Origin of the sequence: Infirmifilum sp., assembly GCF_049970975.1 — an archaeon.
Lineage (GTDB): Archaea > Thermoproteota > Thermoprotei > Thermofilales > Thermofilaceae > Thermofilum > Thermofilum uzonense.
Map to the genome: position 1 here is coordinate 43,580 of NZ_JBMFLX010000001.1, position 50,125 is coordinate 93,704.

The 50,125-nt window shown below is 44.3% G+C and carries 62 protein-coding genes; 32 read left to right on the plus strand and 30 right to left on the minus strand.

Annotated elements, in window-relative coordinates; translation table 11 throughout:
- Nucleotides 1-25: 25 nt before the first annotated feature.
- Together ACP5KC_RS00275 and ACP5KC_RS00280 are read right to left on the minus strand one after the other, a co-directional pair.
- Nucleotides 26-1,093 carry a TrmB family transcriptional regulator gene (locus tag ACP5KC_RS00275; protein WP_424737626.1) on the minus strand — a complete coding sequence of 356 codons (1,068 nt, stop codon included), beginning with the start codon at nt 1,091-1,093 and terminating at the stop codon, nt 26-28.
- Between the two features lie 71 nt (nt 1,094-1,164).
- The gene (locus ACP5KC_RS00280; protein WP_424737628.1) at nt 1,165-2,109 is read right to left on the minus strand and encodes a thiamine-phosphate synthase family protein; all 945 of its coding nucleotides are present in this window, start codon (nt 2,107-2,109) and stop codon (nt 1,165-1,167) included.
- A gap of 184 nt (nt 2,110-2,293) precedes the next feature.
- Between ACP5KC_RS00280 and ACP5KC_RS00285 the strand changes: the two genes are divergently transcribed.
- The 3 genes from ACP5KC_RS00285 to ACP5KC_RS00295 are packed head-to-tail and all read left to right on the plus strand — an operon-like array spanning nt 2,294 to nt 5,202.
- On the plus strand, nt 2,294-2,917 hold the full coding sequence (locus ACP5KC_RS00285; protein WP_052883511.1) for an ECF transporter S component: 624 nt from the start codon (nt 2,294-2,296) through the stop codon (nt 2,915-2,917).
- A complete protein-coding gene (locus tag ACP5KC_RS00290; RefSeq protein ID WP_424737632.1) occupies nt 2,871-4,469 on the plus strand; it encodes an ABC transporter ATP-binding protein in 1,599 nt (532 codons plus the stop codon). The genes ACP5KC_RS00285 and ACP5KC_RS00290 overlap by 47 nt, the downstream gene beginning before the upstream one ends.
- A complete protein-coding gene (locus ACP5KC_RS00295; RefSeq protein ID WP_052883513.1) occupies nt 4,459-5,202 on the plus strand; it encodes an energy-coupling factor transporter transmembrane component T family protein in 744 nt (247 codons plus the stop codon). Before ACP5KC_RS00290 ends, ACP5KC_RS00295 begins: the two co-directional genes overlap by 11 nt.
- Here the strand turns inward: ACP5KC_RS00295 and ACP5KC_RS00300 are convergent.
- Genes ACP5KC_RS00300 through ACP5KC_RS00330 form a run of 7 tightly spaced genes read right to left on the minus strand, consistent with a single transcriptional unit; the run spans nt 5,191 to nt 10,593 of the window.
- Entirely contained in the window at nt 5,191-5,952 is a 762-nt protein-coding gene (locus ACP5KC_RS00300) for a PH domain-containing protein (RefSeq protein WP_428286705.1), read from the minus strand. The genes ACP5KC_RS00295 and ACP5KC_RS00300 overlap by 12 nt on opposite strands.
- Before the next feature lie 33 nt (nt 5,953-5,985).
- Nucleotides 5,986-6,492: an ECF transporter S component gene (locus ACP5KC_RS00305; protein ID WP_273433143.1), complete on the minus strand. Its 507-nt coding sequence runs from the start codon at nt 6,490-6,492 to the stop codon at nt 5,986-5,988.
- A gap of 39 nt (nt 6,493-6,531) precedes the next feature.
- Nucleotides 6,532-6,975, minus strand: a complete 444-nt coding sequence (locus ACP5KC_RS00310) for a hypothetical protein (protein WP_273433144.1) — start codon at nt 6,973-6,975, stop codon at nt 6,532-6,534.
- Between the two features lie 3 nt (nt 6,976-6,978).
- Nucleotides 6,979-7,689 (minus strand): purine-nucleoside phosphorylase, encoded by a 711-nt coding sequence (locus ACP5KC_RS00315; RefSeq protein ID WP_273433145.1) that lies wholly within the window; start codon nt 7,687-7,689, stop codon nt 6,979-6,981.
- Between the two features lie 32 nt (nt 7,690-7,721).
- Entirely contained in the window at nt 7,722-8,492 is a 771-nt protein-coding gene (locus ACP5KC_RS00320; RefSeq protein ID WP_424737640.1) for an FkbM family methyltransferase, read from the minus strand.
- 14 nt (nt 8,493-8,506) lie between these two features.
- Nucleotides 8,507-9,226: a purine-nucleoside phosphorylase gene (locus ACP5KC_RS00325; protein WP_052883519.1), complete on the minus strand. Its 720-nt coding sequence runs from the start codon at nt 9,224-9,226 to the stop codon at nt 8,507-8,509.
- Nucleotides 9,227-9,246: 20 nt separating this feature from the next.
- A complete protein-coding gene (locus ACP5KC_RS00330) occupies nt 9,247-10,593 on the minus strand; it encodes an amidohydrolase family protein (RefSeq protein WP_052883520.1) in 1,347 nt (448 codons plus the stop codon).
- A gap of 438 nt (nt 10,594-11,031) precedes the next feature.
- On the opposite strand from ACP5KC_RS00330, the gene ACP5KC_RS00335 reads away from it, so the two are divergent.
- Complete coding sequence (locus tag ACP5KC_RS00335) at nt 11,032-11,778, plus strand: hypothetical protein (RefSeq protein ID WP_052883521.1); 747 nt, start codon at nt 11,032-11,034, stop codon at nt 11,776-11,778.
- 239 nt (nt 11,779-12,017) lie between these two features.
- Here ACP5KC_RS00335 and ACP5KC_RS00340 read toward each other — a convergent pair whose 3' ends face one another.
- The 4 genes from ACP5KC_RS00340 to ACP5KC_RS00355 form a co-directional block, all read right to left on the minus strand.
- Complete coding sequence (locus ACP5KC_RS00340; protein ID WP_428286706.1) at nt 12,018-12,359, minus strand: ArsR/SmtB family transcription factor; 342 nt, start codon at nt 12,357-12,359, stop codon at nt 12,018-12,020.
- Nucleotides 12,360-12,440: 81 nt separating this feature from the next.
- Complete coding sequence (locus ACP5KC_RS00345) at nt 12,441-12,842, minus strand: hypothetical protein (protein ID WP_428286707.1); 402 nt, start codon at nt 12,840-12,842, stop codon at nt 12,441-12,443.
- Nucleotides 12,843-13,045: 203 nt separating this feature from the next.
- Nucleotides 13,046-13,513, minus strand: a complete 468-nt coding sequence (locus ACP5KC_RS00350; RefSeq protein ID WP_428286708.1) for a DUF7144 family membrane protein — start codon at nt 13,511-13,513, stop codon at nt 13,046-13,048.
- A gap of 58 nt (nt 13,514-13,571) precedes the next feature.
- Entirely contained in the window at nt 13,572-14,840 is a 1,269-nt protein-coding gene (locus tag ACP5KC_RS00355) for a Glu/Leu/Phe/Val family dehydrogenase (protein ID WP_273434321.1), read from the minus strand.
- A 176-nt stretch (nt 14,841-15,016) separates the two neighbouring features.
- Here ACP5KC_RS00355 and ACP5KC_RS00360 point away from each other — a divergent pair, with 176 nt between their 5' ends.
- From ACP5KC_RS00360 to ACP5KC_RS00385, 6 genes are all read left to right on the plus strand, one after another.
- Nucleotides 15,017-15,367: a hypothetical protein gene (locus tag ACP5KC_RS00360; protein ID WP_428286709.1), complete on the plus strand. Its 351-nt coding sequence runs from the start codon at nt 15,017-15,019 to the stop codon at nt 15,365-15,367.
- A gap of 50 nt (nt 15,368-15,417) precedes the next feature.
- Nucleotides 15,418-16,365, plus strand: coding sequence for an aldo/keto reductase (locus ACP5KC_RS00365; RefSeq protein ID WP_424737656.1), 948 nt, complete (start codon nt 15,418-15,420; stop codon nt 16,363-16,365).
- A 43-nt stretch (nt 16,366-16,408) separates the two neighbouring features.
- Entirely contained in the window at nt 16,409-16,723 is a 315-nt protein-coding gene (locus tag ACP5KC_RS00370; RefSeq protein ID WP_052883528.1) for a hypothetical protein, read from the plus strand.
- Nucleotides 16,724-16,809: 86 nt separating this feature from the next.
- Nucleotides 16,810-18,156 (plus strand): APC family permease, encoded by a 1,347-nt coding sequence (locus ACP5KC_RS00375; protein ID WP_428286710.1) that lies wholly within the window; start codon nt 16,810-16,812, stop codon nt 18,154-18,156.
- Nucleotides 18,157-18,313: 157 nt separating this feature from the next.
- Complete coding sequence (locus tag ACP5KC_RS00380) at nt 18,314-18,667, plus strand: hypothetical protein (protein WP_424737660.1); 354 nt, start codon at nt 18,314-18,316, stop codon at nt 18,665-18,667.
- A 17-nt stretch (nt 18,668-18,684) separates the two neighbouring features.
- Nucleotides 18,685-19,194: a hypothetical protein gene (locus tag ACP5KC_RS00385; RefSeq protein WP_236944946.1), complete on the plus strand. Its 510-nt coding sequence runs from the start codon at nt 18,685-18,687 to the stop codon at nt 19,192-19,194.
- Here ACP5KC_RS00385 and upp read toward each other — a convergent pair.
- On the minus strand, nt 19,187-19,834 hold the full coding sequence (upp, locus tag ACP5KC_RS00390) for a uracil phosphoribosyltransferase (protein WP_052883532.1): 648 nt from the start codon (nt 19,832-19,834) through the stop codon (nt 19,187-19,189). The two genes, ACP5KC_RS00385 and upp, sit on opposite strands and share 8 nt — an antisense overlap.
- A 112-nt stretch (nt 19,835-19,946) precedes the next feature.
- Between upp and ACP5KC_RS00395 the strand changes: the two genes are divergently transcribed.
- Complete coding sequence (locus ACP5KC_RS00395; RefSeq protein WP_428286711.1) at nt 19,947-20,840, plus strand: damage-control phosphatase ARMT1 family protein; 894 nt, start codon at nt 19,947-19,949, stop codon at nt 20,838-20,840.
- A 34-nt stretch (nt 20,841-20,874) separates the two neighbouring features.
- Nucleotides 20,875-21,744, plus strand: a complete 870-nt coding sequence (locus ACP5KC_RS00400) for a formate dehydrogenase accessory protein FdhE (RefSeq protein ID WP_428286712.1) — start codon at nt 20,875-20,877, stop codon at nt 21,742-21,744.
- Nucleotides 21,745-21,760: 16 nt separating this feature from the next.
- Here the strand turns inward: ACP5KC_RS00400 and ACP5KC_RS00405 are convergent, their stop codons facing one another.
- Together ACP5KC_RS00405 and ACP5KC_RS00410 are read right to left on the minus strand one after the other, a co-directional pair.
- A complete protein-coding gene (locus ACP5KC_RS00405) occupies nt 21,761-23,086 on the minus strand; it encodes a TldD/PmbA family protein (protein ID WP_052883535.1) in 1,326 nt (441 codons plus the stop codon).
- A 2-nt stretch (nt 23,087-23,088) separates the two neighbouring features.
- Nucleotides 23,089-24,477, minus strand: coding sequence for a TldD/PmbA family protein (locus tag ACP5KC_RS00410; RefSeq protein ID WP_424739944.1), 1,389 nt, complete (start codon nt 24,475-24,477; stop codon nt 23,089-23,091).
- A gap of 113 nt (nt 24,478-24,590) precedes the next feature.
- Between ACP5KC_RS00410 and ACP5KC_RS00415 the strand changes: the two genes are divergently transcribed.
- The 3 genes from ACP5KC_RS00415 (at nt 24,591) to amrS (ending at nt 26,526) form a co-directional block, all read left to right on the plus strand.
- Entirely contained in the window at nt 24,591-24,785 is a 195-nt protein-coding gene (locus ACP5KC_RS00415; RefSeq protein WP_273434543.1) for a hypothetical protein, read from the plus strand.
- A 95-nt stretch (nt 24,786-24,880) separates the two neighbouring features.
- Nucleotides 24,881-25,189 (plus strand): hypothetical protein, encoded by a 309-nt coding sequence (locus ACP5KC_RS00420; protein ID WP_424737667.1) that lies wholly within the window; start codon nt 24,881-24,883, stop codon nt 25,187-25,189.
- A 251-nt stretch (nt 25,190-25,440) separates the two neighbouring features.
- Nucleotides 25,441-26,526 (plus strand): AmmeMemoRadiSam system radical SAM enzyme, encoded by a 1,086-nt coding sequence (amrS, locus tag ACP5KC_RS00425; RefSeq protein ID WP_052883538.1) that lies wholly within the window; start codon nt 25,441-25,443, stop codon nt 26,524-26,526.
- On the opposite strand, the gene ACP5KC_RS00430 is transcribed toward amrS, so the two are convergent.
- Nucleotides 26,523-27,527 (minus strand): FAD-dependent oxidoreductase, encoded by a 1,005-nt coding sequence (locus ACP5KC_RS00430; RefSeq protein WP_273434546.1) that lies wholly within the window; start codon nt 27,525-27,527, stop codon nt 26,523-26,525. The genes amrS and ACP5KC_RS00430 overlap by 4 nt on opposite strands.
- Before the next feature lie 109 nt (nt 27,528-27,636).
- Here ACP5KC_RS00430 and ACP5KC_RS00435 point away from each other — a divergent pair, with 109 nt between their 5' ends.
- Nucleotides 27,637-28,074, plus strand: a complete 438-nt coding sequence (locus tag ACP5KC_RS00435; protein WP_052883540.1) for a hypothetical protein — start codon at nt 27,637-27,639, stop codon at nt 28,072-28,074.
- Nucleotide 28,075: 1 nt separating this feature from the next.
- On the opposite strand, the gene cyaB is transcribed toward ACP5KC_RS00435, so the two are convergent.
- The 3 genes from cyaB to ACP5KC_RS00450 are packed head-to-tail and all read right to left on the minus strand — an operon-like array spanning nt 28,076 to nt 29,338.
- On the minus strand, nt 28,076-28,621 hold the full coding sequence (cyaB, locus tag ACP5KC_RS00440; protein WP_273434548.1) for a class IV adenylate cyclase: 546 nt from the start codon (nt 28,619-28,621) through the stop codon (nt 28,076-28,078).
- 4 nt (nt 28,622-28,625) lie between these two features.
- Nucleotides 28,626-29,054 (minus strand): hypothetical protein, encoded by a 429-nt coding sequence (locus tag ACP5KC_RS00445; protein WP_052883542.1) that lies wholly within the window; start codon nt 29,052-29,054, stop codon nt 28,626-28,628.
- Nucleotides 29,045-29,338 (minus strand): hypothetical protein, encoded by a 294-nt coding sequence (locus ACP5KC_RS00450; protein ID WP_424739950.1) that lies wholly within the window; start codon nt 29,336-29,338, stop codon nt 29,045-29,047. The genes ACP5KC_RS00445 and ACP5KC_RS00450 overlap by 10 nt, the downstream gene beginning before the upstream one ends.
- 142 nt (nt 29,339-29,480) lie before the next feature.
- On the opposite strand from ACP5KC_RS00450, the gene ACP5KC_RS00455 reads away from it, so the two are divergent.
- Nucleotides 29,481-30,533, plus strand: a complete 1,053-nt coding sequence (locus ACP5KC_RS00455; RefSeq protein ID WP_428286713.1) for a hypothetical protein — start codon at nt 29,481-29,483, stop codon at nt 30,531-30,533.
- A 79-nt stretch (nt 30,534-30,612) separates the two neighbouring features.
- The gene (locus ACP5KC_RS00460; protein ID WP_428286714.1) at nt 30,613-31,011 is read left to right on the plus strand and encodes a hypothetical protein; all 399 of its coding nucleotides are present in this window, start codon (nt 30,613-30,615) and stop codon (nt 31,009-31,011) included.
- Here ACP5KC_RS00460 and ACP5KC_RS00465 read toward each other — a convergent pair.
- Both ACP5KC_RS00465 and ACP5KC_RS00470 read right to left on the minus strand, forming a co-directional pair.
- A complete protein-coding gene (locus tag ACP5KC_RS00465; protein WP_428286715.1) occupies nt 31,008-31,391 on the minus strand; it encodes a putative metallopeptidase in 384 nt (127 codons plus the stop codon). The genes ACP5KC_RS00460 and ACP5KC_RS00465 overlap by 4 nt on opposite strands.
- Nucleotides 31,392-31,595: 204 nt before the next feature.
- Entirely contained in the window at nt 31,596-31,973 is a 378-nt protein-coding gene (locus ACP5KC_RS00470) for a hypothetical protein (protein WP_424739956.1), read from the minus strand.
- A gap of 90 nt (nt 31,974-32,063) precedes the next feature.
- Here ACP5KC_RS00470 and ACP5KC_RS00475 point away from each other — a divergent pair, with 90 nt between their 5' ends.
- Both ACP5KC_RS00475 and ACP5KC_RS00480 read left to right on the plus strand, forming a co-directional pair.
- The gene (locus ACP5KC_RS00475; protein ID WP_424737681.1) at nt 32,064-32,318 is read left to right on the plus strand and encodes a hypothetical protein; all 255 of its coding nucleotides are present in this window, start codon (nt 32,064-32,066) and stop codon (nt 32,316-32,318) included.
- A complete protein-coding gene (locus ACP5KC_RS00480) occupies nt 32,306-32,725 on the plus strand; it encodes a PIN domain-containing protein (RefSeq protein ID WP_052883549.1) in 420 nt (139 codons plus the stop codon). Before ACP5KC_RS00475 ends, ACP5KC_RS00480 begins: the two co-directional genes overlap by 13 nt.
- Here the strand turns inward: ACP5KC_RS00480 and ACP5KC_RS00485 are convergent.
- Nucleotides 32,722-33,921, minus strand: coding sequence for an aminotransferase class I/II-fold pyridoxal phosphate-dependent enzyme (locus ACP5KC_RS00485; protein ID WP_273434559.1), 1,200 nt, complete (start codon nt 33,919-33,921; stop codon nt 32,722-32,724). The two genes, ACP5KC_RS00480 and ACP5KC_RS00485, sit on opposite strands and share 4 nt — an antisense overlap.
- A gap of 114 nt (nt 33,922-34,035) precedes the next feature.
- Between ACP5KC_RS00485 and ACP5KC_RS00490 the strand changes: the two genes are divergently transcribed.
- The 4 genes from ACP5KC_RS00490 (at nt 34,036) to ACP5KC_RS00505 (ending at nt 37,015) form a co-directional block, all read left to right on the plus strand.
- A complete protein-coding gene (locus ACP5KC_RS00490) occupies nt 34,036-35,325 on the plus strand; it encodes a DsbA family protein (protein ID WP_428286716.1) in 1,290 nt (429 codons plus the stop codon).
- A 103-nt stretch (nt 35,326-35,428) separates the two neighbouring features.
- Nucleotides 35,429-35,950: an ECF transporter S component gene (locus tag ACP5KC_RS00495; protein ID WP_273434565.1), complete on the plus strand. Its 522-nt coding sequence runs from the start codon at nt 35,429-35,431 to the stop codon at nt 35,948-35,950.
- Nucleotides 35,951-35,976: 26 nt separating this feature from the next.
- Complete coding sequence (locus ACP5KC_RS00500; RefSeq protein WP_273434567.1) at nt 35,977-36,435, plus strand: DUF4430 domain-containing protein; 459 nt, start codon at nt 35,977-35,979, stop codon at nt 36,433-36,435.
- Complete coding sequence (locus ACP5KC_RS00505) at nt 36,416-37,015, plus strand: DUF4443 domain-containing protein (protein ID WP_273434569.1); 600 nt, start codon at nt 36,416-36,418, stop codon at nt 37,013-37,015. Before ACP5KC_RS00500 ends, ACP5KC_RS00505 begins: the two co-directional genes overlap by 20 nt.
- Here ACP5KC_RS00505 and ACP5KC_RS00510 read toward each other — a convergent pair.
- On the minus strand, nt 36,982-37,686 hold the full coding sequence (locus tag ACP5KC_RS00510) for an HAD family hydrolase (RefSeq protein ID WP_052883555.1): 705 nt from the start codon (nt 37,684-37,686) through the stop codon (nt 36,982-36,984). The two genes, ACP5KC_RS00505 and ACP5KC_RS00510, sit on opposite strands and share 34 nt — an antisense overlap.
- Nucleotides 37,687-37,802: 116 nt before the next feature.
- Here ACP5KC_RS00510 and ACP5KC_RS00515 point away from each other — a divergent pair, with 116 nt between their 5' ends.
- The 4 genes from ACP5KC_RS00515 to ACP5KC_RS00530 all read left to right on the plus strand — a co-directional run bounded on the left by ACP5KC_RS00515 (nt 37,803) and on the right by ACP5KC_RS00530 (nt 40,290).
- Nucleotides 37,803-38,471 carry a hypothetical protein gene (locus ACP5KC_RS00515; protein ID WP_273434571.1) on the plus strand — a complete coding sequence of 223 codons (669 nt, stop codon included), beginning with the start codon at nt 37,803-37,805 and terminating at the stop codon, nt 38,469-38,471.
- Between the two features lie 66 nt (nt 38,472-38,537).
- The gene (locus ACP5KC_RS00520; RefSeq protein WP_052883557.1) at nt 38,538-39,041 is read left to right on the plus strand and encodes an Lrp/AsnC family transcriptional regulator; all 504 of its coding nucleotides are present in this window, start codon (nt 38,538-38,540) and stop codon (nt 39,039-39,041) included.
- A 49-nt stretch (nt 39,042-39,090) separates the two neighbouring features.
- Nucleotides 39,091-39,519 carry a nucleoside 2-deoxyribosyltransferase gene (locus ACP5KC_RS00525; RefSeq protein WP_428286717.1) on the plus strand — a complete coding sequence of 143 codons (429 nt, stop codon included), beginning with the start codon at nt 39,091-39,093 and terminating at the stop codon, nt 39,517-39,519.
- 3 nt (nt 39,520-39,522) lie between these two features.
- Nucleotides 39,523-40,290, plus strand: coding sequence for a hypothetical protein (locus ACP5KC_RS00530; protein ID WP_273434575.1), 768 nt, complete (start codon nt 39,523-39,525; stop codon nt 40,288-40,290).
- Nucleotides 40,291-40,456: 166 nt separating this feature from the next.
- Here ACP5KC_RS00530 and ACP5KC_RS00535 read toward each other — a convergent pair whose 3' ends face one another.
- Both ACP5KC_RS00535 and ACP5KC_RS00540 read right to left on the minus strand, forming a co-directional pair.
- The gene (locus tag ACP5KC_RS00535; protein ID WP_236944899.1) at nt 40,457-41,212 is read right to left on the minus strand and encodes an ABC transporter ATP-binding protein; all 756 of its coding nucleotides are present in this window, start codon (nt 41,210-41,212) and stop codon (nt 40,457-40,459) included.
- A complete protein-coding gene (locus ACP5KC_RS00540) occupies nt 41,212-42,729 on the minus strand; it encodes an ABC transporter permease subunit (protein WP_428286718.1) in 1,518 nt (505 codons plus the stop codon). The genes ACP5KC_RS00535 and ACP5KC_RS00540 overlap by 1 nt, the downstream gene beginning before the upstream one ends.
- A 92-nt stretch (nt 42,730-42,821) precedes the next feature.
- Between ACP5KC_RS00540 and ACP5KC_RS00545 the strand changes: the two genes are divergently transcribed.
- Nucleotides 42,822-43,316, plus strand: coding sequence for an AAA-associated domain-containing protein (locus tag ACP5KC_RS00545; protein WP_236944900.1), 495 nt, complete (start codon nt 42,822-42,824; stop codon nt 43,314-43,316).
- Nucleotides 43,317-43,388: 72 nt separating this feature from the next.
- On the opposite strand, the gene ACP5KC_RS00550 is transcribed toward ACP5KC_RS00545, so the two are convergent.
- Together ACP5KC_RS00550 and ACP5KC_RS00555 are read right to left on the minus strand one after the other, a co-directional pair.
- Entirely contained in the window at nt 43,389-43,892 is a 504-nt protein-coding gene (locus tag ACP5KC_RS00550) for a hypothetical protein (protein WP_273434580.1), read from the minus strand.
- A 50-nt stretch (nt 43,893-43,942) separates the two neighbouring features.
- Nucleotides 43,943-44,593 carry an adenylate kinase family protein gene (locus ACP5KC_RS00555; protein ID WP_236944901.1) on the minus strand — a complete coding sequence of 217 codons (651 nt, stop codon included), beginning with the start codon at nt 44,591-44,593 and terminating at the stop codon, nt 43,943-43,945.
- A gap of 116 nt (nt 44,594-44,709) precedes the next feature.
- Between ACP5KC_RS00555 and ACP5KC_RS00560 the strand changes: the two genes are divergently transcribed.
- Nucleotides 44,710-46,113, plus strand: coding sequence for a transglutaminase-like domain-containing protein (locus ACP5KC_RS00560; protein WP_428286719.1), 1,404 nt, complete (start codon nt 44,710-44,712; stop codon nt 46,111-46,113).
- A gap of 8 nt (nt 46,114-46,121) precedes the next feature.
- Here ACP5KC_RS00560 and ACP5KC_RS00565 read toward each other — a convergent pair whose 3' ends face one another.
- Together ACP5KC_RS00565 and ACP5KC_RS00570 are read right to left on the minus strand one after the other, a co-directional pair.
- On the minus strand, nt 46,122-47,399 hold the full coding sequence (locus tag ACP5KC_RS00565; protein WP_424739969.1) for an MFS transporter: 1,278 nt from the start codon (nt 47,397-47,399) through the stop codon (nt 46,122-46,124).
- Nucleotides 47,399-48,295: an alpha/beta hydrolase gene (locus ACP5KC_RS00570; protein ID WP_428286720.1), complete on the minus strand. Its 897-nt coding sequence runs from the start codon at nt 48,293-48,295 to the stop codon at nt 47,399-47,401. The genes ACP5KC_RS00565 and ACP5KC_RS00570 overlap by 1 nt, the downstream gene beginning before the upstream one ends.
- 85 nt (nt 48,296-48,380) lie before the next feature.
- Here ACP5KC_RS00570 and ACP5KC_RS00575 point away from each other — a divergent pair, with 85 nt between their 5' ends.
- Both ACP5KC_RS00575 and ACP5KC_RS00580 read left to right on the plus strand, forming a co-directional pair.
- Nucleotides 48,381-48,986: a winged helix-turn-helix transcriptional regulator gene (locus ACP5KC_RS00575; RefSeq protein ID WP_273434591.1), complete on the plus strand. Its 606-nt coding sequence runs from the start codon at nt 48,381-48,383 to the stop codon at nt 48,984-48,986.
- Between the two features lie 41 nt (nt 48,987-49,027).
- On the plus strand, nt 49,028-50,122 hold the full coding sequence (locus tag ACP5KC_RS00580; protein WP_424739974.1) for a M42 family metallopeptidase: 1,095 nt from the start codon (nt 49,028-49,030) through the stop codon (nt 50,120-50,122).
- Nucleotides 50,123-50,125: the final 3 nt, after the last annotated feature.

A 50,125-nucleotide genomic window follows, 5' to 3' on the forward strand; every position in this document is an offset into this window, starting at 1 on the left:
TATATTGTATTCGATATGATTGTCTTCAGCCCGTCTCTTCGTGTATTTCAAAGTATTCGCCAGCAACCTCTTCAGCTATAGCGTCTAGTCCTCCAACCCGTATTATGCTTGTTCCTGTATCGACTTTAAAGTGAGCATAACCGGCCGGCAAGTCTAGGACAGCGTCTACAATACGTCCCTCCACCTTCACTTTAGCACCAGTATCTACCTCATATCCTTCGGCAATCAGTCGGAGTTTCTTGTTTTCGAGAAGTAGCTTCCTAGTTTCATACAAAGCCATGCGATGAAAAGTGAACCTTAAAGGAAAGTTAAATTTATCATCTACAACGACCTTAGAGCTTACCCATCTATTGACGTAGTCGTGAGACAGATAATCAACCAGTGTTCTCTCTTCTAGAAGGAAGCCATGTTTGAGTGGTAGAGTCGGTCTAGCCTTTAGGACGCCACCTAGGGAAGAATCAACAACTACCACTATGTCCCCTGAAATAGCTACACGTAGCTTTTTAAGGAACGGCATATCTTCAATGATAAATTTAGCTCCCCGCTCCCCCAGAGCATAGCTAAGGACATATACGCTTACACCCCGTTTAATTGCCGCGTCGATCTTGTCGCTCAGAAGATGTATGAACTTGATATCCCCCATCACGAGAGCATCAATCTTAGCCTCGTCTAGCATTTGGGATATCCTACTCTTCGCTACTTCGGGTTCCCGAATAATCCAGACTCCGAATTTTTCCTCGAAAGAAGGTTTAGAAATGCTCTTCATGTATTCAAGAGCCTTCGTCGTTAAAGCGTTAAACTCCCGCATGAACATACTAGTTAGTAATTGAGGGTCAACAGCCCGATACTTCTTTGGACGGCCCCCTAGCTCCTCTATATAACCTTTAGAGGAGAGGCGTGTAAGAGCGACATGAATCTGAGGACGATGCCTAACAAGATAATCCGAGATCTCGGGAGCGCTAAGGGGTCCTTTTTCCAGGAGAATCAAATATAGTTCGGCCTCCAGGCCTGTAAGACCCAGCATCCTGAGTAGTTGAATGGCGTTCTCACGAGGAGAACCCACGGAGAGGTCCCCTAAAGATCCTTCCCCCATTCTTAGTCAAAAGAGAGTAGTTTAAAGGGTTATTAATATTTATTCACGCTTAACTATTGCGATAGAAGAGATTATTGTAGATTATGTTTTCTAAGAATAGTTACATAGATTTCAGCTAGTGATACCGCTATATTAGCAACTTCTACGGCACGTCTCCCAAAAATGTACACGTTTGGCTCAATATAGTCCGCTCCATTATCCACAAGTATCTGACAGTCAGGGCATTCATCGAAAAGTACGGGTGCTGCTGCGGCTACAGGGTTAGCCGCAGGATACTCACTACTACTGAACTCCTTAAACTTCAAGTCCATCGTCACGAGCGCTTCTTCTACAAATCGATCATACTTTATATTCATCACTGCCCTATATTTCCCATCGATGGACAAGAGAACACCTCCTAAATGCCGGCTAGCCCCAAACTCTGGCTTCCTGTACAGAATACCACCCCTTTTATCAGGTGAGATTCTACCAGGAATCGCGACGACATCGAACAGACCCTTAGCACCAGGAATAGCCAGCGCAAGATTCGATAAAACCTCTGGGATTAAAAAAGGGAACTCATTTGAGGAAGACAAGATCATGAGAGCTCTTTCAATATCAGCCATAGCTAGACCCTTACTCACATCAAGGTCTGGATAAACCATTTTTGTACAGATATAGCACTCACTTCTTCTCCAACCATACTTTTCATGAGCTTTGCAAGCATCTCCTCCTGCCAGAATCAAAAGCCAATACCTGTTAGCCAACATCCCGGCAGTGTTTATTTCACCCTTAGCGACATAATCAGCGATCTTTCTAGCTATCAACTCTATCTCGGATATCTGCACATTCAATAATTCCATGTCTCTTATGATAGAGTTCCTATTGTTTCTCATCATCTTGCTAACAGCTGCCTGGGTAACCCCGAGCGCTCTTGCAATCTCGGTCTGCGAAAGACCTCTTTTTCTCAGTTCATTTACTAGGATCTTGCGAAAACCCGGGACGAATATATTGAAGGCTATTCCCTCCGGGAACATCGATATACATAGTCTCTCATATAAAACTAGGTTATAAATCTTCGCTTGAAAGAAAATATACGTAAAATATAACACTTGCATATATCCCATCCTCCTCATAACTTGGTTATAGAAAATAACATTAAATTTCACATTTTATGAGAAAACTTTATAACCAGATTATAGATTTTAATCAGCGGTTGAAATGAAAACACGGTTAACAGTAGTTGAACTTGTTTTCACAGCAGCGATATCCACGGTAATAGGGGCTATCTTTCTTGTATGGTCGAACATCGTGTGGGATGCCACAAAGCTAATCCTAGGTTTACTCTTCCTCCCGATTATATATGGAATGTGGTTTATAGGAGCAACCATCCCCGCATACATAATAAGAAAGCCAGGAGTGGCTCTGCTAGGCGAGGTTCTAGCATCCATAATGGAAATGGCATACGGGTCCCAGTTTTCCTCGACAGTTCTCCTCTATGGATTCATGCAAGGTCTACTCTCTGAGCTAACCTTCATGGCTACACGGTACAAAAGGTGGGGGTGGGTCACGATGACATTGGCTGGTGCCATGCCTGCTCTCTGGGCGGCACCTGCTGACACTATCCTATACGGGATAGCTGAGCCCTTAACCCCCGAGCAGAGAGTAGTCTTCTGGTCTCTGTATTTCGTCAGTGGAGGAATATTCGCGGGGATACTCGTTAAAGCGGTAATCGACGCTGTGGCTAGATCAACTCCTATCCTTGACCCCTTTGAGGTGGCTAAATCGGTGAAGTCACTTGGAGACAGTCTCAGTCGATTCCCTCAGCGTCTCATTAGGGTTTAAAGAATTCCCAGTAATAAGGGATGTTTCCTTCACACTGAGGAGTGGGGAAACTCTCTTAGTTTTAGGTCCCACAGGCTCAGGAAAGTCTACCCTTTTACTCGCTTTATCCGGTGTTATTCCCGAACTTATAGTAGGGAAAGTTGAGGGAGACATACGTATAGTCGGGCACGATCCAGCCTCCGAGGGCTTGAGGGGAATAGCTGGGGACGTTGGTATCGTTTTTCAGGATCCAGAGGCGCAGATAATAATGGACTCCGTATTTGAAGAAGTTGCTTTTCCACTCGAAAACTTCCTGTATCCGAAGGAGTCCATATTTGAAAGGGTGGAGAAATGCCTTGAGGACACCTACCTCGCACCATACAAAAACGAGCAGACAGATACCCTTTCAACTGGTTTGAAGCAAAGGCTTGCTCTGGCTAGCGTTCTCTGCTTTAAGCCTAAAGTTCTCTTATTGGATGAGCCTACAGCCCACATAGACCCAAAGTCATCACTTGCAATATATCAGATATTAAGGAGGTATAAGAGTGAGGGTGGTACGATAATTCTAGTCGAGCATCGGCTCGACTACCTGGAGGGACTTATCGATAAAATACTTTTTCTAAATAATGGGAGAGGCATACTAGCAAGCAATTTTAACGAGCTCCTTGAGAAGATACCCTTTGAAAGTCTTACTCAGGCCGGTATCTGGTTGCCTTTTTCTACCCTTAAAAATAGATCGGAATTATCTAAACCAGTAGTAGATTTTTCAAGAGCTAATACCACTCGAGAGGACTCTGTGGTAATGGCTGAAAAACTCAGCGTGATTATTGATCAGAAGGCCGTATTGAAGAATGTATCCTTTAAAGTCAGCAGAGGAGAGCTTTTAATCATTGTGGGCCCCAACGGTAGCGGAAAAACTACTCTTTTGCGGGTAATTGCCGGGCTTATAAAGAGATACTCAGGAAGTGTAATTGTCCTGGGTAGGAGACCAGCACTTTCGCAGGTTGCCTATGTCTCACAGATACCTGAACACCAGTTTACAGAACGCAAGGTGATCGAAGAGGTTGTGTCTGGCCTAATCGCAGGAGGACTCTCAAGGGAAAAGGCCTTAAAGGTCGCTATGAAGACACTCGAGGACAGAGGTTTAAGCCATCTGGCTGAAAGCGGTGTGTACGAGATTAGTCAGGGTGAGAAGAGATTGATCTCTCTTATCGAGATGGAGCTTCTTGACAGGCCAATTCTTCTACTCGATGAACCCACATTTGGCTTGGATCTAAGGCACACCGTTTCTGTCCTAAAGTGGATTGAAAGCATGCTTGATAAGCGAAAAACAGTGATAATGGTTACACACGATACATGGGTTCTTCCCCTCCTCAATGCTAGACTTATAGGCCTTTCAGAAGGCAAGATTATTTTTCAAGGATTTTTTAGCGATCTACTTAAGCAGCAAAGGGTCTGGGAGGGTCTTAACTTCTCCCCGCCACCCGTTTTTCGAGAAGCTTTTAGCTCTGAGCAGATAGAAATCGCTATGCGAGAAATGCGAAACGCGGTGTTCTCAACATATGACAGGTAAGAGTACGGAATTGCTTAGAAAAATCAACCCGGTCGTGAAACTCTTCGCGGTGACGGTAGCAGTTTTTACAGTAGCATTATTTCAGAATATCATTACAACTATCGTAAACCTTGCTGTTTCACTCCTACTGGTTTTTCTCTCAAGACCAAAAATACATAAGTTTATTCTTACGGGGGTAGCTTCTACACTCATCGGCTATACATGGGTAACTTATGTTCTGTTCACTTTAAACATTGGGCTTGAACCCTCTCTGGCGCTGTATAAGACGCTTCTACTGTCAGCTCGAATACTCATAATTATCCTTTACTCCATGTTCTTTGTCGCGACAACAGGACCCCAAGAGCTTGCCTCAGCTCTGACGCTGCAACTAAAAGTGCCCTATATATACTCCTACATGACTTTTGTCACACTTAGAATGTTTCCACTGGTAAGGAGAGATCTAGAGAACATGGTAGCCTTCAGGAAAATGAAAGGCTACTTGAAGCTTTCAAGGCCCTGGCAGCTAATAATCTCTGTGGCAGCCCCTCTTCTCTATTTAGTCGTTAGGAGATCTGTTATGCTTGGCATTGCGATGGAATCCAGGGGCTTTGGCAGGTACCCTTCAAGGACATTTATTGAAGAAACTACAATAACAATTCTAGATGTTTTATTCCTTTTAGCGGTGATTCTACTACTCATTCTCTCCATATCTGCATCTTTTATCTTTAAAGTGCCTCTCGAATTATCGCTCTAGAATAGCCCTCTTCACGTCGTTATAATTTCTCACTCCAAAAATACAATTCCAGGGTCTGGGCTCTACACCCACAACTCTCTTACCACCTCCAACCAGGACTCCCACCCCTCTTTTTTCAACTGAGACTCCACTAAGGCTGAATGTGTCTCCAAGTCCTATCTGGCTCTGGGTAACAGGTAATATGTGAGCGTAGCCAAAAAGGTGTCCGAGAAATGGTACTATGACTACAACATCGCTGACAAAATCTTTTCTAACTACTCTTTCCCATTTATTTACGAAGCCGCCTTTTATCACAATTGTGTCCGGGAAGACGTAATAAGTGAAGCTTCTCCGGTATAGATCTACACCTAGGACTCCAATCAAAGAATAAGCTAAGAATAGGAGGATGAGGGTGTTAAAATCCCCGGGTACTATGCTAAGCCTCCTGGTAGCCTCTACTACAACGAAGCCTCCCAGAGTGAAGACAAGTGGCTTAAGGTCTACCCGTACTATCCAGTTTAACACGCCTAAAGCGGTGGAGATTAGAAAAGCTGAAACATAAATAAGGCTGGAGGGGAAGTGTAGCATTGTAATCCATAGCAATATCGGAGATAGTGTTTGGAGCTGGGTCTTAAACTCTACAGGCAAACCCAGCCATAAAAGATGAGCAAGTACTAAGCTTAGGAGGGGCAGGGAGTAAAGTAAATAAACTCCAAGAAACGAAAAGACCGTCGGCTTGTCCTTCCAAACCGCTTCATAGTGCCTGCTCATACATGTTGCTGTTAATTTCAGGTTGAAAGCAGGTTAAATCATTTGTGAGACCTTCCTAATGACCGAATTATTCTCGAGAGGTCTAACAAGTAAAGCCGAAAGAACTACGGAGACAAGTGTCTGCCCCCCTATATCTCGAATAAGAGATGTCAGGGCCGGGATTAAGCCTTTGACGTATACATTCACAACAAAGTATGTAAAGCTCATAACCAGTCCAGCTGTTATCATGAGCATAACCTTTGTCCGAAAACTCTTGCCTTTAGCAAACCCTGCAATGTAACCTTGTAGACCATGAGCCACTAGGGTTACGTACCATCTTGGATACCCGACTATTATGTCAGCAATCACTGGTCCGATTAGACCAACAGCAGCCCCGACTTGACTGCCAAAGAGTAAAGCGGCTAGATAAATGACCGTGTCACCTATATGCGTATAACCCGTGGGACTCGGAACAGAAACAATAGCAGTTATAGCTGCACAGAGTGCAGAAAAAACTGCGACGATAGCCACAAATACGCTCCACTTTCTCTGTTGTGCCACAGAATCATTTTAACGTTTGATACCTTTATCTTTTTCTTTTCATAAGTTCTTTTTCATAAGCCTCTCAACCCTAGAGAGATATCTCGCGGTTTTAACAGCTTGATTACTCACCTCAATAGGCGAACCTTCCTCTATGACTACATGCCTTATCATGACGTCTTTACCAGACACCTTAGCAGCTTCTTCAACAGCATGATGCAACCCTACACAATGGGGAGACCCGTCTACCGTCAGAACAACCACCTCCTCGAGGTTCACACGTGCAAACATGGAGGCCACCTTTAGAGCCACAACGTTAAAGTGCTCTGACTCTAGACACACAGCCAGCGGCGTTCTTCCCTGCGAAAAGCTCTCGTATATTTCGGGGTATTCGTCCCTTACACACGCTCCGTATATTAGAACGCGGCGAGTCTCACGTATGAGTTTTGAGGCTACATTAGTCTCAGTAAGGCGCTTGTAAGCGTGAAAGTGCTCGCAAGTCAAGCCTCACACCTTAATAGAGACAAGTGTATCCAGTGCAAGGGTACCCGCCATCCTAGTTCTTTCAAGCAATTCCTCCTCGGAAACGATCCTCTTGTCTTCTTCAAGCAAGTGCCCGTTGACTACAAGTACTGCAGCTGCCTTAATGCCTCTCAACATGGCTATAGTGAACAGTGTTGCGCACTCCATCTCAACCGACAATGCTCCAAGGCTTGCCCACCTTTCAGCTATGGCCTTATCCTCTGCATAGAAGGCGTCGCTACTTACAACGGGTCCAGCGTGGACAGGAAAACCTCTTTGTTGGGCTTTGGAAAACAGGAACCATGCAAGCTCGAGATCCGGGGCTGCTGATACACTCAAGTCTCCAAAATACTGCCTAAAAAGACCCCCATGGTAATAATGAGCAGCTGTGGGAACAACGAGATCACCGACAGAGACCCTACTACTAAGGCCTCCAGTGGTACCTAGGCGTACTATGGCTTTAGCCCCACTCTGAATTAATTCTTCAAAAACAATCGCAGCACCCGCTCCTCCCATTCCATGCGTGGCTATCGCAACTTCAACCCCCCTCCATACTCCTGTATAAACGAGTAAACCCCTGTTCTCGTTGACCAGGACAGCGTTTGATATCGTGTGGGAAAGAAGCTTTGCACGACCGGGGTCTCCAACCACGAGAACCCTGGGAGGAACCCTATCAACCTTTATATGAAAAGGCATAGAAAAATCTTATAATAATCCATATTTTAGGCTTACCGTCTGCTCAACGCGTAAAGGAAGCTTTGATGCGGCGTCTCCCCGTCATTTACAACGATTAACCGGTACCTCTCCTCTAGGACCTTGCCGAGCCGCTTTAATGAAGAGTAACCCTCATGAATCTCTACAACTATCTTCTCAACGTCAAACTCCTCAAGCGCTCTGGTAGACTCCTCTAAAACATCCCCCTCAGAGCCCTCGACATCTAACTTTAAGAGATCTATTTTCTTAAATCCAGACATCTTTAGGGCATCCATCAAGGTCAGTTTAAAGACTCTTAACCTGCCTACAACCCTTGAAAAATCCTCTACATAGCCTTTAATAAGAGAAGAGTTCACCAAACTTTCTCCCAGGTAAAACCAGCCCCATCCTCGTCTCTTACCAACAGCCACGCAGAGAACTTTTGCTCTTTCATCAACCTTGTTAAGTTTAAGATTCCAGTAAATGTATTTGCAAAGAGCTGGGTTCGCCTCCACAACAGTTACCTTAACTCTTTTTCCAGCTTTCAGGTTCTTCACGCTATATAGGCCCAGGTATCCACCTATGTCCACGACTCGTTCTGAACCCCCTGCACGAAATTCCTCAAATCTCTCGTAGTCCTTGTAGATAAAGATATGTGCATAGTTTAGCGTAGCCTCGTGTATCTCACTGCGAGGGACAGCTAGCCTACATGACGGAAAAAGTAAGAGAGCAGAATCACCAGTCAGCGATGAGGCTAGGCTATAAAGATCAACGAGTCTTCTCAGAGAAAAATCGATGATGTTCATGATTATCTAAAATTCTATAAAGGAATCGAAACAACAGCGTCCAAGACGGCACGTGCAGCCTTGTCCACAGCAGCTTTTAACTCCTCCGCTGTAGCCATCTTCGCGTACACTTCTCCGATAACATCACTGACCACAAATGATACTCCAGCTTTAACTCCACGTATTCTCGAAAGGACGAGAAGCGTTGCCGCCTCCATGTCCACGGCGATCATTCCTCGTTTAATCCACTCGTTGAGAAACTCGACTCCAGCATAGAAGTTGTCGCTGCTGATAACGGGACCTACAAAGTACCTGAGGTTGTGCTCCTTTGCTTTCTCTACAAGAAGCCGGAGCACATCGTAGTCGGGAACTGCTACCATGCAGTCGTTCTTAGAATACGTGCTCAAGGTTCCTCCTGGAGCATAAGAGGCACCGGTAGCTATCACCATGTCTCCTACCCTCATCTCGCGCATCAACCCACCGCACGTGCCAAACCTTACGAGAAGCTTCGCTCCCAGCATTATCAGCTCTTCGAAAACGATCGCAGCGGATGGGGCCCCTATCCCGTGTGTCGCCACGGAAACATCTACACCTTTCCACTTCCCAGTATATACTAGAAAGCCTCTATTCTCGTTTACTAGTCTTGCATTTTCAAGCATCGTTGAAAGTTGTTTGACGCGGGCGGGATCGCCTGACACAATAACGCGGGGCGCGACGTCCCCGGGTTTAGCTAGTATGTGGAGGGGTTTGGCCATAACTTGAAAAACTTAATCGACTATATTTCTTTTACCTTCAGCAAATTCTCGAGCTCTGGATTCTCGTTCAAAGCTTTTCTAAGGAGGGACATCGCGGCTGCCTCGCCTCCATGAATTACTCTTTCCTCGTCAAGACCCACGTGTCTCCCGCCTCTAACGACAATTCTTCCCTTAACGATAACCGTGTCAACGTCACCAGTAGTGGCCGAGTATACGACTAGAGCGTACGGGTTAAAGGCGGGTCTCAAATGTGGCTTCTTGATGTCAAGCAAGACTAGATCAGCCTCAAACCCCCTCTTAATTATGCCTGTTCGAAGCCCTAGAAGCCGTGCAGTGGATCGCGTAGACATTTCCAAGACATCGTAAGCGTTCCATAAACCGACCCTCTCGGCCAACAGTCTCTGACCGAAGATGAGTAGCCGCATCTCTTCGAAGAAGTCAGTGTTATCGTTATAGCAGGGGGCGTCAGTGCCTATAGCTATGTTTCCCCCAAGCTGCCAATAATCATAAGCATGGAACCTCGTCCCCGAGAGAAGATAGGTTGTAGGGCACTGTGCTATTATGCTTCCGGAGTGTGCAAGGAGGGCTTTCTCCTCGTTAAGAACATAGTTTGCATGAGCCACTATAGTCCTGCCACCAAGAAGACCCAAGTGCAAGGCATATTTAACGGGAGTAAAGCCAGTCCTCTCATGCACTACCTTAAATTCCCTCTGGGTTTGTGCCAAGTGTAAGTGTAGAAATAGCTTATCGTTTTTCGCCTTTTCGGCCAGGAAGACCAGATTCTCTCTATGCACGGTATCAGTTGCATGGGGCGCGAGGACAGGCGTTATAAGCTCGTGGTTCTTCCACTTATCCACAAAGTCAAGGGCCTTACGCAACTCCTCACTTCCCACGAAAGGACCATCTATGTCCATGTATGTATGGCCCAGAAAACCTCTGATACCTACTTCTTCAACAGCCTTAGCGATCTCATCCATGAAGAAATAGTGATCGGCAATAACGGTAACACCGCTTTTAACCGCCTCTAACGCGCCTAAAAGTGCCAGCCTGTATGCGACATCCGGGGTAAGACTCTTCTCCAAAGGCCAAAAAACCTTGTAGATGACCTCGCCAGCATCAGCCGCGAGCCCCCTGAAACCAGTCATAGCGATATGAGTATGGGCGTTAATGAGCCCCGGCATCACAATTTTTTCACGCCCATCAATCACATCGTCAGGCTGTCCGTATGCTGATACTATAGTAGCGTAGTCTCCGATGGCTTCTATAACTCCATCCTTGATTAAAATGGATTGTCTTCTAAGCAAGCCATTTACTCCATCCATAGTCAAGATGAACTCAGCGTTTCGGATTATAATCGATCCAGTCACATACACTATGGGACCCTGCGTGAAATAAAAATTAGCCCTTGAGATGAAGTCGAGAGTTTACGGCCATATTACGATTATATTATAATCGATGTTTATGAAAATATTCGGTTTAAAAAACATAATCTTTAAAATAAATTCCCATATTTTTAACGTAAATGTTAGTTTAAAATAGAATTCTACCACATAATCAATCGAAAAAATGCAAGTTACCCCGAAAAAATCAGAAAACATATTGAGATTTAGCAATGAAGAAAACGAAAGATGCATAATGTATAGTATATCATGTATTATAAATTCCGTGATATGAAATTCGTATTACGTATTTCATATTACGGAAATCACTGTATAAAATAGATAAATTTCCCAGTAAAATCTCTTTTTATCTCCCGAGCACCTATAACGAAAAGGATAATTTTAGCCGACCATACTCAACTACTCATGATAACAATCTACGCACACCCAAGATGCTCAGACTCCTTCCATGTATATCAACTATTGGAGCAAAATTCACTCCTTGAAACGGTAAAATTTGTCAACACTGAAACTAACCCTTTATCCGCACTTGAAGCGGGAGTCTTCGCCGTACCAGCATTCGCTAAGGCTGGTAAAGTAGTACTCCAGGGGTATTTCGTTGACGAGGAGATCCTAGAGTTAGTAAAGGCAGGATCTATACTCATAGAAGATGAAAAAAGCGCGCTTGATAGGCTCATTAAAAGCATTCTTTCCTCATATCTAACCTCTTCCATTGTTTACTTGAAAGGCTCCTTTGATGTGCTTCTCCATTCGGAGCAATTTCTGCTTTCGGCTAGTGGTGCTTTCTTTCTTCCGGAACAAAGAAACTTCCTAAGCATGGCTTACAAGTACCTCAGTGGTTTGAAGATCACGGAAGAAAACGAAAGAAGCTTTCATAGGATAATAGCTGGAAATTATATCAGGGACCTCTACTGGATCAGAGGAGGCAACATCTCGAGAACTACTTTGGAAAGCTTGGGTGAGAACCACTTCCGCGAGTGGATTCTTCAACGCTCAAGTATAGGTAGGGTCTTCGTTCCCCAGTCATACCCACTTACCGCTGAAGTTCTTGATAGGATTCATAGGGCGTGGATCTATACCCTGGAAAGATCCGAGATTATAATCCAGAGGGTTAGGGAGGAGCAGGAAAAAATACCCAAGGATTGGCTTTAACCTCACTGCTTTCTCAGAAAGCTCTAATGTTATGGGTGATTCGGTGAATGGCTTTATTTTTTAAAGGTTTCTTTAAACCGTACCGTGTTGCGTGTTTTATCAAGGTTTTTGGCGGAGGTTTTCCTCGTTTTGGGGGTTTTTTGGATTTTTGATGTTCTCGGGTCTTGCAGTTTTGCGTCCACAAAACAGCGTATTACGCTTGTATTTCAAGGGAGAAGCTGTTTTGCATTTCAAGGAAGCTACTCTAAAACTAGGGCTAGGCTGCGGCCCTCTTCGAGTATCTTTATGAGGACGCTCCGGAGGAGCTTGCAGGCCTGGAAGAGTTCCGGGTACCTTAAGCTATAGTATACTCTGTTTCCCCTCCTCTCCGACGCGATGATTCCGAGCTGTTGGAGGTATCCAAGGTGCCTGGAGACAACGGGTTGCGGCTGCCCGGTAAGCTCCACAAGCTCTGATACGCTTTTTTCTCCATCCTCGAGCAGTTTGACTAGCTGGAGTCTAAGGGGGTGGCTCATAAACTTGCAAAGCCTGGCTTGCATCTCGTAGAGCTTCTCTTCAGGAATATTAGCTGGTTCACCCATAATACATCATGTATAAAGGATGATAGACATATTAAAATATATCTTGTTTATGCTATAATTCAGCGCAGTGACACGATTATTCTAAGTCTTGGACCTTGGCACAGTGGGTTCAGGGATGACGGGCAGCGTCTTCTCCTCGTCGTTCCGGAAGTTTACCTCCAGTCTAATAGTTGTGGGAGAAGTCTTGGCGAGACGTGGAGGAGTTATCACTTTGAATTGGAGTGTTGATTTTTCACCGGGTTCTAAGCTGAAACTCTGTTTTTGAATTCTTGGACTACTAGAGCCGATGTATAGTATTTTATCTTTGAACTCGACTTTAAGTATCGAGTGTTCAAGACCCCATTCTATCTTCTCGATGTTCAAATCCACCTGAACCCTTCTTCTCGCGTGGTTTTCAATTTTTATGCTGGCTTCGCTCGAAATGGGTATTAGTACCGTTTCACCCTTGAGGTTAACTGTCACGTTAACTTGAGGTGAGGTCACTATAATCACCTGTGCATGAGAAACCTGATCGGCTTTTAAATAGTATTTAGTTCAATCCTTTTCCTAGGTTTTCATCACGTCTTCAGGCGCGGCCAGCCTCTTCACGGTTCAATTATAGCTACGCAATCACGTTAAAAAGTCCACGCTAAACTCATTATAAAAAAAATCAGATAAAAACGAATTTTTTTTTAAAAAAATAAAATTTAGGTCGAGAAGGAAACTTTGACTCCGAAGAAGTCCTTAACGTGCGGCTTGAAGAAGTAGTACAGGATTACCGCATCTATCACCAAGGATACAAGCGAGGTGATCTCACCCATGGCAATGTTTACGAGTGAAGACAACAATGAAAGTATACCCAGTATTACGCTGAGCCACCATGCCCAGCTCTTACCTTTCCATAAGCCCCAGCTTACAAGGAATGCTATGCCTCCAGATACCAAGAAGAAGAATCCGAGAGCTCCAGCCACGGCTATCACAAATGCTGGTTCGCCCATGGCTGTAAGCTCATGAGTGATTAATGGTCCGAGAACGATGAAGGAAATTCCCGCTAGAATGAATAGTGCTGCAGAAATAAACCCAAGGATAGAGAGAATAGTGATACCTAAGGGTCGCTGTTTAGGAGGAGGTGGCGGTGGTGGAGGTGGAGGAAGTTGAGGTGGTTGTTCGGACATGATTATCAAAAATTGAAAATGAAGAGATGCTTAATAAAGATTTGCTAACTGGACGGTTTTAAAGCCATCCTCTTAGCTTCATCGCGTTATACACTCTCCTTAAAGCTAAGACGAAAGCCGCGTCGCGCATCGTCACTAGCCTATCTGATCTTTCATCCTTCAGCTTTTCCCAGAGGTCCGCGGTTCGCTTAAAGTTCTTTTCCATTATAGAGGCGAGTCTCTGTCTAGTCTCCTCCTCGTCCCAGAACCACCATTGGAGGTTTTCCACCCATTCAAGATAAGACGCTATAACGCCTCCGGCGTTAGCCAGGATGTCGGGTACTGCGGCTATGAAGTCTTTTCTAGAGTAGAGTATCTTTTCGGCCTCCGGCGTTGTAGGGCCATTTGCAGCCTCGATTATAAGTCTCGCCTTTACCTTGTTTGCATTGCGCTCTGTGATCGCGTTCTCTATTGCAGCTGGGATCAGGATGTCAGCCTCCGCATATAGGGAGGCCTCAGGATCGTTGAGCTTGTTGCCCTTTGGATAGTTAATTATCCCTCCAGTCTCCTTAACAACCCTCATCCCAAGCTCTGGATCTATACCGTTGGGATCATAAACTGTTCCCGTTATATCGCTTACAGAAATGACCTTGGCTCCTAGGCGGGTCGCCCATAGGGCGGCGTACTGTCCAACATTACCGAATCCATGTAGCGCTACAGTTTTACCCTCGAAACCGTCCAGCCACCTCTCGGCTGCAGCCTTAGCAGCGATGACTGTTCCAAAGCCTGTCGAATAAATTCTAGCTGGGTTCCCCCAGAGCTCCGGCGGCTTAGCGGTGAAAACAGCTGGAACATTGTAGCCTTTCAGCTTGCTGTACTCGTCAACCATCCACGCCATTATTTGCGGATTAGTGTTTACATCAGGAGCTGGGATGTCCTGCTCCGGTCCGATAATCGATGCTATAGCCCTAACATAACCACGGCTTAACTGCTCAAGTTCTCGCAAGCTCAGCATTTTAGGATCGCATTTCACCGCACCCTTGCCACCGCCATAGGGTATGCCGGCGAGAGAGTTTTTAAGAGTCATACCCATTGCTAAAGCTATGCCTTCTTCCAAAGTTACTTCAGGGTGAAATCTTATACCTCCCTTGTAGGGTCCGAGAGCATCATTATGTTGAACCCTATATCCCTCAAATACGACAAGTTTACCATTATCCATTTTAACAGGTATTTTAACCATAAGGATCCTGTCAGGCTTGCTCAGATAATCGTAAGTCTCCTGTGGGAGGCCTGCAAGCTCGATGGACTCTTTAAGGACCTTCAACATCCATTCTAAGTATGAAGACATTCAAGCTCGGTTTTTACATTCTTAAAGATTTATATAAATTTTTCTAAAAAATTACTTAATATGTTGCCTATAAAAAATAATCTTCTTGGATTGAAAATAAAAGAGCTTAAGCAACACGTTATTCCACCCCTTTCCTAGATAAAAATTTAAAAATACGTTCCTTAAGACTACACAATATGGAGGTATTGCAAATCATAATTCTCATCGGAGTTACAGTTTCCATCGCCATTGCCCTAGCACTTTTTGCCTCTAATATCACTTCCCCTTACATGCAAACCGAGTTAATTGATATCAGTTATGTCATTCTAGGCAACCAAACCATCAGCATTCAGGTGAAGAATAAAGGGCCTAAACCCGTTAGTATAGTTGCGGTTAAAGCAGACGGCAAGTATTATCCTCAGAACATAGTTGTAACTCCTGGAGAAGCGGCTACCCTAAGAGTCCAAGTAGAACCTATAGGAGTTTTGCACGAGATTAGAATTGTTCTGGCTTCGGGTACCGAGTACCCTCTTCTTGTAAAGTTATAACTTCCACTATACACGAAACTTATTTAATCTCGCAGATATTATCGGTTTCCGTGGAATACACATTCCTAGGTAACACAGGGGAAAAGATTTCTAGGATAAGTCTTGGGGCATGGCAGTTTAGTGAGAGCTGGGGAGTAACTGAGTACGAGATAGCTAAAAAGGTCATTATCGAGGCTGCCAACCAGGGGATTAACCTTATTGACACGGCTGAAGTCTATGGGAGAGGGATGAGCGAACAGTTTATTGGGAAAGCGCTCCGAGAGCTCAACCTTAGGGAACACTTTCTAATTGCCACAAAGATCCCGGGGGATTTCTTGGCCGAGCACGACGTCTACAAGGCCGTCGAGAAAAGCATCAGTAGACTCCAGGTGAAAACGATTGATCTAATGCAGGTTCACTGGCCCCCCTGCTGGCACAACTTCCCCACCTGCGAGTATATGCGTGCCCTGGAAAAATTAGTCCACCTGGGAAGGATTAGGTACCTCGGGCTCAGTAATTTCCCCCCGATTCTCGTTGAAGAGGCGAGATCCTGCTTATCTACCGAGGACGTGGTCTCCCTGCAGATTAGATATAACGTTGTAGAGCGAGACGCTGAGAAGGAACTTATACCATATGCTGAACGCGAGGGGCTCACGGTTCTAGCATGGAGTCCACTGGCAAAAGGGGCTGTCACAGGAAAATATACTCCTGAAAATCTACCTAAATTCGAGGACGTTAGAGGGGGTGAGGCCGTCTTCCATCCTGAGAACTTCAAGAATGTCTACAAGGTCGTAGAGGTCCTGATGGATGTTGCGAAAAAGTATGGTAGGGAGCCTTCACAGGTCGCACTCAACTGGCTTATAATGTCCAGTCCAAACGTTGTTCCAATACCAGGGGCCAAGAACGAAGAGCAAGTTAAAAGTAATGCGGGAGGCGCGGGTTGGAGGATGAGTATCGAGGACTGGCTTAGGATTAAGGAAGCTAGCGACAACTTGAAAATAACGCGGGTCCTCTGGTAAAAAACACTAAGTATATTTACTTTGCTTATTATTTTAATCTTGTATGAGTGAAACAATTGAAGTCGAGGTTATAAGACCAGTAAACCCCACCGGTGTAAGCTTCATTAAGTATCTATGGGGTGCCATCGGGGCTAAGAACCGAAACGTGATCCAAGAATACCGCAGAGAGCTTACCAGGCTTGTTCAGAAACTGGGCTTCGTCCTTGAGGAAAAAATAGGAACGAACAAGCTTATAACAGGTAAAATAGTTCTTGAGCTACAAAACGGGAAGCCCGTGAAAATAATAGCTAAAGACCTAAGAATTTGGCAAGAGACCGGTAGTTATCCTGAGGCTATTACAGCGGAGTTCAAGGAATAATTCAAATAAAATTTAAAGAAACTCCGTATTATTTTCTCATATATTCATAATAGAACATTTAATATAGAGACGAATCAACATATCGTATGACGGAACTAAAGAGAGAGCTTGGACTAGGCTATGCAACCCTATTTGGGGTAGGGCTCATCCTCGGCGCCGGCATCTATGTATTGGTAGGGCGTGCAGCGGGTCTTGTGGGAGATGCTGTATGGATTAGCGTGGCCTTCTCAGGATTAATTGCCCTCTCCACCGCTTTTTCTTACGCAGAACTCGCATCGATGTTTCCGACAGCTGCTAGCACCCATACATACATCGAGAAAGCTTTTCCTGATCTAAGAATTCTAGCCTTCATATCTGCGTGGCTTATATTCTTCGGAGGCGTAGCAGGAGCTGCTACTGCTGGTCTAGGGTTTGCAGGATATTTCCTGAGCGTAACAGGGATGTCCTCTACGAACATGGTTCCTGTCACGATAATTCTTCTAGTGTTCCTTACCTTTCTCAATTGGTGGGGTATCAAGGAGAGTGCCGCTTTGTCAGCAGTGTTCACCATTATAGAAGCATCCGGGCTGCTACTCGTGGCGGCTTTGGGCTTCCTATTCCCGGTCCGTTCTCCCAACTATCTCTCTTTTAATCCCAGTGTTAATCCGATCCTGGCTGTAATGGTGGGAGCCTCTATATTCTACTTCGCGTATACAGGTTTTGAATACCAGCCAACTCTCAGCGAGGAGACAAAAAATCCAGAAAAAATAGTGCCAAAAGCCATTGTTCTCGCAATAACCGTTACGACGGTGGTTTACCTCCTGGTTACCCTAGCTGTTGTGCGTCTAATGGCCTGGGACGAACTGGCGCGCAGCAAGGCACCTCTAGCTGAGGCCGCCGCACGCGTGTGGCCTCCAGTGTACTCTCTGCTGTCAGCTATAGCCCTCTTCGCGACAACAAACACTGTATTAGGTTTTCTTGTATCAGCCTCCAGGCTTGTGTATGGACTATCCAAGGAAGGCGTGATAGCCTCCTCTTTTGGTAATGTAGACAAGTGGCGTCGAACGCCAGGTATTGCCGTCATATTTACCGGTGCCCTCTCTATTTTCCTCGTGCTCTTTACAGACTATCTTCCACAGGTTACGGGGTGGAGGTTATCCTTCGGGGGCTTCCAGTATGAATTAATAGACCTGGTCGGTAAAACAGCCAGTCTCTCAGTCCTGATCGCATTCATCCTAGTGAACATGTCTGTGATTGCTCTAAGATTGCGGAATCCCGATAAGAGAAGATACTTTAAAATTCCATTAAGCATCCGTGGTCTACCGGTGTTACCCCTGCTTGCAGATATCTTGATAGTATTTTTCATAGCTGTAAGCTTTAACGACTGGATAGTATGGCTGAGTACGATCTTAATATCAGTTTTAGGGCTTCTCTTTTACAGAAAACAAACCTAAAGGTGACTTGCGGAACTTATAAATCCCGCATTAACAGTAAAATATCAGATGATGAGGGTTTCTGGTTCAGACTTGTGAAGAAAGCTTGATTAGCTGAAGTAGATCCATCATGGTTAAGCTTTAATGTTAAGGAGCTATTTTTGCTGTTAGGCATTATATGGAGGAAGTAATTGAGAGAGTTAAACTAGAGGTTCAAAGATTCCTTACTGGAAATCCTAGATATCAGGGAGCACTGATAGTTTTTGGCGGAAACGTTTTAGAGATTGGTGAAGTAAAGAAGGAGGCGGGAGAGGTCGTAATCAACGCGGTGAATTTTATAGCCGCGACTTTCAAGCAGCTCCTGGCGGGATCTCCGAGGTACTTTGTAGCTGAGGGTAAAGACTATGGAATATCATATGGCAAATTTGGTTTCGACCGGATAATAATTCTCTTTTACAAGAACATTCCACTTGGGACAGCAATGTATGATGTGAAAAATCTAGCCCAAAAGCTGTGGTCGTTAACAGGGTAGAGGTGAGGGAATTGAAAGTGATAGGCGTAGCGTGTCTAGGCACAGAGCCTTCCCGAGAACTTATTTCGAAGGCTCGCGAGTTTGTTAGAGAGTTGGCACGCCTTTGCGGTAGCGGTGTCTATCTGGCTCTAGGGGGCTATTGGGGATTAATGAAGGTGGTAGTGGAAGAGGCTCTCGCTAATGATGTGCAAGTTGTTCTATTTCCACCGATAGAACGTGAGTACGAACAGTTCCCTGGAAAAGTCTTAGTCATCAGAACTGGTATGGGATATAGACTCAGAAGCGTAGTTTTTGTTAGAAGCGTCGACGTACTCACGATTCTAGGAGGCGAAGCTGGAACTTTTCAGGAGGCTGTAACTGCATACCTTGAAGGTAAGCCTGTTCTAGTTCTCGGTAATACAGGACTTATGACGGATAAGCTTGCCGGTTTCACGCCCTACCTTGATACGAGAGAGTTGGCCGAAGTGAAAATAATCTCTGAGCCTAGTGTTTTGGCACGTGAGGCTTGCCGTCTAGTTTCTAATTGAATGCCCTGTCACCAGCATCTCCGAGTCCAGGGACGATAAAGGCTTTCGAGTTGAGTTGAGGATCTACGGCAAAAGTGTATATAATGGATGAGGGATCCGTTTGAAGTATTCTTTGAATGCCTATATTTGTGGAAATCAGGGAGGAGACTATGAAGCGAGAGGGATTCACCTTTTGTCTCACCCGCTTAATAACTTTCGCAAGGGTTGATCCCGTCGCCAGCATCGGGTCAACTATTACAATTACCGCATTCTTTGAAGGTATGGACTCGTAGCTTATATCCACATCCATCCGATAATCGGGGGGAGCGCTTTCCGCCTCTTTTCTTTTAGCAGATAAGAATCCTACATCTGCCTCTTCGAACACCTCAAGCATGCCCCAAACCATTGGAAGAGCTGCTCTAAGCACCCCGATTACACTTATTTCTTCAAACCTGAAGGCCTTCGTTTCGACGTTGAGGGGTGTAGATATTGTGTACTCTTTCAGGGGGATTTCTCGGGAAATTTCGACAGCGGAGATGAATCCTGCTTTGAATAATAGTCTCCGGAATTCCTGTTTAGAGGTATTTTTGTCCCTAAGCCTTGAGAGAATAACTTTAGCTGCCGGAGTATCTATGACCTTGATGTTGCTCGTTGAAACCACTTCATGTGGCTAAACAATAATTGAAAAACTTTTCGCTTCAGAATGAGGGATCAGGGTATTATTCCTAGGGCGAGACCCCAACTTATTTATTTATAGCGGGGTTCTTAGTTTTGTGAAGATTGCGCCTGAGTGCATCCAATGTATCTTTGATGTTAGGGCAAAGGAAATTACAAGCGCAAGTCTCTCCGATCATGAGAAAATACTCAAGCTAAAATCATTTCTGGAGTACTATTCTCAGATAGTCACTCCAGACACATCCACCACGCTCTTGAGCTGGCAAGCTTTCAGGAAAGTCAAAGAGCTTATGGGCTCCGAGGATCCCTATACTTCCTTCAAAACAAGGTCGCATCAGGTAGCAGTAGAGCTGTTAAGCGTCATAGAAAGGGAAATTAAGGAGAAAATCGGCTTCGAGCGCTTTCACTACGCTGTTAAAGCCAGTATCGCGGCAAACCTAGTGGATCCCGGGACACCCTCTGGTATTCAGCCTGAAGCTCTAGGAGAAAAGATAAGAGGGTTGAGGCTAGCAATTGATGAGTCCGAGAAACTCTACATGAGATTGCTGCAGAGCAGCAAAGTAACATTCCTCTTAGATAACTGTGGTGAGGCGCTTTTAGACACACTACTTATTAGAGAAATTAAACGTATGGGCGTTGAACTCAAGATTGTGGTCAAGGGAAAGCCTTACCAGAACGATATCACGTATAAGGAGGCCTTAGAATACGGCTTCAATAGTCTCGGCGAAGTAGTCAGCACAGGAAGTGATTTTCCCGGCGTTATACCCGGCTACGTGTCAGAAGAAGCTGTCAAAGCACTAGAGTGGGCCGATGTCATAATATCTAAAGGAATGGCCAACTATGAGGCTTTCCTTTTAAAACCTCCTAGCAAACCAGTTTTTATAATGCTTGTAGCAAAATGTGGAGTCATAGCGCGCGCTGTAGGGGTACAAAAAGGAGAGACCGTAGCTTTCTTTCTGCAAGGTTCCCCGGATCTCAAAAAACTCTTTTAACGTTCCTTTATCGTTAAGTATTTCAATACGACTTGTGTATTCTACTCTTGCTATAAAGCGTCGGGATATAATGGAAGAAAATATTTTGATTGCAAAGGCGAGAGAAATATATAAAGACATACCAATAGATCCTTCTTCTCTTGAAACATATGTAAAGCTTATGGCGCTTCAGGAAACTCTTCAACGTAGATTTTATGGAAAATACACCGAGCTTGACACCGAGAAGATTAAGGAAGTTCTCAGCCAAAATAAGCCTGCATTCCTAGCAGTGGATCTAGGTCTGGACGAGACTGAACTAGGGGAAACCTTGAAGAGTATATCCTCCCTGCTTAAGTCAGAGTTGCCAGATGTATCCAAATCCTTAGAAATAATCGAAAAAGCTTGGGAAGATAAACAACTAAGCATGGTTGAGATCGGAGAGAGCCTGTTGCACGGAAACACAGGTGTCCTTCATGCTAAAGCTGATGAACTAGGTGTCGACCATGAGATATTGGAGGCGGTCTCAGCATGGGTTCTGCAGGTTCTGTTCCAGGCGTTGTCAAAGGAGTTGTCACAACAAGTGGACTTCTCATCATGGTCCATTGGAAAGTGTCCTGTTTGTGGCGGTTATACGAGGCTCGAATACCTGGATGAAAAAGGTAATGCTCACTTAAAATGCCAGTTTTGCGGAACAGAATGGGGGTATCCTGCCGGAAAGTGCCCCTACTGCGGGAACGATGACAAGGAAAAAATTACTGTTGTGGGTATGGACAAGGAAAAAAGGTTTACTCTCAATATTTGCAATAATTGCGGAATGTACTGGAAGGTCGTAGATGAACAAGTCGTGGGACAGGAGATTCCAAGGAGGCTATATGATCTCTGGACTTTTAGGCTTGACATAGTAGCTAGCGGGGCAAAAGGTTGAAGTAAAAAGACAACGACTAGCCGGAGACAGTTATATTTCCGAATAAAATGTCAGGGGTGTAAATTCCAGTATAGGTGTTATTTACATGGCGAGCCGGTCTCAAAGTGTTAGCTATAGAGTATATGTTTCCTGACACCGTGATGGGTTTTATAGGAACAAGGTCTCCGTTTTTAACCAAATAGGGGTTTGACGCGACAACGCTGAAATTCCCCGTGATATAATTAACTGTGTGTACGCTTAAGAGAGAGCCCTCCACAACAACTTTTGAGTCTGAGAGTAAACTTTCCTCGGTATCCTTACCACCCTTAACAACAAGATTAGAGCTCGAGATACCTATTCCTCCTCTTCCTCTACTAGCATTGCCTGTTGAGGATATCTTCATCCGTCTAGCCGTATATGTATTGTGAAGGAAAGATCTTATCACACCATTCTCGACGAGTGTTGTTCTTTGTCTGGGAACGCCTTCGGCATCGAATAAAGTAGTTGACAACCCTCCGGGAAGGGTTCCGTCATCAATGATCGTTATTTCTCCTAGAACTTTTTGTCCTAACTTATCCTTAAGTGGACTGAAGCCTTCCAGTACATTCATGGCATTAAACGCAGGTAATACCAAGTATGAGAGTAGGCTGGATAAAGGCTCTGCTCTGAAAAGCACGTTGCCGGTTATGGTTTGTCCCAGCTTCTCCGCTTTAAGCGTGTCAAGAGCCAAGGTCTTTGCCTTTTCGATGATGGGCTCAGTGTCGTATATAAAGCTCCTAGCACTGATCCAGCCATAACCAGTGCCTTCATTTGTACCGTCAGAAGACTTAAGGGCGACATAGAGACCCATTTCAGTTCCATGGTCTTCAGCCTTGACCCCTCTAGAGTTGTAAGTATAAGTCCTCCATGCCTCGGTAGACCCCCCTACAGAACTTACCTTGAGCCGAGGATCTAAATGCGCGGCTTCATCAATTAAATCTCTCACCGTCTCGGCTAGCTGTTCAATCTCTAGGTTTGATACCCCCTCGTCGAAGCCTACCCAGCTGTGCTTAGGTTTCTCGGGATCGGGTAATCCCTCCCAGTGTGGATCCTCCTCGGCTTTTTCTGCCATCTCTACTGCTTTAGAGACAATTTTCTCTAGATCCTCCCATTCTGAGGATGTAGCTGTAGCTATGGCAACCCTCTTCCCAACAGCAACTCTAACCCACACCTCGGAAACTGTCTTGGATAGTACCTTAGGGAATAATCCCTCAGATTTAACCGTCTTAGAAGATAAGACGGCCATGCTTATTTCTGCCTCGCTTGCCCCTAGCTCAATCGCTCGTTTGATTCCGCGATCCAATAAATACTCGTAGTCAGACACAATTACTCACCCCCAACCAATAGTCTGGTTGCTCTGAGAGTGGGTCCTCCATCCCCCACGTGAACCATCTGTCCAAATTTCCCGCATCCCCCGAAAGGACTCGTGGATATTTCAACGTTATCTGCTACAGCGTCAATATATTTGAGCATTTCAAGAATGTTTCCCGCTAGAACCACGTCCCGAACAGGCTCTTTTATTTCACCGTTCTCAATGATAAAGCCTATACGTGCATTAAATGTAAAGGTTCCATCTTCCTCTACCTGTCCGCCAGCGGGCTTGTCAAGGATAAGACCATGACGCGTCTCTCTTATGATTTCATCCTCTTTCCAGTCACCTCCCTCAAAAAACGTGTTTCTCATCCTGACTATGACGTCATGTGAAAAGCTCTGGGCTCTACCGTTACCTGTAGGCCTCATGTTCAACAGTGCAGCACTCTCCCTACTGTGAAGATACCCTACAAGGATACCTTCCCTTACAAGAAACGTCTTTTCAGTCGGTATTCCTTCATCATCGACCATGAGAGCAAAGCCGCCCCGAGGATCCATGCCAGAGTCAATAATTGTAACATACTCGCTTGCTATTTTCTCACCGAGTCTTCCGGTGAGCGGGCTAGTCTTTGCAAAAATACCGTCACCTTCTGTAAGATGACCGAAGCTCTCGTGAGCAAACACACCAGTTAGCTCGGGTCTGGTTATAACTACTTGTTCTCCAGCAGGCGCCCTACGTGCTTTAACAGCAAAACGAGCCATTTCAAGAGCCCTGTTTGCAGCTTTTTCGGGAGATTTCTCTCCCTCAAAATACTCGAGGCCCGCTGAAGCCCCAAATGTCTCGAAACCATCTCCCGTTCTCCCATTTTCCTTCAGTACAACGCTAGCCGAAATTCCCGTTACAAGTCTCTCAGATGAAACACTTATTCCGTCCGTAGAGTAAACCTCTACCACTCCATAATAGGCTCCATAGCGCGAGGTAGCGGTAGAGGCTCCACCCTCCTTTGCTACAGCATAGGCCCTTTTAACCAAATCAATTTTCTCATCTATGTCAACGTTGGAAGGATGTTTTCTAATATCCTTAAAAGCATACTCTTTACCCACTGGTGGGGGTTCAGCCAGACTCTTATTCCCTCTTCCTGCAGCTCTAGCAGCTTTAATTGCTTGATAAAGTGCTTGCTCCAAGCTGTCCTTTTTGAGGTCCGTGATCGAAGAGAAACCGAAGTTTCCATTTATTAGAACCCTTATCGCAGCCCCTCTCGAGCTAGAAGCTGAAAGGGAGACTATTCGACCGTTAACATATTGGATAAACTCCCTATTAGTATACTCGAACCTTACTTCGGCGAAAGGAACCCCTTCAGAGGAAGCTTTTTTCAGGATATCATCTGCAATGTCCTCGAACACGCTTAGACTAGTGCGAAAATGAGATAAATACTTTTCATCAGACCAGTCTTGCGCCTACGTTTAGAACTCTAAGGCCTCACGTTTATTAGCCGTCACGTCCCCTTAGAGAAGATATGAAAAGACCTTCACAGCAAGAACTAGCATTGGTAGTTGACCTAATTGAAGACGAATGCTGTTATGATTTGCCCGAGGGTAGACGCAGAATCTCTTTCCCGATTCAAGACTTCTCGTTCACCTCACCTGCAAACACTCACATCGATGTCATCGAGGCTTATAGAATAGGGTTGATAACGGGTATGACGCACTAATACATCGTAGAGCTGGGATTGGGAGAAGCGGGACTCTTGCCGCGATGGATCTCATATCTCTGGATTGATTTACTCGCGAAGGGGCTCTCAGCTGGGTGAGGATCCTTGAAGGCGGACCCCAGTCCCCAGCACAGTTCATCTCCCTTATGTGGTTCGGGAGAAATCTTGAGTTATTTGGATACGAGAAGTATCTCTATAACTCTAGTATTCTTTGTAAAAGTCCACCTGTTAGAGTGGATTTAGTTTTTTCAAAGATAAAGATAACGCTAGACATTTTGCTCAGGCTAGGTGTCCTGGCATTAGCCATGGACTCTGAGAAAATTTTCTCATGCTTTTCCAGAAATGTGGGAGAATTGCTCGAAAATGCGGTGGAGTTATTGCCCGAGATATTTAGAATTACTTGAGGCTGGGGTGTCGTTTTAGCAAACGAGGGGAAGCTACAGAGAAATAGGGCGTGAGAATGGAAAGCCTCGCCTAATCTTAAATGGCTTTGCTTGGGATGACTCGAAGATGGTCTCGCTTAAAAATGACCTGGATGTTCTAGTAAAATTTGGAGTCGAAGCGGAGTTGGAGGAGGTCTCAGCATGGTATGGCTTGACTAGATTAAAGCCAGATGCAAAATTTTAAACGGGGGAAGAGCTGATAATATTCTGTAATGAGCGAATTGTCGAAACCGTTCGTAAAGGAAGCTTTGTTTTGGGAAAAACTGCCTGATAAACCCGGATACGTGAGGTGCAATCTTTGTAGTCGTCGGTGTATAATAGCTCCTAATCGGTTTGGGGTCTGTGGCGTTAGGAGGAATGTTGATGGCAAACTATACACGTACGTGTACGGCTTGCTAACGGCAGCTAACCTAGATCCCATAGAAAAGAAGCCTCTCTCTCATTTTTATCCGGGTAGCGCTGTTTTTTCAATCTCAACCCCAGGTTGCAACTTCTTCTGCAAGTTTTGTCAAAACTGGGAGATAAGTCAGAGTAGGCTTGAATCAGGACTATACGGGATGCACTACACACCTGAGAGAGTCGTGGAGGAAGCCTTGCGCTTGAAAGCTGATGGTATCTCGTATACTTACAACGAGCCAACGATATTCTATGAGTTTATGCTTGATACCGCTAAGATCGCGAAGAGCAAGGGACTATTCAACACGATGGTAACAAATGGTTACATTACTCCCGAGGCATTAGAGGTTCTCGCCCCTTATATGGACGCTGCAACTGTGGATTTCAAAGGAGGTGCTAATCCTGAGTTTTACCGCAAGTTTATGGGTGTTCCCTCACCCGATCCCATTTATGAAACACTCCTATTAATGAAGGAGAAGGGGATCCACGTCGAAGTGACGAATCTGGTTGTCCCTATGGTAGGAGACGAGGAGGCTGACATCCGAAGACTCGCCCGCTGGATATACGAGAACCTGGGCGATGAAACTCCCTTCCACCTGCTCAGGTTCTACCCACACTACAAGATGATAGATTATCCGCCTACCGAAGTCGAGAAGCTTGACAAGCTAGCTAATATAGCGCGAGAGGAGGGCTTGAAACACGTCTACATAGGAAACGTTTGGGGCCATCCCTTGGAGCATACATATTGTCCTAATTGCGGGTACAAAGTTATAGAGCGAAAAGGCTTCTTTATAACGAGGTGGAGTCTTACAGAGGATAATCGATGCCCCAAGTGTGGTTACAAGCTAAACATAAAGGGAACATATAAGAAGAGGTTTTGGGGTTACGAATATCTCTTTTAACGAAGCTTTATTGAAAGACCCTTACTCTCCTTTTTACCTGGAATCTCCACGTGCTTCCAGTCAGCTACACTCCCAATCTTCTTTCCTTTCTTCTCCATTACGTAAGCGTAGGCGCTTAGAGCCGCACAGGCGCCCATCCCGGCAGCTATAACTGCCTGTTTGTGAGGCATTTCCGCTACATCACCGGCTGCGAAAACTCCTTGACGGCTAGTCCTACACATCTTATCAACCTTAATTTCTCCGTTTTCGTTGAGTTCCACGAAGCCTTTAAGGAAATCGGTCTTTGTTACGTAACCCATTTCGACGAAGACCCCGTCTACCTGTAGTGTCCTTGTTTCTCCAGTGCTCTTGTCCTTAACGACTAATGCTTCAACTTTTCTAGATCCCTTAACTTCGACAGGTATGGATCTGGGTACTAGCTCCACGTTTCCCTTGCTTAAAGCCTCACGTAGAAGATCCTCATCGTCAAACGGTTTCTCACCAGGAAAAACCCAAAAGACCTTGCTCGCATAGTCCCGAAGCCTGATAATGTTCTCATAGTTGTGGATACCCCATCCCACAAGAACCACTGTTTTCCCCCTATAGAGCGGAGCATCGCAGATTACACAGTATGAAACGCCTCTTCCTTTGAATTCCTTCTCACCTGGAACACCCATCTCCCTCGGGGACTTACCGAAAGCAAGTACAACAGCATCAGCCTCGAAAATGTTTCCCATAGCCGTTCTCAGCGCAAAGACCCCGTTTCTCTCCTCTATGCCCACTACTTCGTCGAAGATTATATGAGCGCCGTAAAGCTTTGCTTGTTCCTCTACACGCTTTACGAGGTCCAGGCCACCAATGCTGACAAATCCAGGGAAGTTTTGAATCTCCTGGGTTAGAAGGAGCTGTCCGCCAAGATCCGCGCTTAAAACGAGAGTGTTGAGTTTTTGGCGTGCAGCATACAGTGCGGCTGTTAGACCTGCTATACCGGCACCTACGATAATAACATCGTACTTCGACATAACCTTATCGACCGTATGGGGGAATGCATCAATATATATAAAAATTGATCTTGAGTAAACGGGGGAAACTTTATAGGGTGACTAAGAAGTAAATCTCGAAGTGGTCTAAGTGGTATACGAGCAGCGAAGTGCCAAGGGTCTAGCTATAGAAGGGATAACGGCTCTGGTCATCTTAGCAGCTTTGCTTTTCCTATTCTCCACGAGTTTCTGGATTTCCATTCCTCCCAACTCTAAGTTCCAAGTAGGGGATATTGTTGTTGTGCTTTTAACAGTTCTTTATATTCAGAGATCTGAACAATTAATTCCTCCTCTGTCAGCTGTAGCTTCACTAGCTCTGCACGTGGATGTTAAGAAGACATCTGGGATCTTCTACGGTTTTCTCAGGTTTCTCTCAATCGTTGTCGCATACTTTTCTCTTCGCAGAACAAGCTTAAGTTTCCTAACGGTTTTCCTTGACCAAAATAATTCGCAAATTCTCTATGATGCGTTCTTTACTACGCTTATACTCTTACACGTTTATTCTACTGTGAAACGACTAGTACACTAAATTATTCAATCACACTTCGATGCTTCTTCAGATAAAGTTCTAGATATGTTTCAGGTACGAGCTCTTTCAACCCGAGAGTTTCCGCCACCTTTTTAATACCCTCTTCGCCCGCACCTTTATCCTCTAACTCTACAAAACTTCCCAAGTCCTCTACCTTGTCAAGAGAGACCTCGACACCGTTGAATAGATAAAATTCACGATCTTTCTTTATTCGGGCGACTTCGTGAAAGCCAAGCTTTTTTAAGATCGTTAGAAGTGAGTCAAAATTATCAACAACAACCCCAAGCTCTACTCGTGTCTTAACCCACCCTTCCCCTCTTGGTCCTTTATAAGTCATCTCAACAAGTGCTTCTCTTTTCTCCTGGGATTTAAGGTACCTAACTCGGAGAGCCTCGTCAGTAGCACGGAAATCGCGGCATGGATGTTGGAAGTAAACATCAACCATTAGAACCTTATCAAGATAGATGGCTTTCAAGTGCTGAAGCTTCTCACGCAAGGCATCGATATTATTGCATCTAAATTTTGCTTCTAGCTCGATAGGTTCCATGTATTCATTCCTCTGCGGGAGTAACTATTGCTATATTCTTTAAATTCTCACTCATATTGTTAAGCTTATAGGAGAGTTTTAGTAAAACAGCTGCCGCCTCCATTGCTTTACACGAGTTGTGAGACTTTACTGCTTGAGACATATCGATAAGGGCCTGAGCTATCATATTTTTTATATCCTCGAGAATCTTCTCGGTTCTGTCCCTATACTCTAATGATAGGGGCATGGAGGAAACTCTAAGGAAGGAGGCCATTGCATCCGCTAGGGAGTATAGAGCATTACTGAGAACGAAAAAGTAGTTTTCATCCTTTAATAGACCGATGGAAAGCAGGATCATTCCCAGACTCCTAATCTGCTGAGGGTCTAATAAATTGTTTTTAATATCCCTCGAAGCCTCATTAATCATTCTTTCAAAACCTGCCTCTACCTCCATAACGCCACCCTTGATTTCTTACCTTCAAACATACGATACCTATATATCCTATAAATCATCTTCTTAGCGTCCTCAATTTCTTTTAAAACACTACGAACCTCCTCCATCATTTCATCCGAGGATATCCTTTCTAATATCTTCTTTAAGTAAGTCTCAGTAATGATGATTTCTAATGCCAGAGCCTCTAGCTCGTCAACGTTGACGCCTCTCTTAAGTATATCAGCTAGCCTGCCTGTGAAATAGCCCTGTGGGCACCTCTTTCTCCTACTTGCTCGATCAATCATCTCTGTCCAATATAGGCGAATCCATTACCAATAAATCTTTCGAGAAGGCCTGTGGGTCACGTATCGTGAATTTTCAACTATTTTAAATGTTAAAAAAGATATTTTTATAAAACGCTATAACGGAGTGCTAGAATAGGATAAGATGTTATTGGACAATCAAATCCTACCTGCTATAGCAAGGAGTGGTCTTGCATTAAAGCTGAATCCCAACGAGTGGGAGGTTGTAAAAGCTTCTACCAGTGCGTTAACCATAGCAAAGATATCGGAGACTACACGACTACCTTACAGTACTGTGATAGATATTGTGAGAAGACTTTCCCGGAAAGGGATCCTATTTTCATTTGTTCCATACTGCGATATGGTGGGATTAAAACCAATTTTTCTACTATTCCCAGACAAGCCCATAAAGAGTGTACCGGTTTACACAAGGGCAGTGTATTCGTTGCTTGGAAGACAACGCTACAAAGCAGTAAGCGCATTGGTTCCCGTGAAATTTATAAACGATTATATTTCCTATTTTTCCGAGGAGCCAATCGAATTTATCTCTACATACGAGATACGGCACTGGACAGCTTCTGGGAAACTTACTCAATACAATTCTAAGCTGGGTATACTTCTTCCACGGGAAGAAGGCTTAGAAGATGCACTGGTCGAGTCCCGTACAGCTGTTACTGAACATGAAAAAAGATGGGTGGATTGGGTAGACTTAATAATTCTTTACTTTAAGATGAGATACGCATTTACGAAACTCAGTGATGTATCTGAAATGGTTAAACAGGACTTCGCATTAAAGCCGCCAAGCAGGCAGCTCATGAGTTATCATTACAGAACCCATGTTGTATCCCTATGGTCGTATAATCGTACACTATTTCGATTAAATACAAGTTTAGTCCCGTTGAAGCTGTACCTCTTTGGTGGAAAAGAGGGCTTAACCGCTGCTAGGGTTTTAGTCCAAGCTCCATACATGTATGAGGGTCTCGTCGGAGAGTCCAGCGCAGCAGTTCTGGGACAACCTCCGAACTATATGGAACCCTTAATTCATGAAGTGTTAAACGTCACTAACGCAGATATGCCGTATGGTTCCCTTCTTGTGGTTCAAGAAAAGCAGACAGCTTGGATTAGTACAAGGGTTATAGAACACTACAGACAGAAAGGAGACTTTCCCCTCCCGGACATCGAGAGTTTTTCCACCTAGGTATTGTTTGGAAATGCTTAAATACTAGGTTAATAACTAAAATTATTAACTGAGTATGAGTACGACCGAACCCGAAATTATGGCCGAGCTCCTTAGCGAGGAGCTCGAGAACAAGGGGTACTTCAATATAATCTCAGAGGACGGAAAGACGCTTATACTCTACTCATGTCCTGGTGCTTGTTCTCCCATCTTTATTCGGATAGAAGAATCCGGGATGAGAATTGTAATTCCTCTATACGCGATAGATAAGAATATCGGAGACATAACTGGAGTTTTTAGGGAATCGTTAGGAGATATCCTTTCCTATAATGTATATGAGCTGTCTGAAAAATGTGTGGGGCTAGAAATTACTTCACCTGAGCTCTCATCATCTGATACGGACAGGATTATAAAGCTGATCAGAAATATACAGGGAGCCTTGATGGTTCTAGAGAAGACAAGAAAAGATGTATTAGTCGAAACAGATGTTCTTCTTTAAGAACCCTTCTTCATAAAATAAATTCTAGCAAGTTTTTTCACTCTAGCACCGTTAACAATTCTCCCGTGAGGCCGAAGTCCTCCTGAAAAATTAGATGGGATATGAAGAAGCTCATGAATCAAGACCTCTACTTTACGCTCGAACTGCAGGCTATCATATTTTTCTGATATGACCTCTATCACGTACAAGGGCTCCAGTCCAAATGCTGACTGGAAAACTCGTGGGAGACCATAAATACGGGCAACGGCAGAGCTCCTCGAACCATGGCTTCTAATAAATCCAACATTATCAAGTCTTATCCAGTTCATCCCCAGTTTGCTAACTATATCACGCGCTAAACTTTCCACGTCACGGGCAGGCTCATACCTTATCCTAGACACAATATTTTCTCGCATAGCCTTGATTTCTCTCCTTTATAAGGATTTGTAACTATCACACTTTCTCGGTAATATTTTCTTCTTTCATAACAACTAAACATTTCTTTAGTTAACCCCACAGCTGACCACTGGAATACATCCCTAAAATTTTCACCTGTCTTAGATAGGTTTGTAATTCCTTGGAGCCGTTTTAGTTTCTTCCCGTCATTAAAAACTTAAGATGGAGGATAAGACTTGCCTGAAGGAGTTAATCCTTTTTACTATGGCCATCGCAGTGTATTTGCTTATAGCCGGGTATTCGTAGAATGATTTTAGAATGATCTTTTCTTCCCTTACTTCAATTTCCACTTCCTCTTGCTGCATTATGTCAGGTGGGAGCTTTTTGCCATCCACTTCAGCATACATAGCAAGTCTCACTTTGTCCCCTAGGGAAACTATTTCTACAGTCATGTACTGATCTAGAGCTAGTACGTCCCATTTCGGGTTTTTTTCTAAGGAAGCTAGCACTCTGTAAAGTTGCTGGAATCCCTCCAGAATGTAAAATTTTATTCCCTCAATTTCAAATGATCTTGTCTCGGATGCCACAATATTCCTCCGCTGAATACTCTTAAAAGAATCTTAAATTTATTTCCTCGTATAGCGAGATATATAAAAGGGGCATTCCTGGATATTTTCGTGCCAATACGTAAACGATACATCGTAAAGCTTGGAGAGGATGGTTGTCTAAAAATACCGAGAACCCTACTTGAAGAGATAGGTGCGGCGCCAGGCTCATATGTAATGGTTACCCGTGAAGGGGCTAGTCTCATCCTGCGCTTCAGGGCTAAAAGGGTTCCCCTTAAACTCGGGAAACAGATCACGACATCTGAGATGGAGAAGTTAATTAAGGACGCCCTTGATGAGTTGGTGGTTGCGAGATGGGAGACGTGAGCAGGATAGTCGTTGACACGGATGTTTTACTTCATGATACATTTGAGGACAGCGAAAAGCATGCCGAGGCCTCGGGAATTCTTGATGAGGCGGATAGGATCTACCTTGCCTCTATCGTCGTCCATGAGTATCTATGGTTGTTGCTGACTAAGTTTAAGATAGACTTGGAGATAGTTCGCGAGAAGCTAGAGGAGTACTTCAGCGACTCAAGGTTTATTTATGTAAGCGAGAATAGCGAGGTATTTCTTAAAGCGTTAGAGTGGATGAAGGAGGATAACGCGGATCCTACTATGATCAATGACTACATTATTCTAGTTTTAGCGCAGAGGATGGGAGCTGTTCTCACAACCTATGATGAAGAGTTAAAGGCGATAGCTAGGAAAAGAGAGGTAAGCGTTTTACCTTAAGCATTCAGATTTTTTCTCATAAATCTCTCGATTCTCTTAAAGGCTTCATCCAGCAATTCAATGGGCGGTAGGAAAACAAGCCTTACGTGATTTCTACCTTTCTCCCCGAATCCAGAGCCATACACTACAAATACCTTTTCCTGAACTAGCAACTCCTTGGCGAATTCTTCGTCGCTCATCCGCAGATCCACACGCGGGAACGCATAAAAGGCCCCGTGTGGGGCTACTGGCATGTGGAAGCCCGGGATCTCATTTAGCCTCTTATAAGTATATAACCTTCTCTCATTAAGTCTCCTTTTCAACTCCTCAAGGTGATGAGGACTTTTCCTTGCAAAACGGGCTAAGGCTACCTGCATCGGGGTAACGGCAGAAAGGCGGGTCATGAGAAAGTTAAGTATCCCTGAGCGGATTTGCATTATTTTCTCTTCGGGTCCTTTGAGATAGATGTAACCCAATCTCCAGCCTGTGGCGAGGAAAGTCTTTGAAAAACCGTTTAGACCAATGATGATGTTATCTGGGCTAGCAACCTTAGCTGCACTTACAAACTCACCATCAAAGACAAGCGCGTCATAGATCTCATCGCTTACAACAGGTATATCGTTCTCCGCAGCTATGTCTAGGATTTCCTTGATTATCCTTGCAGGATAAACTGCGCCAGTCGGGTTGTGAGGATTATTTAAGACTAGGAACTTGGTTCCTTTATCTAAAAGACTTCTAAGCTTGTCAGTATCTGGGATCCATCCTTGATCCTCTAAAGCAGGGTAGAATACTTTTCTTGCATTATAGAAGTCTGCGAAACTTATGTATAACGGGTAGCTTGGATCAGGAATAACTATTTTATCACCCTCGTTAACCAGGGCTGCAAACAGTGCGTTTATTCCCTCTGAGACGCCACTAGTCACTAAAACATTACGAGGCTCTATCTCCACATCGTTCCACGTTTTTTCTTTAAAGGAAATTGCCTCTTGTAGTTCTCTTACGCCCTCTGAAGAAGCATAATAATTGTGTCCCTCCATCATCGCGTGGTAAACCTCCTCAATTAGTTCGCGGGGCGTTCTGAAGTCATACTTAAGCGGATCTCCAACATTCAAGTATATGACCTTCTCGCCTTTTTCTTCAAGACTCCTCGCCAGTGCATTATATTTTCTTATGGGATAATCAAGCCTCTCTATTCTTTTGGATAGCATTTTACTCATGTAAAAATATTCGTGAAAAAAATTTATATATATTATCGTTTTTAAATGGCATAGATGTATAGACAAGTTTATTTCTTTCCGGTTTATAGCTAGCCCACGAGGACTGATACTTGAATGCAGAGGAAAAATTTACTGTTAATTATCGCTTCAGTCGTGGTACTCATAGGAATTCTGAGTGTTTTATACTTGATGAGGGGGTTTACAGTATCCTCCCGGACTATAACAGAAAGTTGCCCAACACCCTCACTCGTATATGTGTATGTCACAGAACAACAGAAAAACGCGGCGGACGCGATCACATCGGCTTTCAAGACTGTATTGAACCAATATGGTATAAACATTATAAACACTCCTGTGTGTACTCTTCCAGCGAGTTCCCTTCCTCAGAAGCTAAGGATCTATCCCGCGCTCCTATATAAAGGGGAAATACAGTCCCTTCAAAAATATACTGTTGGAAAAATCGGAGATTATAATATATTAGCTCCAACCATATCAGCAACTTTCGCATACTACCAGGGTGTCAACACGACCTACGGTGTTACCGCCGAGGCGCTAATAGTAGAGAGCGATGCTCCCTACGCAAAGGTCAACCTCACCGACAAGGATCTTAAAACTTTGTTGTCAGAGGTGGCTGTGGCTAACATTACAAAGGTGACAAGGCTAAAACCTGACGAGGCAGGAGTAAAAGTCCCATATGCTCCAACAATTTTGTTCAAGTCGGATTACAACCTTTCCCAGGGTGTACGCTATATTGTCAGGCTCAAAAACAACATATACACTGTTACGAACGAAACCCAGCGTGCCCTGGCAAGTTATCTAGGTTTAACAATTCTCGAGACAAGAGTACCGCCTGACCCCCTCTTGGACAAAGGCATAAACTTTGGATCTCCCTCCGCTATAACATTATATATTCTTGAAGACTATCATTGCCCGTTCTGCGCGGATTTTATAACAAATCTAGGGGGGTATCTCCAGTCTTTGGTCAGAGAGGGAAAGATTAGAATGGTTTTCGTCGATCTCATAATTCACCCCGAGGTCACAAGCATGCATGCATTTACCCGCTGTGTCTATAACTTAACAGGTGATTCAGAGGTATATTTCAACATCACCAGAGAATTGTACAAGAAGGGTATTTCAACAACTATAAACGACACGAAGCTTATCGCCTTAAAGTATCTACCACAGCAACTAGTCCAAAAAGCACTGGAATGCTCAAGCACGACAGAAAACTTAGTTCTACAGGATTCGCAGCAATTAACAAGCCTAGGCTTTACCGGTACGCCGACCTTAATATTCTGGAATAACACAACCCAGAAAGGACTCATTATAGAAGGATGTTTGCAGCAGCATCCATGTATGACAGAAGAACAACTCAACAACATTTTACAATGGCTCGGGAAATAATCTTAAGGTTTCTTTCTTTAAGCGTGACCAAAGAATAAACTGAGTAGTCTTGAGCAAGATCTAAAAAAAGCATAAATATTGGATTTTTGTCCAGGATTTAGAAATGAAATCAAAGGAGTTAAGCCTTGTAGCCATATTTGTCTCGTTGAGCATAGCTTTGAGGGTTCTGAAAAACCTTGCAACTACTGTACAATTTGTGAACATACCGCTAGCGTTCGCCTTATTAGCCTCTACCCTTTATGGCCCACACGTAGGTTTTCTAGTCGGTTTCCTTTCCTATTTTCTTTCAGATCTGTTAATATTTCCAGGGATTTGGACACTGATAAACTCCATACTAGCTGGTTTTACTGCATTTTTGTATCCACACTTTATTTACGATAGAAAGGATAAGGTTGTTTTCTTCATATCAACTTTCTTGTCTATCTTCTTATTCGATATTTTTTCTTCAGTCGTCCTTTACATCCTATTTGGCGTAAGGCTCCAAGAGGCAATTCTCGTGAGCATAGTTGGCCTTTTTCTGCCTGTCATGGGAGGCTATCTTATAGGTGTCGGGCCTCTCACAGAGTTCGTAACAGCCTTTCTTGTAGTAGCTTTATACGAGGCGCTGAAACGGCGAAAAATATAAAAAATGGCTAAATATCCATGTTTCTTGTGAGCATTAATAAGAGCCAAATACTCTTGCTCGTGTTGTTGATATGGGCCTTAATTGCAACATCAATTGCAAGCTATCTGTATTTAGAGAACCAATCGTTAAGCCGTGAATTAAGCGTTATAGGCAACAAGTATGTCCGAGTAAACATCGGTATTGTTTACGGTAACGGCACGAGGACATGGTATAACGGTACGTTGCTCCCTAGAGGTGCTACGGCTCTTACAGCCCTAGTTACCGTTGCACGGGTTGAGTATAAACTAGGCTCTTGGGGGGCGTACGTAACCAGTGTCAACGGGGTTCAAGAGAACATTATTTCGAAGAGTGAGGGGTACTCGTGGATGTGGTACAGATACGACCCTAATAAGGGAGAGCTCGTACCAGGAGAAGTGGCCTCTGATAAGTATAAATTGGCTGACGGAGATGTTATTGTATGGAGTTATGAGCATTGGAAGTTCTAGAAGCCAGTTACTCGTAATGCTTTTTCTCTATGTTAATCAAGGATATTCGGGAAGGGTTAGCTTAGCTAGGACTCTAGGGTTAGGAGAAGGGAGACTCAGGGGGCTGCTTTCCCAGCTCTCTACAAATGAATGGGTTGTGAAGGGCAGGGCTGGAACGAAGCTTTCAGCGAAGGGTTTACAGGAGCTTGAGTATTATTTACTAAAAAAGGGAGTTACGAGATTATTTCTCGGTGAAGCTGACGAGTTGGGGTCCAAGGTTGCGGTCATAGCGGAAACAATCCTTCCATATACAGCTAAGGTGAAAATTCTAGAGCTACGAGATGAAGCAGTGAGAGGTGGCGCTAAAGGGGCTTTGATTCTAACCTACCATGAGGGTAAACTTCGAGTGCCACCCATAGAGGAAGATTTATGTTTCTACGCGGTCAAGCTGTGTAGAAAGGTACTTGGGAACACGCATCCAAGGGAGGGCTCCATGGTGTTCATAGTGTTCGCCGAGACCCTAGGAGAAGCCCTTTCCGGCTTCGTGAACATCTTGGAGAGTAAACATTATGGGGAGTTAAGCCATCTTTCAATGACATGAATAACGTCTCCAATGGTCTGGACTAATGCATCAGCGCTCTTTGAATCGCCCCTAGCATATTTTAAGACTTGAATAGTCCTGAATCCTGCACTTTTAGCTCCCTCTATATCAGCTATAGGATCATCTCCTACGTGTACGCACTTTGAAGGTTCAGCACCGATAAGGTAAGAAGCCCAGAAAAAAATCTGTGGTGAGGGTTTTTTGAAAGCGAAGGCTTGAGAAGCCACGATCACGTCTATATATTTCATCACACCGGCTTCACGTAGTCTTCTAGAAAGGATTTCATAGCTTCCTACGTTTGAGATGATGCCGATCTTTATTCCCTTACTGCTAAGCGCATCTATTACGTGCAAGGCCTCTGGATCTAGCCGAAAGCCCTCCACATAGGATTCCAGGACTTCGCTGTATAGCTTCTCTACAGCCTCAGGCTTAGGGGTTACTCCAAGCCTCCGGAGGAAAAACATCGCTCTAACAAGGTCCCAGGCTTCAAGGTCCCCGGGCAATATAGCGGTCTCTTTCCAGAGTTCTAAGGCCTCCTTATCGCTGAGTAGGATTTGATAATGCTTTTCGACAAAAGATGCGAGGCGCTTTCCCAATAATTCCTGAAAACCGGTATCGTAGACAAGAGTTCCTCCCATGTCAAAGAAAACTGCTTCAACCGTGCTTTTCATCGATGTAACAGTTAGTCCTGGCTTATTTTCTTTAACGTTTATATCCTTAAGGGATTCTCAGGGACAAAACCTTTATACGTCGTTATATACTTTCAGGAATCAAGGTCAGCGGTTACATGGAGAATGAACACTTAAATCCCTCCAGGCTTGTTTCGAAGGGGAGAATAAAGGCGCTTTTTTCAGAAGAGGGGGATATACTGTATCTCGATATTGATGGGAGTATATATGAGGGAATAGGAGACACAGTCCCAGTGCCGATTTGGAGGTTGAGGCGTCTAAGACTGAAAGACATTCCGAATGAAGTATTCATAGAGCCGGTTGAAAGGATTCAAGAGAATATAGTATATACATTACGCTACTCTCCAACTCTTTTCTTTGATGTAAAAGTCAGTAACAGCGTTGTGCTAATTGAGCTTAACGAGTGGGCTCAAACATGGGAAAGTTATATAGGGTTTTATGCATACATGGAAGCTCTCTCCACGACGCTCGAGGAGGCAGAAGAGGCTGGCTTTGTCCGAGACCTCTACGAGGAATTCTCGGATGACGCTTACACAGTATCTTTTATCATAGATATTCCGGGCGAAATGACTGTTTTGAAAGCGTTAAAGGTTGTGAAGAGGATACTCGCGGAAATAGAAAGGGTTGCTAGGTATCGGGCTGCCGTGCTAGCTTATCGGGAGGCTAGAAAAATAATTAAAAGGAGCAGGGGCTATGGAAGCGAGGATATGTTCCTCATGGATCTTGAAAAAATCTATCGAATCTTTGATGACCAATCCCCTCGGTAACCTTTCTAAAAAATTGGAAAACGTAAAATATAATTACTACAATTCTCCTAGAACCCGTTGAAAAAAATGCTTGATGAAAAGGATGTCGCAATACTCGAGGTCCTTCAGGAGAACGCTAGATTGACAGTAAAGGAGCTTAGCAAGAAGATAGGATCCCCTATCACCACCGCACATGCTAGGCTTAAACGTTTAGAGCGGGAAGGCTACATAAAGGCGTACAGGGCAGTCCTTGAGCCGAAAAAGCTTGGGTTTCCGACGGTTGCGTTTATCTTTGTAAGTTTCGCTAGAAGCCAGGGCATTGATCAGAAAAAAGTTGCCAACGAGATAAGCCGTTTCCCAGAGGTGCAGGAGGTACACATTATTACGGGTGAATGGGATATTCTCGTGAAGGTACGTGTGGGAGGCGTCGACGAATTAGGCGATTTCGTGGTTAACAAGCTACGAAACCTTGAAGGTGTCGAGAAAACTTATACTTCAGTGGTGCTTGAAAGCATTAAGGAAACTACCAAGCTTCCTGTTAGCTTAAAATGGCCGCAAGCTAAGTCTATAGAAGCAAAGGGATCACTGTAAATCCAAGCATTGTTTTTAACTATGAATCTTAAGCCCTAGGTGGTATGACATGAAGAAGGTTTATTTTGCGGCTCCAATGAGGGGTGTAAGGGGAGCTCTAAACGAGTCTAGAGAGCTTGTCAAACTAATGGAGGATAACGGATTAATGGTTTTAACCAAGCATGTCATAGAAGACGTACTTGATACTGATAAGGGTATGTCGCATCGGGAGGTATTTGAAAGAGATATCAGATTGCTAGATGAGGCTGACATTCTTATAGCCGAGGTTTCTTATCCTAGCCTCGGTGTAGGCTTTGAGATAGCTTACGCTCTCCTTAAAGGCAAGACGGTGGTGGCTCTAGTGAAGAAAGACAGGGTTGAAAGCCTTTCCTCCCTCATAAGAGGGATAACGATGAAAAACTTCCATCTTATAGAATATAGCTCTCCAAACGAGGCAATAGAAAAGATTCTAGACAAGACTGCCCGCCAGGGGGGTTAGTTAGTGAAGGCTGCGATAATTCTCTTGAACAATGTATCTAAACCAGACTCTGCAAGGTGGTGGCTAGAGGGTTACTTGAAAGCCATAGGTGTAGAAGTAGCCACATATAGTCTTAACTTTGAAAACCTCGATTCTCTGGGAGGGATTTTCGAAAAAAACGACGCAATTATTGTTGTTGGGGCAGCAGGGGATAAGAGAGCAGCGTCAAAAATCGCTGAAATCCTGAAACTAGGCGTGGAGGTGAACCAGGAAGCCCTCGAGCTTATCCGCAACTATTACTCTGATAAGATGGAGATCCCTAAAGATCTCGAGGATAAGGCTGTAATGCCTGAGTTCAGCTATGTTATTCAGAACGAGCGTGGAGCTGTTCCCGGTTTTGTGGCTTTCAGCCTAACAGATGACAAGTTCATAGCTGCGACGCCTCCTCGGTTTGAAGAAGCGGTTGAGTGCTTCGAGCTGGGCATCCAAGACTTCTTTAGACAGAAAACGGGTAAAAAATACTCCGTCACCTTTGCCCTATATCTAGATGGAAGCATAGAAGCTGCGGAAAAAATAGTGGAAAGGTTACACCAGAAGGAGAAGAATGTCTTCATGCGTTTAGATGCTAGGTTTCTTGGAACAAGAGGTGTCCCCATAGCTTTCACTGTTTTTGCTGAAAGCCCGGAAGAGCTTTCAGATACCATGTCGCGGTTAGAAGAAGAATCTTCGAAATTGGCTAGCGAGTTGGGGCTAAGAATCTTCGAAAAGGAAAAGGATGAAGAGGAGATGTAAAAACTTTCTAAACTTGTTGTCCGAGCATGGCTTACCCACTTGTTAAATTTTTATAATTTTTCTCCATATAGAGGTGGATGATGAGTGAACTCCCCGTCATGAGAGATGAAGAGGTTTCTGGTCGCTGACTTGCGAGTTCTTCAAAAAGCGGATGGTTCGGGTTCTCTTATGAGCTTATCAGTTCGTACACCTTGTCTTCGAGTGCTTGAAAATCTGCTGATCTTCTATCCCGAGGGCGTGGAAGGTTAATATCAACAATTCCTGCTATTTTGGCGGGTCTTGCCGTTAAAACTATCACTCTATCAGCCATCAATATAGCCTCATCGACGCTGTGGGTCACCATAAGGATTGTTCTAACTGAAGTCACCCCCCACAACCAAAGGTCTAAAACTTCGGAGCGAAGAGACTCGGCAGTCAAAGGATCCAAAGCAGAGAAAGGCTCATCCATAAGTAGAAGAACAGGCTCTATGGCCAATGCCCGTGCGAGATTAACCCTTTGTCGCATGCCTCCGCTGAGCTCACGTGGATAGAAGTCTTCGAAGGAAGCTAAACCTACTAGCGATAAATACTTACGTGCTCTCTCTTTAGCCTCCTGCCATGATAAGCCATTCACCCTCAGCGGGAGTGCCACATTTTCGAGGACACTCATCCAAGGTAATAAGGTCGGGAACTGAAAAACAAATCCTATTCTAGCATCCTTTGAGGTAAAAATAATCTCGCCCCCATCTGGCTTCTCGAGCCCTGCTATAATCCTGAGAAGCGTCGTCTTCCCGCAACCAGATGGTCCTAGTATAGCTACGAACTCCTCTCCGATGTCAACGGAAATTCCATCAATCACCTTCAAAGTCTTCGAGTCCTCTGTGAATGACTTCGTGATATTCCTGAGCGAAAGAATAACCTTGCCTCTACTTATTCCACTCACTAATCTTCACCCCCGTACTTGCCCTCTATATATTTGAAAAACCTCGACCATAAAGTCTTGTTGATTAAGACTATTACTGATGAAAGAAGGAGGGCTGAAACTACTAGTCCCTCAGCGTCTCCCTGTATTGCTAGCCTGTTAAGCAGTGCACCAACGCCTCCTATGTCAATGCTGTGATCACCCACCACAACATACTCTGCCACCACGCTGGCGTTCCAAGCACCACCCCAAGCGCTCAAGGCTCCAGTTGCGATTGAAGGAAGAAGGGAGGGCACGAAGACATATCGTATGAAAGGTACTCCACGTATTTTATAAACCGAGGAAAGCTCTTCAAGGTCCTTTCTGATGCTTGAAAGGCCGTATACAATTATGTTGAAATAAAGATACCAAAAAGCTCCCTGCAGAAAGACTATCAGGGATACTATGTAAGCCCCATAACTATAACGAAGTGCGATTGCGGCTAGCAAGGGCCACCAAATAATGGCTGGTATGGAGGCTAAGATTTCGCCAATAATTGATAAGGCCCCACCTAAGAGGACACTTCTATACGAGATAAATGCGACAAGCAACGATAACGAAAGGGATAGTAGAAGGATAAACACGATACGTGAAAGCGTTATCGGTATTTCATAGAGGACAGCTAGCATCTTCGGTAGAAAGTTAGGAAGCCCAATACTTCCCAGGCCCGCTATAATGTTTAGGGCAAAAATCACTAAAGCTACTAAGATTGAGAGCCTTATTAAAAACCCCAATATTTTCTCGAACTTTTTGAGCCTTTTTTCAACGACTAAAGACAACTCACCCAATTCCCCCCATGTGGCTGCAACAATATCATGGATCTTGTCATAAACCGCTGTAAAGCTAGGCAAATTTAAGCCGAGATTCTTGGAGGCAGCCGGGTTCCAAATCAAGAAGTAGGTTAGGGTGATTATCAATAATAACAATGCTACTCCCAGATAAAATCCTAATAGGTTGCCCGAATTGAACTGCTCTATTATAAAGCTTCCGAGGCCTGTCACTCTATACTCGGAACTACCAAGCGATACTACTTCTGCTGATGTTAAGAAGAACCATCCTCCAGCCCATGATACCAGGCTGTTTGCTATAAGAGACCTACGGGAGACAGGTGCATATATAAAGAAGAAGCGGGCAGCGTGCCCAAAATTATAAGCCTTCACTAGGTCATTATATGAAGGGTCGAGGGATTTGACGGAGGAGTAGACCCCGAATATCATGTTCCAGACAAGGCTTGTCCAGATCAAGAATATGGATGCCAGCTCTACACCGATTCTCTCAGGGAAATATGTTACAAATAAGATTAGAGCTGCTGGGAAGAAGCCTAGTATCGGGATCGATTGTAAAATATCCAATATCGGTAAAAGGATGCTCTCCACTGTTTTGTTCTTTGCCATAGCGCTTCCAATGAGCAAAGCTGTAAGGACGGATAGAACATAAGCGGCTAGCATTCTGAAAAGGCTCGCGGTTGCTGCTGCTAAGAGCATTGTGTAGAGAGGCACGCTGTCCACCACTTTAACTTTAAATTCAATGCGTGCAAAAAATTAAAAAATCTAGCTCGGTATAACTATTTAATAGAAGGTGATAGAGGTAAGTGTCCGAGGATCCAAGTAGTAGTAAGCCTCGTAAAATATTGCTTCCCGTTGACGTAACCCCCGACCATGTCCTTGGGCTTGTCGAGGTCTTACACGGTCTGGGGGGTAGTGTAGACTCCATGTATGTAGGAGACGTACTCAGGGAGAATATACACGTCTTGCCAAAAGCGATAGATGTTGCTGAAGCTTTAGGCCTGGTGAAATCTGAGGGTGGAAACTTAACGCTAACCGAGCTGGGGAAAAGGGTGGCCTCAAGTGATCCTAAAAGCCTGAAGTACTTGCTAAGGAATGCACTGAAACGCATCGAACCTCTAAGCGAAATAGTGGATCTCGTCTCAAAAAAGAAGAGGATAAGTGTAGAAGACTTCGAGAAACTACTTGAAAACTACTATCCTGCTAGGGTCGAGGCAGCAATGAAAAATATTCTCATCTGGGGGGCTTTTCTCAACGCTTTTAAGATGGACGAAGATGACGAGGAAATACATTTAATATAGCCTCGTCATGTGGATTTATTTAAGGATGAAGTTTGCTAGGGCCGAAAGATGAGGCTTACGGCGGAGGCTGATTCAAAATAGAGTCGTTTGTCTGCCCCTATCCTTTAATTTAACTTCAGGGAAGGTGTCCCTAACAGGAAGGTATACCTTCTCATAAAAATCCCTCTGTGAGAGCAGTACCTCCTTGTCAAAACTTGACACGTACTCCAAGGCGAGCTTCCACGCCTCTTCGAAAGGCATGACAGATTCAATCCTTCGGACGATTTCTCTTTCAAAGTCTTCAGGTGTTTGTTCTTTTCCTCCAATAGAGAACCATCCGTTTTTGCCGAGAAATGCCTGCTCGTCTCCGACATAAGCTACGCTTCTAACAGTTTCTCTTTCAAGCGACTTGGGTGTCTCTCCTGGTATTTCCCTTGTGGAAGCCACGGGTACTCCTCGCCTCTTTGCCCATGCATAGAATATGGCTCGATTTAGCCCAAAGGATAAAGCTTTTTCACGGTCACCCGTCAATACATAATATCTTGCTGCTTGGAGAAGAGCCATTACCTGGAACCTTCCAAGCCCTTTACTTGTCATAATTATTTATTTCTCTATTGTGTTACCTAATAAATATGCTTGATTTTCACTCATGGTATTGCTGGTAAAGCTCTACTCTTCTGGAACAATCTACTTAGTTCTTGAAGAAGCAGTGGTATAGACTGCCGAGCATCACCACTCGCGTCGAAAAAGAAGAGTTTTCCACGTCCTTTGTAGAAATAGAGAACAGGGGATATTGTACTCAAGTACTCATTGTAACGTTTCGTTATTATTTCCTCTCTATCGTCCTCACGCCTTATGAGATTCTCCCCGCATTTGTCGCATCTACCTTTTCTTAGGGGAGGTTTCCATTGAGAATGATAAATTTCACCGCATCTAGGGCAGTATAACCTACCTGAGAGCCGTTCAACTATAACTTTAAGTGGAGCGTCCAAGAATACAACTGTGTCTAGCGGAAAATGCTCTTCTAGCGTCTCAGCCTGCGAGTACGTACGAGGATAACCGTCTAGAATAAATCCGCCACTACACTCTGAGCTCGAGAGTCGCTGGAAGAGAACCCTGTTGACGAGATGATCTGGAACTAGGAGGCCTTTTGACATGTATTTTGAGACCTCTTTTCCAATATCAGACCCTGAAAATACCTCTCTCCGTAATAGTTCGCCTGTCGAGATATGAGGTATGTTGAAAAAGGCTGAGAGCATGGTTGCATAAGTTCCTTTTCCTACTCCTGGAGGGCCCAAGAGGGAGATCCTGATGGTTATCCCTATTTACATTATTAATTTCAATTATTAAGTATTTCGTTTGGAAAATTGGATAATTAGAGCAGGATTTATATTAATGTATGGAAAAAATACCTATGCATGACAGTTCATCAAAGGAAAACATACTTGATTTTCTAAAGATGCCTCTTCAAACTGATCTTAAAACGTTAATTGAGAGCGGGGAGCACGAAAAAGCTATACTCGTACTCAGGGAATTATTATCTCGGACAAGAGGGGAGCAACAGCTAAGGCTCAAATTCGAATTATTAAGGCTAGAGCTTCTCGAGAAAGAGTTTCCCTATAGTCTAGAGGAGGCTTTCCACCTTGCCTCAGGCGAACTTGTTTCTCTATCAATTCAGGAATTCCAGGATCTTATTGGAAGAGGCTGTGTAGATCACATAATCTCGAATGGTCAGGTGAGGGTTCATAAGAGATTTGTGCCCAACATGTTCTGGCTGTGTCCTGAGCTCGGTAGCAGAAGGAGAAGAGGGGAGAGTGAGTTAGGGGCCATTGAGCGCGAGGCTTTACGTTGGCGGGCAGAGAGGGTTAAGAAGTTTTCAGAGGATACAGACGAGAGATACGTATTGCCCTTAAAATACAAAATTCGATTTTCACTAAAAATTCATGACAGGAGACGCTACCCTGGCATACTCCGTGTTTGGATACCGATACCCCGTGAGGAAGGGATAAATCGCGAAGTTAGAATTTTGCATTCGGATCCAGCATTCAAGCACGTAGCACCTCCTATGCACCCGCAAAGAACCATATACTTTGAGCTAGAGGAGACGCTGGATTCACTTGAAGTCGTCTACGAGTTTACCTCCTACGGGTTTTATGTAAAACTAAATCCAAATGAGGCTAGTATTACTCAGAACTCAGAAATCTTGTCCCGTTATACCGTTGAGAAGCCCCCTCACATTGTTTTCAGCGACCACCTGATTAAACTTACAAAGAGAATCATCGAGGATGAGCCAAACCCTCTTAGAAAAGCTCAAAGGATATGGGATTGGATAACATCTAATGTTCGCTATACCTACGCCTGGGATTATTCGCTTTACGATTCGATAAGCGAGTACGTTGCAAGAAATTTACGCGGTGACTGCGGTATGCAGGCAATACTTTTCATAACGATGGCTCGGATAGCTGGGATACCTGCGCGCTGGCAATCGGGCTGGTATCTAAACCCGGTTCGTCCAGGGATGCACGACTGGGCACAAATCCATATAGAGCCTTACGGGTGGATTTACGTGGATCCGAGCTTCGGGAATAAGAATAAAGGTGATGGTTGGCGAAACTCTTTCTATTTTGGCTCTATTGAGGGGTATAGGCTTGCGGCGAACATTGATATTTCGACTCAGTTCGACCCTCCAAAGGAATACTTTAGATCTGATCCTGTTGACAATCAACGAGGAGAGGTAGAATCTAAAGAGAGGAACATGTATTACGATGAATGGGAGAGCAGTCTTGAGATACTAGAGGTGGAGAGGCTGGAAAAATAGGCTGGCTTCTATACCCTGTCTTTAGGATAGGTTTTGTGTATTAGCCCCCAGATGAGTAGCACTACTAGCCAGAACGACACGGTGAAGGCAGCTGAGGTTGTCATTGAAGAAATAGTATCAGCGGATCTGAATACCGAGCCTATAAGCCATGGGTAAAACGTAGGACCGATGGTCCAGCCTAGGTTATTGAGTATGCTGTAGACGGCGAAAACCGTGCCCCTGTGCTCAGGTATGACGACCTCGCTTATTATCGAGTTGATGTTAGGGTACGCGAATGTAGTAAACATCATGCCGAATAACACGAGCAACGAGGGCGGCAGTAAAGCTGAGAGGTCTGTTATGCCCCTAGGATAGGGATATAGTATCATTGTGATCATTGAGAGATAACCTAGGGCTACCCCAAATAACGGGATTTTTGTTCTCCCACTGATATCCCCCTTCTTCACAATCCTATCGCTAAGAGTTCCACCCAGAATGTGACCAACTGCTATTGAGAATGTTGCCATAGCTATGATTAGAGAGGCGGTTTCTAGGGGTACGCCCCATTTGGTATGGATATAGTCGATCGACCAGACGCTTAGCATGCCCCATGGAATCGTCCAGGGCACTATCATAAGTAACATTAAAAGAACCGTCTTCTTCTTTAAGCTGGGTATTGCTTCCCTGAACCTATAAGCTTTTAATTCTCTTTTTGATTCGGAAAATCCTATAGTGACACCTCTGGAAGAAAGATAGAGAGAGATTGTAGTTAATAACACAATTATTCCCGTTATAGTATAAGCTATTCGCCAGGGTAGCAATACGCCTGCGACTATGATTGCTACAATCATTGCTAGTACGCTGGACACATAATAATACGCGTATCCCTTCCCCCTACTCTCAGGTGGTATCGCGTCCGAGATAAAAGCGTAAATAACTGGGCCTACTCCAACGAAGCCCAAGCCAAATACGAGAAAGTAGACAAGTAGTTGGTCATAGACACGCGAGGTTGGAACGAGTAAAAGGCCTATCGACATGACTAGTCCCAATACAAGTAGAACGGGTCTACGGCCCTTTTTATCAGCTAGAACTCCCCAGAGGAAGGAAAATATAAGACCGATCCCCTGAAGCGCACTTGCTATAAGTCCCCCGTAAAACCTCCAATTTTCTTCCGTGGTTCCGGGAATAAGGCCTTCATCGTGTAGTGTTCGCATGATAGGGTTCAACATGTAATAACCCATGGAATAGGAGAGCACAAGAAGGAATAAGGAGGCAAGTATTGTACCGATTCGTGGCCTGGCAGACACTATAACCACCTCTCAAAAAAGCCTATAATTCTTTTCTCGTACTCCTCAGGGTAGTCAATAATCGAGGAAACGTGTGCTGAGGAGGTCAGCCACAGTTCCACCTTTTCATTTGACCTGCGGGCAAGATCATAGAATTTCTTTATCTCGTCGGGTGACACGAGGTCGTCTCGAGCACCAGCAACGATGAGTAGTGGAATCTTTATCTTTTCCGCGAAGTTGTACATTACCAGGTTCTCGGGTCTTATTCCTGCGCGTCTAGCGGTAAACCACACTATTAGAGGGTAGGAAATTCTCAATAACATACCCATAACTCCCTTAACACGTCTTACCCAGCGCATTCCTGAATTCCTGATATCTATATATGGGCTGTCGGCGACTGAAGCTTTGACGCGCGGGTCGAGAGAAGACACGATTAGAGTTATCGCTCCACCCATCGAGAAACCCATCAATCCCAGTCGTGACGCAAGATTTCTCTCCTCAAGCCAATCAATTATTTGCATAACATCCTCGCTTTCCCTGTATCCCAGCGTCGTATACTCGCCAGTGCTGGCACCGTGTGCACGCATATCGAATACAGCTACATTATACCCATTACGGGCCAGAATGGAGAGGGCTTGCTTCATGTAGCCCTCGTCCCAACGGCTCGAAGTATAACCATGGATCAATACCACTGTCTTGTCTTTATTACCTTTGACAAGCCATCCTCGTAGTATAATGCCGTCCTTTGTTCGGATCTCTATATTCTCGTATTGATGTCCTAGATCCTTAGGTGTCCATTCTCCTTTTCTTCTAGGAGGTTTAATCATTTTTCCTGATGCTAGGTATGCTATACCTATTATAGTTCCGAGAGCTAGAATGAAAAAGATTGTTATAAGTATAGATAATTCTGTTATCACAAAAGTTTATTTTTGTATTTTTCAATATATATTTTATCACGACTAATTCCAAAGCAATATATTTAGGGTTCGTTTCTGAACATATGTGGAAATAAAGCTTGATGAGAATGATCTTAAAATATTGGACATTCTCTCGAGAGAACCTCGGGCGTCCATATCTAAGATATCTAAAGAAACAGGACTTAGTCGTCCCACAGTACACTCAAGAATAGAAAAGATTTTGAAAAGCGGCGTATTGAAAGGCTTACACTTTGAGCTGGACGAAGCCGAGCTTGGAGGAAAAGTATTTCTTGTCTCTTTGTCGAGCGAGAAACCTCAGGAAACCGTTGAAGAGTTGGTGAAACTTCCAGAGGTAGATGAAATTTTTATCACTAGTGGTCTCCCGAACATTCACGTAATATTATATGTTTTTGATCTCGAGTCTCTTTCTCGTTTCCTAGAATACGTTTCGAAAACCGATTCTCAAGCTAAAATAAGTTTAGTGTTTACTAGATGCAAACTAGACAGAACGACTGAAAAGCTGGTAGCGGCTAAAAAAGCTATTCTTCATTGTGAGACGTGTGGTGTATCTATCTCAGGTACTCCATATATTTATGTATACAAGAACAGGAAGCACTACTTCTGTTGTCCTGTCTGCAGGAACCAATTTGTGGATAAAGTTGTAAAGTCGGTGCAGGCCCCAAAGAGTTAGTAGAGAAACGATTATTTACCCCCCAGCGTTACATGAGTGCGATGAACTACAAGATAGATGAGAAATCGCTGAGTTTTCTGAAGGAAGCAACTGAGGCTATAGGTCCCTCAGGATTCGAAGAAGAAGTCTTAACCATATTCAAAAAACACTATTCAGTATTCGCTGACGATGTGAGAAGGGATAACCTTGGCTCCCTTGTCCTCGTAAAGAAAGGTACAAGTGAAAGGCCCCGAGTCCTCGTTGCCGGACACGTTGACGAGGTAGGATTTCTCGTAACCTCTATTACAAATGAAGGCTTTGTAACTTTTACAACTCTCGGAGGCTGGTTCGAGCAGGTTCTACTTGCACAACGCGTTGTAATCAAGACAAGAAAGGGAGAAGTAGTTGGAGTTATTACAAGCAAACCCCCACACCTCTTAACGCCAGAGGAGAGACAAAAGGTCATACAGTTTTCACAGATGTACATAGACGTAGGGGCTACAAGTAAAGAAGAGGCTGAGAGTCTGGGAATTCGGGTGGGAGATCCCGTCGTTCCATGGTCGCCCTTCATGAAAACAAGTCTCCCAGACAGGATCATGGCTAAAGCTCTTGATGACAGGATCGGAGCTTTCATTGCTATGGAGACTTTAAGGGTTCTACGTGAACAGAACATAGAGCATCCCAACACCTACTATGCTGCCGCCACGGTTCAGGAAGAGGTGGGTCTAAGGGGTGCTGAGACGGTAGGGTGGATTGTAGACCATGACATAGCGATTGTGACTGAAGTCGACATAGCGGGGGATGTTCCTGGAATAAAGCCCAACGAGGCGCAAGCAAAAATGGGGAAAGGTCCTACAATAGTTACCTTTGACAGGTCAATGATTCCCAATCAAAAGCTGAAGGAGTTTGTCATCCAGGTCGCAGAGGAATCCAAGATACCCTTCCAATTGTCAGCCGTATCGGGAGGAACTGATGCTGGGAGACTCCACCTTTATAGGGGTGGCAGGCCTAGCATAGTGATAGGTGTTCCAACGCGACATATTCACAGCCATGTAAGTATAGCGAGTCTCGCAGACGTCGAAAACGCAGTTAAGCTTGTCGTGGAGCTACTCAAGAGGCTGGATGAAAAAACCGTTAACAGCTTTAAACACATTTAGAGG

Coding starts and splice junctions, on each gene's coding strand:
- ACP5KC_RS00320 (WP_424737640.1), bottom strand. CDS start 8,492: ATGAACATCATCGATTTTTCTCTGAGAAGACTCGTTGATCTTTATAGC.
- ACP5KC_RS00370 (WP_052883528.1), top strand. CDS start 16,409: ATGAGTGAAACAATTGAAGTCGAGGTTATAAGACCAGTAAACCCCACC.
- ACP5KC_RS00525 (WP_428286717.1), top strand. CDS start 39,091: ATGAAGAAGGTTTATTTTGCGGCTCCAATGAGGGGTGTAAGGGGAGCT.
- ACP5KC_RS00285 (WP_052883511.1), top strand. CDS start 2,294: ATGAAAACACGGTTAACAGTAGTTGAACTTGTTTTCACAGCAGCGATA.
- ACP5KC_RS00480 (WP_052883549.1), top strand. CDS start 32,306: ATGGGAGACGTGAGCAGGATAGTCGTTGACACGGATGTTTTACTTCAT.
- ACP5KC_RS00520 (WP_052883557.1), top strand. CDS start 38,538: ATGCTTGATGAAAAGGATGTCGCAATACTCGAGGTCCTTCAGGAGAAC.
- ACP5KC_RS00550 (WP_273434580.1), bottom strand. CDS start 43,892: ATGACAAGTAAAGGGCTTGGAAGGTTCCAGGTAATGGCTCTTCTCCAA.
- ACP5KC_RS00450 (WP_424739950.1), bottom strand. CDS start 29,338: ATGATTGATCGAGCAAGTAGGAGAAAGAGGTGCCCACAGGGCTATTTC.
- ACP5KC_RS00300 (WP_428286705.1), bottom strand. CDS start 5,952: ATGAGCAGGCACTATGAAGCGGTTTGGAAGGACAAGCCGACGGTCTTT.
- ACP5KC_RS00495 (WP_273434565.1), top strand. CDS start 35,429: ATGAAATCAAAGGAGTTAAGCCTTGTAGCCATATTTGTCTCGTTGAGC.
- cyaB (WP_273434548.1), bottom strand. CDS start 28,621: ATGGAACCTATCGAGCTAGAAGCAAAATTTAGATGCAATAATATCGAT.
- ACP5KC_RS00580 (WP_424739974.1), top strand. CDS start 49,028: ATGAACTACAAGATAGATGAGAAATCGCTGAGTTTTCTGAAGGAAGCA.
- ACP5KC_RS00380 (WP_424737660.1), top strand. CDS start 18,314: ATGGAGGAAGTAATTGAGAGAGTTAAACTAGAGGTTCAAAGATTCCTT.
- amrS (WP_052883538.1), top strand. CDS start 25,441: ATGAGCGAATTGTCGAAACCGTTCGTAAAGGAAGCTTTGTTTTGGGAA.
- ACP5KC_RS00350 (WP_428286708.1), bottom strand. CDS start 13,513: ATGTCCGAACAACCACCTCAACTTCCTCCACCTCCACCACCGCCACCT.
- ACP5KC_RS00335 (WP_052883521.1), top strand. CDS start 11,032: ATGATAACAATCTACGCACACCCAAGATGCTCAGACTCCTTCCATGTA.
- ACP5KC_RS00510 (WP_052883555.1), bottom strand. CDS start 37,686: ATGAAAAGCACGGTTGAAGCAGTTTTCTTTGACATGGGAGGAACTCTT.
- ACP5KC_RS00515 (WP_273434571.1), top strand. CDS start 37,803: ATGGAGAATGAACACTTAAATCCCTCCAGGCTTGTTTCGAAGGGGAGA.
- ACP5KC_RS00340 (WP_428286706.1), bottom strand. CDS start 12,359: ATGGGTGAACCAGCTAATATTCCTGAAGAGAAGCTCTACGAGATGCAA.
- ACP5KC_RS00505 (WP_273434569.1), top strand. CDS start 36,416: ATGAGCATTGGAAGTTCTAGAAGCCAGTTACTCGTAATGCTTTTTCTC.
- ACP5KC_RS00415 (WP_273434543.1), top strand. CDS start 24,591: ATGAAAAGACCTTCACAGCAAGAACTAGCATTGGTAGTTGACCTAATT.
- ACP5KC_RS00460 (WP_428286714.1), top strand. CDS start 30,613: ATGGCCGAGCTCCTTAGCGAGGAGCTCGAGAACAAGGGGTACTTCAAT.
- ACP5KC_RS00455 (WP_428286713.1), top strand. CDS start 29,481: ATGTTATTGGACAATCAAATCCTACCTGCTATAGCAAGGAGTGGTCTT.
- ACP5KC_RS00445 (WP_052883542.1), bottom strand. CDS start 29,054: ATGGAGGTAGAGGCAGGTTTTGAAAGAATGATTAATGAGGCTTCGAGG.
- ACP5KC_RS00560 (WP_428286719.1), top strand. CDS start 44,710: ATGCATGACAGTTCATCAAAGGAAAACATACTTGATTTTCTAAAGATG.
- ACP5KC_RS00430 (WP_273434546.1), bottom strand. CDS start 27,527: ATGTCGAAGTACGATGTTATTATCGTAGGTGCCGGTATAGCAGGTCTA.
- ACP5KC_RS00360 (WP_428286709.1), top strand. CDS start 15,017: ATGGAGGTATTGCAAATCATAATTCTCATCGGAGTTACAGTTTCCATC.
- ACP5KC_RS00315 (WP_273433145.1), bottom strand. CDS start 7,689: ATGCCTTTTCATATAAAGGTTGATAGGGTTCCTCCCAGGGTTCTCGTG.
- ACP5KC_RS00280 (WP_424737628.1), bottom strand. CDS start 2,109: ATGTTCCCGGAGGGAATAGCCTTCAATATATTCGTCCCGGGTTTTCGC.
- ACP5KC_RS00355 (WP_273434321.1), bottom strand. CDS start 14,840: ATGTCTTCATACTTAGAATGGATGTTGAAGGTCCTTAAAGAGTCCATC.
- ACP5KC_RS00275 (WP_424737626.1), bottom strand. CDS start 1,093: ATGGGGGAAGGATCTTTAGGGGACCTCTCCGTGGGTTCTCCTCGTGAG.
- ACP5KC_RS00485 (WP_273434559.1), bottom strand. CDS start 33,921: ATGAGTAAAATGCTATCCAAAAGAATAGAGAGGCTTGATTATCCCATA.
- ACP5KC_RS00375 (WP_428286710.1), top strand. CDS start 16,810: ATGACGGAACTAAAGAGAGAGCTTGGACTAGGCTATGCAACCCTATTT.
- ACP5KC_RS00295 (WP_052883513.1), top strand. CDS start 4,459: ATGACAGGTAAGAGTACGGAATTGCTTAGAAAAATCAACCCGGTCGTG.
- ACP5KC_RS00325 (WP_052883519.1), bottom strand. CDS start 9,226: ATGGCCAAACCCCTCCACATACTAGCTAAACCCGGGGACGTCGCGCCC.
- ACP5KC_RS00490 (WP_428286716.1), top strand. CDS start 34,036: ATGCAGAGGAAAAATTTACTGTTAATTATCGCTTCAGTCGTGGTACTC.